Annotated in this window: 50 protein-coding genes and 1 riboswitch; of the genes, 48 read left to right on the forward strand and 2 right to left on the reverse strand. The window is 46.0% G+C overall.

Translation table 11 applies throughout. The features are described from left to right. The 20 genes from WBM30_RS09835 to queA all read left to right on the forward strand — a co-directional run. Nucleotides 1–1,493 (forward strand): ABC transporter ATP-binding protein (locus WBM30_RS09835; protein ID WP_424900553.1); only part of this gene is annotated, 1,493 nt, incomplete at its 5' end. After that, a complete protein-coding gene (locus WBM30_RS09840) occupies nucleotides 1,486–2,559 on the forward strand; it encodes an ABC transporter permease (RefSeq protein ID WP_424900554.1) in 1,074 nt (357 codons plus the stop codon). The genes WBM30_RS09835 and WBM30_RS09840, both read left to right, overlap by 8 nt. A 1-nt stretch (nucleotide 2,560) precedes the next feature. Then, nucleotides 2,561–3,520, forward strand: a complete 960-nt coding sequence (locus WBM30_RS09845) for an ABC transporter permease (RefSeq protein WP_424900555.1) — start codon at nucleotides 2,561–2,563, stop codon at nucleotides 3,518–3,520. A gap of 162 nt (nucleotides 3,521–3,682) precedes the next feature. Then, nucleotides 3,683–4,951, forward strand: a complete 1,269-nt coding sequence (gene yfmF, locus WBM30_RS09850) for an EF-P 5-aminopentanol modification-associated protein YfmF (RefSeq protein ID WP_424900556.1) — start codon at nucleotides 3,683–3,685, stop codon at nucleotides 4,949–4,951. After that, nucleotides 4,944–6,245, forward strand: a complete 1,302-nt coding sequence (yfmH, locus tag WBM30_RS09855) for an EF-P 5-aminopentanol modification-associated protein YfmH (RefSeq protein ID WP_424900557.1) — start codon at nucleotides 4,944–4,946, stop codon at nucleotides 6,243–6,245. The genes yfmF and yfmH overlap by 8 nt, the downstream gene beginning before the upstream one ends. Further along, nucleotides 6,242–6,967, forward strand: a complete 726-nt coding sequence (ymfI, locus tag WBM30_RS09860) for an elongation factor P 5-aminopentanone reductase (protein WP_424900558.1) — start codon at nucleotides 6,242–6,244, stop codon at nucleotides 6,965–6,967. The genes yfmH and ymfI overlap by 4 nt, the downstream gene beginning before the upstream one ends. An 86-nt stretch (nucleotides 6,968–7,053) precedes the next feature. Next, on the forward strand, nucleotides 7,054–7,929 hold the full coding sequence (locus tag WBM30_RS09865; protein WP_424900559.1) for a helix-turn-helix domain-containing protein: 876 nt from the start codon (nucleotides 7,054–7,056) through the stop codon (nucleotides 7,927–7,929). A gap of 28 nt (nucleotides 7,930–7,957) precedes the next feature. Continuing rightward, the gene (pgsA, locus tag WBM30_RS09870; RefSeq protein WP_424900560.1) at nucleotides 7,958–8,536 is read left to right on the forward strand and encodes a CDP-diacylglycerol--glycerol-3-phosphate 3-phosphatidyltransferase; all 579 of its coding nucleotides are present in this window, start codon (nucleotides 7,958–7,960) and stop codon (nucleotides 8,534–8,536) included. Nucleotides 8,537–8,688: 152 nt separating this feature from the next. Continuing rightward, nucleotides 8,689–9,942, forward strand: a complete 1,254-nt coding sequence (locus WBM30_RS09875) for a competence/damage-inducible protein A (protein WP_424900561.1) — start codon at nucleotides 8,689–8,691, stop codon at nucleotides 9,940–9,942. Between the two features lie 108 nt (nucleotides 9,943–10,050). Beyond that, entirely contained in the window at nucleotides 10,051–11,121 is a 1,071-nt protein-coding gene (gene recA / locus WBM30_RS09880) for a recombinase RecA (protein ID WP_424900562.1), read from the forward strand. A gap of 241 nt (nucleotides 11,122–11,362) precedes the next feature. Beyond that, complete coding sequence (rny, locus tag WBM30_RS09885; protein ID WP_424900563.1) at nucleotides 11,363–12,922, forward strand: ribonuclease Y; 1,560 nt, start codon at nucleotides 11,363–11,365, stop codon at nucleotides 12,920–12,922. A 142-nt stretch (nucleotides 12,923–13,064) separates the two neighbouring features. Beyond that, entirely contained in the window at nucleotides 13,065–13,871 is an 807-nt protein-coding gene (locus tag WBM30_RS09890; protein WP_106448644.1) for a TIGR00282 family metallophosphoesterase, read from the forward strand. Next, the gene (locus WBM30_RS09895) at nucleotides 13,868–14,242 is read left to right on the forward strand and encodes a YlbF family regulator (RefSeq protein ID WP_424900564.1); all 375 of its coding nucleotides are present in this window, start codon (nucleotides 13,868–13,870) and stop codon (nucleotides 14,240–14,242) included. The genes WBM30_RS09890 and WBM30_RS09895 overlap by 4 nt, the downstream gene beginning before the upstream one ends. 35 nt (nucleotides 14,243–14,277) lie before the next feature. Then, a complete protein-coding gene (mutS, locus tag WBM30_RS09900; protein WP_424900565.1) occupies nucleotides 14,278–16,872 on the forward strand; it encodes a DNA mismatch repair protein MutS in 2,595 nt (864 codons plus the stop codon). Between the two features lie 5 nt (nucleotides 16,873–16,877). Next, complete coding sequence (mutL, locus tag WBM30_RS09905) at nucleotides 16,878–18,908, forward strand: DNA mismatch repair endonuclease MutL (RefSeq protein WP_424900566.1); 2,031 nt, start codon at nucleotides 16,878–16,880, stop codon at nucleotides 18,906–18,908. A gap of 74 nt (nucleotides 18,909–18,982) precedes the next feature. Continuing rightward, nucleotides 18,983–19,588 carry a DUF937 domain-containing protein gene (locus tag WBM30_RS09910; protein ID WP_424900567.1) on the forward strand — a complete coding sequence of 202 codons (606 nt, stop codon included), beginning with the start codon at nucleotides 18,983–18,985 and terminating at the stop codon, nucleotides 19,586–19,588. A gap of 107 nt (nucleotides 19,589–19,695) precedes the next feature. Continuing rightward, nucleotides 19,696–20,121, forward strand: a complete 426-nt coding sequence (gene msrB / locus WBM30_RS09915; protein ID WP_086628073.1) for a peptide-methionine (R)-S-oxide reductase MsrB — start codon at nucleotides 19,696–19,698, stop codon at nucleotides 20,119–20,121. Between the two features lie 169 nt (nucleotides 20,122–20,290). After that, nucleotides 20,291–20,902, forward strand: a complete 612-nt coding sequence (ruvA, locus tag WBM30_RS09920) for a Holliday junction branch migration protein RuvA (protein ID WP_424900568.1) — start codon at nucleotides 20,291–20,293, stop codon at nucleotides 20,900–20,902. Between the two features lie 5 nt (nucleotides 20,903–20,907). Next, a complete protein-coding gene (ruvB, locus tag WBM30_RS09925) occupies nucleotides 20,908–21,921 on the forward strand; it encodes a Holliday junction branch migration DNA helicase RuvB (RefSeq protein ID WP_424900569.1) in 1,014 nt (337 codons plus the stop codon). A gap of 16 nt (nucleotides 21,922–21,937) precedes the next feature. Next, a complete protein-coding gene (gene queA, locus WBM30_RS09930; RefSeq protein WP_424900570.1) occupies nucleotides 21,938–22,966 on the forward strand; it encodes a tRNA preQ1(34) S-adenosylmethionine ribosyltransferase-isomerase QueA in 1,029 nt (342 codons plus the stop codon). Nucleotides 22,967–23,038: 72 nt separating this feature from the next. Here queA and WBM30_RS09935 read toward each other — a convergent pair whose 3' ends face one another. Continuing rightward, complete coding sequence (locus WBM30_RS09935; protein ID WP_086985172.1) at nucleotides 23,039–23,218, reverse strand: YjzD family protein; 180 nt, start codon at nucleotides 23,216–23,218, stop codon at nucleotides 23,039–23,041. 143 nt (nucleotides 23,219–23,361) lie between these two features. Here WBM30_RS09935 and dnaE point away from each other — a divergent pair, with 143 nt between their 5' ends. The 15 genes from dnaE (at nucleotide 23,362) to WBM30_RS10010 (ending at nucleotide 40,479) form a co-directional block, all read left to right on the forward strand. Beyond that, nucleotides 23,362–26,700, forward strand: a complete 3,339-nt coding sequence (gene dnaE, locus WBM30_RS09940) for a DNA polymerase III subunit alpha (RefSeq protein ID WP_424900571.1) — start codon at nucleotides 23,362–23,364, stop codon at nucleotides 26,698–26,700. A gap of 321 nt (nucleotides 26,701–27,021) precedes the next feature. Next, nucleotides 27,022–27,984, forward strand: a complete 963-nt coding sequence (gene pfkA, locus WBM30_RS09945) for a 6-phosphofructokinase (protein WP_424900572.1) — start codon at nucleotides 27,022–27,024, stop codon at nucleotides 27,982–27,984. Between the two features lie 51 nt (nucleotides 27,985–28,035). After that, nucleotides 28,036–29,793, forward strand: coding sequence for a pyruvate kinase (gene pyk / locus WBM30_RS09950; protein WP_424900573.1), 1,758 nt, complete (start codon nucleotides 28,036–28,038; stop codon nucleotides 29,791–29,793). A 212-nt stretch (nucleotides 29,794–30,005) separates the two neighbouring features. After that, on the forward strand, nucleotides 30,006–30,872 hold the full coding sequence (locus tag WBM30_RS09955) for a CvfB family protein (RefSeq protein ID WP_424900574.1): 867 nt from the start codon (nucleotides 30,006–30,008) through the stop codon (nucleotides 30,870–30,872). 33 nt (nucleotides 30,873–30,905) lie between these two features. Beyond that, the gene (locus tag WBM30_RS09960; RefSeq protein WP_424900575.1) at nucleotides 30,906–31,361 is read left to right on the forward strand and encodes a Fur family transcriptional regulator; all 456 of its coding nucleotides are present in this window, start codon (nucleotides 30,906–30,908) and stop codon (nucleotides 31,359–31,361) included. Nucleotides 31,362–31,389: 28 nt separating this feature from the next. Next, nucleotides 31,390–32,280, forward strand: coding sequence for a site-specific tyrosine recombinase XerD (gene xerD / locus WBM30_RS09965; protein ID WP_424900576.1), 891 nt, complete (start codon nucleotides 31,390–31,392; stop codon nucleotides 32,278–32,280). A gap of 45 nt (nucleotides 32,281–32,325) precedes the next feature. Continuing rightward, entirely contained in the window at nucleotides 32,326–33,495 is a 1,170-nt protein-coding gene (gene deoB / locus WBM30_RS09970) for a phosphopentomutase (RefSeq protein WP_424900577.1), read from the forward strand. A 14-nt stretch (nucleotides 33,496–33,509) separates the two neighbouring features. Beyond that, nucleotides 33,510–34,328, forward strand: coding sequence for a purine-nucleoside phosphorylase (locus WBM30_RS09975; protein ID WP_086985156.1), 819 nt, complete (start codon nucleotides 33,510–33,512; stop codon nucleotides 34,326–34,328). 118 nt (nucleotides 34,329–34,446) lie between these two features. Continuing rightward, complete coding sequence (locus WBM30_RS09980; RefSeq protein ID WP_424900578.1) at nucleotides 34,447–34,839, forward strand: GNAT family N-acetyltransferase; 393 nt, start codon at nucleotides 34,447–34,449, stop codon at nucleotides 34,837–34,839. Continuing rightward, entirely contained in the window at nucleotides 34,836–35,609 is a 774-nt protein-coding gene (locus WBM30_RS09985) for a segregation/condensation protein A (RefSeq protein WP_424900579.1), read from the forward strand. Before WBM30_RS09980 ends, WBM30_RS09985 begins: the two co-directional genes overlap by 4 nt. Beyond that, nucleotides 35,602–36,222, forward strand: a complete 621-nt coding sequence (gene scpB, locus WBM30_RS09990) for an SMC-Scp complex subunit ScpB (protein ID WP_424900580.1) — start codon at nucleotides 35,602–35,604, stop codon at nucleotides 36,220–36,222. The genes WBM30_RS09985 and scpB overlap by 8 nt, the downstream gene beginning before the upstream one ends. Nucleotides 36,223–36,256: 34 nt before the next feature. Beyond that, complete coding sequence (locus WBM30_RS09995) at nucleotides 36,257–36,994, forward strand: pseudouridine synthase (RefSeq protein WP_424900581.1); 738 nt, start codon at nucleotides 36,257–36,259, stop codon at nucleotides 36,992–36,994. 31 nt (nucleotides 36,995–37,025) lie between these two features. Further along, nucleotides 37,026–37,748 (forward strand): response regulator transcription factor, encoded by a 723-nt coding sequence (locus WBM30_RS10000; protein ID WP_086985140.1) that lies wholly within the window; start codon nucleotides 37,026–37,028, stop codon nucleotides 37,746–37,748. Next, complete coding sequence (locus WBM30_RS10005) at nucleotides 37,745–39,544, forward strand: ATP-binding protein (protein WP_424900582.1); 1,800 nt, start codon at nucleotides 37,745–37,747, stop codon at nucleotides 39,542–39,544. Before WBM30_RS10000 ends, WBM30_RS10005 begins: the two co-directional genes overlap by 4 nt. A gap of 110 nt (nucleotides 39,545–39,654) precedes the next feature. Next, a riboswitch (FMN riboswitch) is annotated at nucleotides 39,655–39,782 on the forward strand. Between the two features lie 124 nt (nucleotides 39,783–39,906). Beyond that, complete coding sequence (locus WBM30_RS10010) at nucleotides 39,907–40,479, forward strand: ECF transporter S component (RefSeq protein WP_424900583.1); 573 nt, start codon at nucleotides 39,907–39,909, stop codon at nucleotides 40,477–40,479. 113 nt (nucleotides 40,480–40,592) lie between these two features. Here the strand turns inward: WBM30_RS10010 and WBM30_RS10015 are convergent, their stop codons facing one another. After that, on the reverse strand, nucleotides 40,593–40,829 hold the full coding sequence (locus WBM30_RS10015) for a ferredoxin (RefSeq protein ID WP_424900584.1): 237 nt from the start codon (nucleotides 40,827–40,829) through the stop codon (nucleotides 40,593–40,595). Between the two features lie 37 nt (nucleotides 40,830–40,866). Here WBM30_RS10015 and WBM30_RS10020 point away from each other — a divergent pair, with 37 nt between their 5' ends. The 13 genes from WBM30_RS10020 to WBM30_RS10080 form a co-directional block, all read left to right on the forward strand. Beyond that, on the forward strand, nucleotides 40,867–41,937 hold the full coding sequence (locus tag WBM30_RS10020; protein WP_424900585.1) for a helix-turn-helix domain-containing protein: 1,071 nt from the start codon (nucleotides 40,867–40,869) through the stop codon (nucleotides 41,935–41,937). Beyond that, the gene (locus tag WBM30_RS10025; protein ID WP_424900586.1) at nucleotides 41,930–43,369 is read left to right on the forward strand and encodes a RecQ family ATP-dependent DNA helicase; all 1,440 of its coding nucleotides are present in this window, start codon (nucleotides 41,930–41,932) and stop codon (nucleotides 43,367–43,369) included. Before WBM30_RS10020 ends, WBM30_RS10025 begins: the two co-directional genes overlap by 8 nt. 65 nt (nucleotides 43,370–43,434) lie before the next feature. Further along, nucleotides 43,435–44,019, forward strand: coding sequence for a LysM peptidoglycan-binding domain-containing protein (locus tag WBM30_RS10030; RefSeq protein WP_424900587.1), 585 nt, complete (start codon nucleotides 43,435–43,437; stop codon nucleotides 44,017–44,019). A gap of 61 nt (nucleotides 44,020–44,080) precedes the next feature. Further along, nucleotides 44,081–44,776 carry a (d)CMP kinase gene (cmk, locus tag WBM30_RS10035; protein ID WP_424900595.1) on the forward strand — a complete coding sequence of 232 codons (696 nt, stop codon included), beginning with the start codon at nucleotides 44,081–44,083 and terminating at the stop codon, nucleotides 44,774–44,776. A gap of 156 nt (nucleotides 44,777–44,932) precedes the next feature. Continuing rightward, nucleotides 44,933–46,195 carry a 30S ribosomal protein S1 gene (rpsA, locus tag WBM30_RS10040; RefSeq protein ID WP_424900588.1) on the forward strand — a complete coding sequence of 421 codons (1,263 nt, stop codon included), beginning with the start codon at nucleotides 44,933–44,935 and terminating at the stop codon, nucleotides 46,193–46,195. Between the two features lie 177 nt (nucleotides 46,196–46,372). Continuing rightward, nucleotides 46,373–47,686: a ribosome biogenesis GTPase Der gene (gene der, locus WBM30_RS10045; RefSeq protein WP_272160736.1), complete on the forward strand. Its 1,314-nt coding sequence runs from the start codon at nucleotides 46,373–46,375 to the stop codon at nucleotides 47,684–47,686. Nucleotides 47,687–47,889: 203 nt separating this feature from the next. After that, a complete protein-coding gene (locus WBM30_RS10050) occupies nucleotides 47,890–48,165 on the forward strand; it encodes an HU family DNA-binding protein (protein ID WP_068560639.1) in 276 nt (91 codons plus the stop codon). 202 nt (nucleotides 48,166–48,367) lie between these two features. Then, nucleotides 48,368–49,651, forward strand: coding sequence for a tetratricopeptide repeat protein (locus WBM30_RS10055; protein ID WP_424900589.1), 1,284 nt, complete (start codon nucleotides 48,368–48,370; stop codon nucleotides 49,649–49,651). 31 nt (nucleotides 49,652–49,682) lie between these two features. Continuing rightward, nucleotides 49,683–50,234 (forward strand): YpiB family protein, encoded by a 552-nt coding sequence (locus tag WBM30_RS10060; RefSeq protein ID WP_424900590.1) that lies wholly within the window; start codon nucleotides 49,683–49,685, stop codon nucleotides 50,232–50,234. A 63-nt stretch (nucleotides 50,235–50,297) separates the two neighbouring features. Beyond that, complete coding sequence (gene dapB / locus WBM30_RS10065; protein ID WP_424900591.1) at nucleotides 50,298–51,086, forward strand: 4-hydroxy-tetrahydrodipicolinate reductase; 789 nt, start codon at nucleotides 50,298–50,300, stop codon at nucleotides 51,084–51,086. Beyond that, nucleotides 51,083–52,648, forward strand: coding sequence for a CCA tRNA nucleotidyltransferase (locus WBM30_RS10070; RefSeq protein ID WP_424900592.1), 1,566 nt, complete (start codon nucleotides 51,083–51,085; stop codon nucleotides 52,646–52,648). Before dapB ends, WBM30_RS10070 begins: the two co-directional genes overlap by 4 nt. Nucleotides 52,649–52,760: 112 nt before the next feature. Continuing rightward, the gene (locus WBM30_RS10075; protein ID WP_424900593.1) at nucleotides 52,761–53,237 is read left to right on the forward strand and encodes a hypothetical protein; all 477 of its coding nucleotides are present in this window, start codon (nucleotides 52,761–52,763) and stop codon (nucleotides 53,235–53,237) included. A gap of 271 nt (nucleotides 53,238–53,508) precedes the next feature. Then, nucleotides 53,509–55,405 (forward strand): exonuclease domain-containing protein (locus WBM30_RS10080; RefSeq protein ID WP_424900594.1); only part of this gene is annotated, 1,897 nt, incomplete at its 3' end.

Below are 55,405 nucleotides of genomic sequence, written 5' to 3' on the forward strand. Positions count from 1 at the left end.
TCAGCTTGAAAAAAGGCGAAATTCACGCTTTGTTGGGTGAAAATGGCGCGGGTAAGTCGACTTTGATGAATATTCTCTCTGGCCTTCTGGAGCCTACAAGCGGAACCATTAAGGTCAAAGGGCAAGAAGTCAAAATCAGTTCCCCTGGTGTTGCCGATAAATTGGGGATCGGAATGGTGCACCAACATTTTATGCTGGTCAAGGACTTCACGGTTACGGAGAACATCATTTTAGGCAGTGAGCCGAGCAGACTCGGCGTTTTGAATAAAAAGGCAGCCGCTGACGTGATTGCGGACCTGTCCAATAAATATCGTTTGGCAGTCAATCCTTCAGCCAAAATCGAAGACATAACTGTCGGGATGCAACAAAGGGTCGAAATCCTGAAAACATTGTACCGTGGGGCGGACGTTCTCATTTTTGACGAACCAACAGCAGTGTTGACACCCCAAGAAATCGACGAATTGATGTCGATCATGAGGGAATTGACGAAAGAAGGCAAGTCGATCATCCTGATTACGCATAAATTGGATGAAATCAAAGCCGTTGCCGACCGTTGCACTGTAATCCGCAAGGGCAAGAGCATCGGCACTGTTGACGTGAAGCACACATCCCAGCAAGAACTGGCCGATATGATGGTGGGGCGTTCTGTTCTGTTCCGCACAGTCAAAAAACCATCCCAGCCGAAACAGGCTGTGTTGGAAGTTGAGGGATTGACGGTCAAGGAGAGCCGCGGTCTGGAAGCCGTGCGTAATTTAAATCTTACGGTACGGGCCGGCGAAATCGTCGGAATCGCCGGGATCGACGGAAACGGCCAAAGCGAACTGATCCAAGCCATCACTGGCTTGCGGAAGGTTGAGAGCGGAACCGTCAAGCTGAACGGCGCAAGCATCACGAACTTGGCTCCGCGCAAAATCACTGAGTCAGGCTTGGGGCATATCCCTGAGGACCGACAAAAGTTCGGTCTGATCCTCCCGATGCGTTTGGATGAAAATATCGCGCTGCAGACCTATTATCAGGAACCTTACAGCAAAAACAGCTTCCTGAACGATAAAGCAATCGAGAACCACGCCATCGAACTGATCAAAGAATTTGATGTGCGGACGCAAAGCGAGAAGTCGACCGCGGGTTCGTTGTCCGGCGGAAATCAGCAAAAAGCAATCATCGCTCGTGAAGTTGATCGGAATCCTTCGTTATTGATTGCAGCCCAACCGACCCGAGGATTGGATGTGGGAGCAATCGAATTTATCCATAAACGCTTGATTGAGCAAAGGGATAAAGACAAGGCGATCCTTCTGATGAGCTTCGAGTTGGATGAAATCTTGAATCTCTCCGATATCATCGCCGTGATGTTTGAAGGTGAGATTGTGGCCTACGTCAAGCCTGAGGAAACTTCTGAACAAGAACTGGGCTTACTGATGGCCGGCTCTTCCCTGGAAAAGGCCCGGGAAGAATTGGAAAAAAACAAGGAAGAGGAGGGAAACCTTCATGAGTAATCAACAAGGAGCCACTCGCATCCAGGGGATTATCGTCCCTTTACTTTCAGTCATATTAGGGCTGTTGATCGGCGCAATCGTCATGTGGTCTTTCGGTTACGATGCCGTTGCAGGTTATTCAGCAATGCTGAAGGGAGCATTCGGATCGCCGTTTTACATAGGCGAATTACTGCGTGAAGCTACGCCTTTGATTCTGGTCGCATTAGGTTTTGCGGTAGCCAACACAGCCGGTTTCTTCAACATAGGTGTAGCGGGTCAAACTTTATTTGGCTGGCTGGCATCCGTAAGTGTCGCCCAGATGCTGCCTGAATTGCCAAAAATCGTATTGCTGCCTTTATGCATTTTGGCGGGTATTGCCGCCGGAGCGTTGTGGGCGGGTATCGCCGGAGTCTTGCGTGCCTATTTCAATACAAGTGAAGTGATTGTCACCATCATGTTGAATCATATCGCCTTATACATCAACAACCACATCGTCAGGAATGTTTTGACGGATTCCGGGGACTCTACAGCCAGAATCACAGAAAATGCTAGTTTAAGGGTGCCCTTTTTATCGGAAGTAACGCACAATTCGACACTGCATGCTGGTATCTTCATTTCCCTCAGCATGATTGCGGTAGTGTGGGTGCTGATGAAAAAAACAACGTATGGTTTCGAATTCCGTTCAGTGGGATTGAATCCTGATGCAGCGGATTACGCAGGGATGAACGCCAAAAAGAACATCATTTTGGCCATGTTGATCAGTGGCGGATTGGCTGGTTTGGGAGGCGCAATGGAAGGCTTGGGGAATTTCCAAAATATGTTTGTTCAAGGTGCGATGCCTGCAGTCGGATTCGATGGCATGGCAGTAGCCTTGTTGGGTATCGGTAGTCCTATAGGTATCCTGTTTGCTGCACTTCTGTTCAGTACGCTGAAAATTGGCGGAACGAGTATGCCGCTTATGTCCGGCGTACCGGTCGAAATCGTCGATATCGTGATTGCGTCAATCATCTTCTTCGTCGGCGCGAGCTATATTATCCGACTTTTAATCAATAAACTGTCCAAAGTCAATAAAAAGGGGGTGGCGTGAGATGGACATGCTAGCGATTCTATCGATAATCGTATCCTCGGCTTTGATTTATTCTGCGCCGCTGATCTTCACAGGCCTTGGCGGAACATTCTCGGAACGGAGCGGTATCGTTAACGTGGGCTTGGAAGGTACAATGGTCATGGGAGCCTTCTCAGCCATAGTCTTTAATCTGAACTATGCCGACAATCTGGGCAAAATGACCCCTTGGGTTGCGTTGTTGGTGGCTGGGGCAGTCGGCATCTTCTTTTCGATCCTCCACGCAGTCGCCACAATCAATTTAAGAGCGAATCATATCGTTTCCGGAACCGTACTAAATATGCTTGCTCCGGCGCTGGCGGTATTCTTGACTAAAGTTCTATATGAAGGGAAAGGCCAGACCGCCTTCATCATCCAGAACTTCGGGAAGACCAGTTTCCCCATATTGAAGGATATTCCGATCATCGGTCAGATATTTTTCACGAACACATCAGCTCCAGCCTATGCAGCTATCGCAACGGCGCTTGTCTGCTACTTCATCATCTTCAAGACGACTTTCGGCCTGCGTCTGCGTTCGGTTGGAGAACACCCGCAAGCGGCAGATACATTGGGGATCAACGTCTACGTGATGCGCTACGCGGGCGTGTTGATTTCCGGATTTTTAGGCGGTGTAGGCGGCGCTATCGTCTCCCAGTCAATCAGCCTGAATTTTTCCGGATCAACGATTGCCGGTCAAGGTTTCATCGCAATGGCTGCCATGATTTTCGGCAAGTGGAATCCGATCGGAGTGATGGGAGCTGCAATCTTCTTCGGGTTCGCCCAGAGTTTGGGAGTCATCGGCAGCTATATTCCGATCATCCAGAATATCCCATCCGTCTATCTCCAGATTGCACCTTACGTCATTACGATCATTGTGCTTGTAGGTTTTATCGGTAAATCCAGAGGCCCAGCCGCTAACGGTACAACTTACATCAAATCAAAGTAATCTCTGACGACAAGAAGGGTTGGCTCAACACGAGTCAGCCTTTTCTTTTTGGTCCAAGCAAGGAATCAGAGTGGACAAGGAATGGCTTAATTGAAAAAACACCCGAACTAGAGTATAGTTTTCCCTATCGACATATAAAATAGCTTACAGGACGTGAAATGGATGGAATATAAATTAAAGCAAGGTGTTACGGCTTATATCGAGCCTTCCGACAAATACAAAACCGTATTGATCCAGTACAAATTCAGGACGAGTTTCGGCGGCAAAACTGCAACGGAACGTTCTTTGGTGAAGAACATGCTTGAAACGAACAGCAAGCAGTATCCGAGCCAAAACGAGATGGATCTGAAAATGGCCAGCCTTTACGGTGCGACGCTGCATACGCAATCCCAGCGCTTCGGCAAGCAGCATGTCGTGACGATGAGTCTATCCGTCGTCAATGATAAATTCATCGGAGGTGATGATACGCTTTTGGAAGAGGCATTCTCTTTTTTGGAAGAAATCATCTTCAGGCCCAATGCCGAGAACGGCAAGTTCCATGAGAAGACGTTTCTGAGGGAAAAGGAAAATCTGAACAATTATTTCGAATCTCTGATCGAAGACAAATCAGCCTATGCACGCACGCGCTTGAACCAAGTGCTGTTCGAGGGGACGGATCAAGCTTATCAAGGCATCGGTGATGCCAGTTTCCTTGAGGATATAACCTCAGGCAACCTGTTTGAATGCTATGAAGAGATGATCGGGTCGAATCAGCTGGATATCCTCGTTTCAGGTGATGTAGCGCCAGAACGGATATTGAATATATTGGCTGCCCAGAAGCTTTCGGACAGGAAAGAAACCGAAAAAGAAGTATTCTATTTCCGCGTAAAGAACACGGAACCCGTTGCTTCGAGTGAATCTCAGGACATCAATCAAGGCAAGTTGTTTTTCGGATTCTCTTCACCCGTCTATTACATGAATGAGTACTATTTTGCAGGCTTGGTTTTTGATGGACTTTTTGGGGGGTTCCCACATTCAAAATTGTTTCAGAATGTCCGTGAAAAGGAGAGTTTGGCTTACTCGGCTTCAAGCGGCTTGGACTTTCTGCGCGGGGTCATGACTGTCGGCACCGGCATCGAATTTGATAAACGGGAGCAGGTCGAGAAAATCGTTCTGGCTCAACTGCAGGATATGCAAGCGGGGGATTTCTCGGATGCGTTGATTGCTCAAACAAAAAGTATGCTGATTAACCACTATAAGCAAAATGATGATTATCAAGGCAGAAGTTTGGCGAAACAGTACCAGGATATCCTCATCATAGAAAACCCTCTTTCGCAGGAGCAGTGGATCGCTGGCTTGAATGCGGTGACGAAAGAACAGATCATTGCTGTCGCGGAAAAAATGACTTTGCAAGCGATATTTTTCTTGAAAGGCGAGGCTACAGATGAATAAAGTACACTATGAGGCACTGAACGAAACAGTCTATACGGAAGTATTGGAAAACGGATTGCAGGTAGTTTTGATTCCGAAAAATAAGTATTCCAAAACCTATGGCATCTTCACCACAGATTTCGGCTCGATCGACAACCAGTTTGTTCCGATAAACGGAGACAAGGAAATCAAAATTCCGGATGGCATCGCACATTTCCTTGAACATAAGTTGTTTGAAGGCGAGGATCATGACGCTTTTGAAGACTTCGCGAAATATGGCGCTTCAGCGAATGCTTTCACTTCTTTCACTCGGACAAGCTATCTCTTTTCAGCTACGGATAATATTACGGAAAATACAAACAGCCTGCTTGACTTCGTTCAAGATCCGCATTTCACGGAAGAAGGCACTGAAAAGGAAAAGGGCATCATCTCCCAAGAAATCCGTATGTATGAAGATAATCCGGGATGGCAACTTTTTTACGGTCTGCTGCGTAATCTTTATCCCGGACATCCGCTTTCCGTCGATATAGCCGGAACAGTGGACAGCATCCAAGCAATTTCGCCGGAACTGCTCCAAATCTGTTACGACACGTTCTACCATCCATCCAATATGAACATATTGATGATCGGCAATTTCGCTCCCGACAAAATGATGGAAACGATCAGACAAAACCAAGCCGGCAAGACATTTCTTCCCGCAAAACCGATCCAACGCGCTTTGCCGCCAGCCTCGATCCAGGACATCATTCCGTACAAAGAAATCGAAATGGATGTGCAACGCCCGAAAGTGATGCTTGGGGTGAAAGGTTTGGATGCCGACGTGACCGGAAACCAAGCCGAAAAATACAAAATCTATGGATCGCTGTTGCTGGAATTACTTTTCGGCCGGAGCTCCACGCATTTCATTGAGCTTTATGACGATGGCTTGATTGATGACAGCTTCGGCTATTCCTTCAATTTGGATCGTTCTTTCCACTTTATGGCGATCGAATCGGATACGGAAGAACCGAAACTGCTGGAAGAAAAGCTGAAGCGGATTCTCTTGGATTGGGAAGCGGATGCTAATCTGACGAATGAGAAATTTGATTTGCTGAAGAAGAGCATGATTGGAGAACAGTTGCAGGCTTTCAACTCCCTGGAATACATCGCAAATCACTACAGCACTTTGCTGTTTTCGGGAGCCGAACTTTTTGAAGTTGTTCCGCTGATCGAAGAAACCAGTCTGGAGGACATCCGTAAATTTGCGGAAGGATATCTCAAAGAACAAAGCATGAGCACCTATGTGATTCTCCAGAAGGGAGCAAAACAGCAATGAAAGCTGCTTTGGTGACGGGGGCCTCCGGTGACATCGGGACCGCCATCGCAAGGGATTTGGCCGGTTCAGGCTGGTCGCTTTACCTGCATTATCATTCCAATCAAGAAAAAATCAATCTGTTGCTGGCAGAACTGCAATCGGACTATCCCGAACAGGAATTTTATCCGCTTTGTCTGGATTTTACCGATGAAGCTGGTGTTGCGAAACTTGCTGACCATATTTTCTCGCTCCAAGCGATTGTTTTTGCGCATGGCAAGACCGAATATGGCTTACTTCAGGATATGACGTCCTTGCAAATGGATGTCTTGTGGGAAATGCACGTTAAAATGCCTATCCTGATCATCCAAGCGCTACAGGACAAAATCGCCCGCTCACGCAACGGCCGCATCGTCTTCATCAGTTCTGTCTATGGGGAAGTCGGCAGTGGGCTCGAAGTGCTCTACAGTACCGTCAAAGGGGCGCAGATTGCCTTCGTGAAAGCCTACAGCAAGGAAGTGGCCTCGCTTGGGGTAACAGTCAATGCCATCTGCCCAGGAGCAATCGATACGCAAATGAACGCTCATCTGGAAAATGATGAAAAAGAGGCTCTTCTTGAGGAAATCCCTTTGGGGAGAATGGGGAAACCGGATGAAATCAGTTTCTGGGTATCCCAACTTCTGAAGGAAGACAGTCGCTATATGACGGGACAAGCTATTTATGTATCTGGTGGATGGCTCAGGTAAAACAGTATTGGAACTCCTGATGAAGGAATTTTATGGTATAATATCCATGGTAACTTCGGGATTTGCAAGTGAAGGCAGGTGAAGAAATGGTTCAAATTGGGGAAGTACTAAAAAGTGCTAGACTTTCCAAAGGATACACATTAGATGATTTGCAACAGATTACTAAAATACAGAAGCGGTATTTGATTGCGATAGAAGAAGGCGATTTTGAGATTATGCCGGGCAATTTCTATGTGCGTGCCTTCATCAAGCAGTATGCTGATACTGTAGGCTTGGATGGCGATCGCTTGTTGGGGGATCATGCAAGTGTGATTCCGGAAATACATGGGAGCAGTCAAGTGGAAGAATCCGGTTCTTTTTCTCCCAGTCGCTCCGATTCCAAAAGAGCTTCAAAAAAGACGAATTTTAATTATGGCGGCTCTGTCCAGAGCCAGTTGCCTACTTTTCTGTTGGCTGTGGCTGTAATTGCCATCGTACTTGTGGTCTGGAAGGCTACATTGAACGATGATGATGAGCAGGTTCAGATCGAAGTGGCATCGAACATCAGCCAAACAACTATGGCATCGCAAGCGACAGTTACCAGCGGCACAGATCAGATAGACAGTACCGTTGTCGCAGGACAAACAGCACAAGTGAACTTGCTCTCGTCTGCCAATGGTTATGCGGAATATGATGTTACCAGTTTGTCGTTGCCATCAGAGTTGAAAATATCGGCGTTGGCAGGTGGCAGTTCTTGGATCAGCGTTAGCGTGAACGGGATCGTCCAAGAGCCTTCTGGAATCGTAGACGCTGAAAACCCGTTGACGATCACTCTGCCCTTGAACACAAGTGAGATTGAAGTGATAGTCGGCGTTATGCCGGCAACGATCATCGAACTGGATGGGACAGTTGTTGCGATGCCAGCCGATCAGCAAGAGATTCAGACCCAAACCTTATCCTTTACCGTCAAGGGTGTGGAATAGGCAGGGTACATTAAAGGAGTTGCAGAAGTTGAATTTACCTAATAAATTGACAGCGTTGCGGATTATGATGATTCCCTTGTTCATGATTATCACCTTGGTTCCTTTCGATTGGGGGACGCTTGCGGTTGCCCAATCAGAGATTGCCGTCAATCAACTGGTCGGAGCCATCATTTTTGCTATCGCCAGTTTTACGGATTGGTTGGATGGCTATATCGCCAGAAGGGACGGGTTGGTCACCAACTTCGGGAAATTTGCTGATCCATTGGCGGACAAGATGCTTGTCGCCACAGCCTTGATCGTACTTGTCGGTCAAGGTCTGGCTCCGTCGTGGGTCGTCAGCATCATCATCAGCCGGGAGTTGGCGGTCACAGGCTTGCGCCTGTTGCTTGTGAAGGAAGGCGAAGTCATGGCAGCGGCATGGCCAGGGAAAATCAAAACGGCGACGCAAATGGTAGCCATCATTTTGTTGTTCGTGGATAATTTTCCTTTTCAGGCAACCGGCATTCCGGTTGCGGACATCATGTTGTATCTTTGCTTAGTTTTCACCATCTACTCAGGAGTGGATTATTTCGTCAAGAATAAACATGTTTTTGTCGGATCCATGTAGTTTTTATAAATAAGAAGGGCTGGGTTGCATCAGGTTACAACCCGAACAAAAGGAAACGCGATTCTTTTGTGCCCTTCTTTTTTCTTTATCTTTTTTTGTGATTGAAGTTTTTGTTTTATTTGAGCGAATACTATAGATGTGAGGGATTAAGTATGAATGCAGAAATCATTTCAGTCGGAACGGAATTGTTGATGGGGCAAATAGTGAATTCGGATGCGGCATTCATCGCCAAGGAACTGACCGGTTTGGGCATAGACTCGTATTTCCAGACGGTTGTCGGCGATAATCCGGGAAAAATAAAAGAAGTGATCAAAATAGCTGAATCAAGAAGCGACCTGTTGATTTTCACAGGAGGGCTCGGACCCACCCGGGATGATTTGACCAAACAAACCGTAGCGGAGCACCTTGAGGAAGAGCTTGTCATGGATGAAGTGGGGTTGACGCATATCCGGCAATGGTTTGAACGTTCGGGAAGGAGCATGACGGAAAACAATGAGCTTCAAGCTTTGGTGTTCAGGAGCGGTACTGTCTTCCCGAACCCGATCGGACAAGCGCTCGGCACCTATACCGAAAAGGATGGGAAAGGTTATTTGCTGCTGCCAGGCCCGCCAAGCGAACTTGAGCAGATGTTTCTGCAATTTGTGAAGCCGTTCCTTTCCAGCAAGTATGAAGATCAGCAAGTCATCTCATCGAAGACGCTCCGATTTTTCGGAATCGGTGAATCCACCTTGACCACGGTGTTGGATGAACTGATCCGCAATCAGACCAATCCAACGATAGCTCCGTATGCCGGAAAATATGAAGTGACCTTGAGACTCACCGCAAACGCTGCAACAGAAGCGATTTGCGGTGAGCTATTGGATGAAAAAAAAGCGGAAATATTGGCTCTTGTCGGGGAATATCATTACGGTGACGGCGACGAGTCCAGTCTTGCCGAAGTTGTAGGCAAGAAATTGTTGAAGTTCAAAAAATCGATCAGCGCGGCTGAAAGCTTGACTGGAGGGCTTTTTCAAGCTGAGCTTGTCAAGGTTCCCGGCATCAGCGAGGTCTTCGCGGGCGGCATCGTTTCTTACCAAGAAGGTGCCAAACAAAAGGTACTAGGCGTTCCTGGGAGCATTCTTGAGACATATGGAATGGTCAGCCCGGAGTGCGCGGTTGCGATGGCGGAGCGTGCGCGCGAACTGTTTGATACTGAGTTGGCCATTTCTTTCACAGGCGTTGCCGGGCCTGATCAACTGGAGAACAAGCCAGCCGGGACTGTATGGATTGCCTTAAGCCAAAAAAATGGACCAACAGCCGTCCGAGGCTTCCGATTTTCCCGTAATCGCCTCGGAAACAGAGAGCAGGCAGTGATGCAGGGATTTGATATGATTCGGCGGAATTTGTCGGATTCTGGTTTTGAATAATAAAAAAACGAACATCTGTTCACTTTAATCTTGCTTTTTTGCCCGGAACAGGATAGTATTACGTTGTGGTGTTAATGCATGCAAATGAAAGCTTGGAGGAAACAATAGATGGCTAATTTAAATGAAAATAGACAAAAAGCCTTGGATGAGGCTCTGAAAAAGATAGAAAGAAATTTTGGTAAAGGTTCCGTTATGAAGCTTGGCGAAAAAGTGGACACACAAATATCCACTGTACCGAGTGGTTCGTTGGCTCTTGATGTTGCGTTGGGCGTAGGCGGCTATCCGAGAGGCCGTATCATCGAAGTGTACGGCCCTGAATCTTCAGGTAAAACAACCGTTGCGCTCCATGCGATTGCTGAAGTCCAAAAGAAAGGCGGCGTTGCTGCCTTCATCGATGCTGAGCATGCTTTGGATCCAAAATATGCTGCAGCTTTAGGTGTGGATATCGATGAATTATTGCTATCCCAACCGGATACAGGCGAGCAAGGTCTGGAAATCGCTGACGCTTTGGTTTCATCCGGGGCTGTCGACATTGTGGTCATCGACTCGGTTGCCGCATTGGTTCCGCGTGCTGAAATAGAAGGCGAAATGGGAGACTCCCATATGGGTCTGCAAGCACGTCTGATGTCCCAAGCTTTACGGAAACTGTCCGGATCGATCAATAAAACAAAAACGATCGCCATCTTCATCAACCAAGTCCGTGAGAAAATCGGCATCATGTTCGGCAATCCGGAAACGACACCAGGAGGAAGAGCGCTTAAATTTTACGCTACTATCCGTCTGGAAGTAAGAAGAGCGGAACAGATCAAGAGCGGAACAGAGATCATGGGTAACCGCACAAAGATCAAAGTAGTCAAAAATAAAGTTGCGCCGCCATTCAGGACAGCTGAAGTGGATATCATGTACGGGGAAGGCATTTCCCAAGTCGGCGAAATCATCGATATGGCTTCAGAGAAGGATATCGTCAACAAGAGTGGCGCTTGGTATGCCTACAAAGGGGAACGCATCGGCCAAGGCCGCGAAAATGCAAAAAAATTCCTGACTGAGCACCCAGAGATGAGAGCTGAAATCGAGAAGCTTGTCCGTGACGAATATGGCATAGGCGATAAAAAAGTGGTAGAGGCAAAAGCAAAGGGAAAAGACGAGCCGGTTGAAGCGGTAGATCTGTTGGACGAGTAAACAATATTTTTGAAGAGGCCTGGACCAAAATCCGGGTCTCTTTCCTTTTTTAAAAACGTAAAATAGGGCAATATCGAAACACGAATAAATGTATTTTGGTTATGTTACCGTTTTATCGTTGACATGTCAGTATTCTACGTTTAGAATGAATTTATGTGCATCGTTTCATTCTGCACATTGTAAAACTAATTTTTATTCATTTTTTTTGACAACAAAATTAAATAGATACGGAGGTGAAACTATGGATATATGGACTTTAGCCTTCGCTATCATAGCTTTAATTTTTGGTGTCGTTGTCGGATATTTATATCGAAAATCGAATCACGAAAAAGAAATAGCTGGTGCCAAAAATACCGCTTCCCTAATTCTTGAAGATGCTCGTAAAGAAGCAGAAACTACAAAAAGAGAAGCTATGTTAGAGGCGAAGGATGAGAACCACAAATACCGCTCAGAAATAGAAGATGAATTGCGCGAACGACGCGGTGAGGTTCAAAAACAAGAAAATCGATTGATCCAAAGAGAAGAAAATTTGGATAGAAAAGATACCAGTCTATCAAAACGTGAGCAATCTATCGAGTCAAAAGAGGATAATCTTGTCAAAAGACAAAACGCTTTAGTTTCTGAGGAAAATCGCATTCAAGCATTGGTGGAAGAGCAACAACATGAATTGGAAAGAATCGCTACCTTATCCCGTGAAGATGCAAGAAATATCATCATGGATGAAACGGAAAATCAACTTTCGCATGAAATTGCAGTTATGATCAGAGAATCTGACCAAAAAGCGAAAGATGAAGCAGATCGTAATGCGAAAAACATTATCCTGCAGGCGATTCAAAGAAGCGCAGCCGATTTAGTTTCGGAAGCAACAGTTTCAGTTGTTACATTGCCTAACGATGACATGAAAGGCCGTATCATTGGCCGCGAAGGAAGAAACATTCGGACTTTGGAAACATTGACAGGTATTGACCTGATCATCGATGATACGCCGGAAGCTGTCGTGTTAAGCGGATTTGATCCTATCCGAAGAGAAATTGCAAAAATGGCTTTGGAGAAATTAATTCAAGATGGACGTATCCATCCTGCAAGAATTGAGGAAGCAGTTGAGAAAGCCCGTAAGGATATGGATGAACGCATAAGAGAAATCGGCGAACAAGCAACTTTTGAAGTTGGCATCCATTCTTTGCATCCTGATCTGATTAAAATTTTGGGACGTCTGCATTTCCGCACTAGTTATGGACAAAATGTCCTGAATCACAGCATCGAGGTTGCAAAACTTTGCGGCGTAATGGCTGGGGAACTAGGCGAGGACATCAATCTGGCCAAACGTGCAGGTCTGTTGCATGACATCGGAAAAGCTCTCGATCATGAAATAGAGGGTTCACACGTTGAAATCGGCGCAGAAATCGCCCAGAAATACAAAGAAAATCCGGTTGTCATCAATGCAATTGCCTCACATCATGGCGATGTTGAAGCAAACTCAATCATATCAGTATTGGTCGCATCTGCTGACGCTTTATCTGCTGCTCGTCCGGGCGCAAGAAGTGAATCTCTGGAAAACTACATCCGCCGTTTGGAGAAACTGGAAGGAATTGCAAACAGTTTTGAAGGCGTAGCAAGCAGTTTTGCTATCCAAGCAGGAAGAGAGATCCGCGTCATGGTCAAGCCAGACCAACTTGACGATTCTCAAGCTATTCGTGTAGCTCGTGAGATTAGAAAGAAAATCGAAGAAGAACTAGATTATCCGGGACACATCAAGGTTACGGTTATACGCGAAACAAGAGTAATTGAATATGCCAAATAATGAAATACCAAACGGGACATGCTATTGTCCCGTTTTTTGCTTTTTATGGATATTCCGACTGACGGGCAAGGGTGCAACGGCTTATCTAAACAGACAAAATATGTTACTATAATAAGACTAGAATTTAGAGAAGAGGCTGAAGATGAAAGTATTATTTATTGGGGATGTCGTAGGTTCAATCGGCAGACAGATGCTGCAGGACACACTCCCACAACTGAAGAAACATTACCGTCCGCAAGTGACCATCGTGAACGGGGAGAATGCGGCTGGCGGCAGAGGCATAACGGAAAAAATTTACAAAGAATTTTTACAGACCGGCGTTGATGTCATCACCATGGGGAACCATACGTGGGATAACCGTGACATATTCGAATTCATCGGAACTGCCAACAAGATGATCCGTCCGGCTAATTTCCCGGAAGGGACTCCCGGCATCGGTTTTACGATCATAAAAGTGAACCAACTGAAATTGGCTGTGGTGAACCTGCACGGACGTGTCTTCATGAACAGTCTGGATGACCCTTTCCGCAAAGCGGATGAAATCCTGGAGCAGGTACGGAAAGAAACGAATTGCATCTTTGTCGATTTCCACGCCGAAACGACCAGCGAAAAACAAGCAATGGGCTGGTATTTGGATGGACGCGTTTCTGCTGTGGTCGGTACACATACGCATGTACAGACAAATGATGCGCGTATTTTGCCGGAAGGGACAGGCTATCTGACGGATGCCGGAATGACCGGGGCTTACGACAGTATCTTAGGCGTCGAAAAAGAGATCATCATCCAGAAGTTTCTGACGCAAATGCCGATTCGGCATGAAGTGCCCGAAAAAGGCAGAAAATTACTTTCCGGTTGCTATATTGAAATCAATGATCAAACCGGCAAGTGCGTAAAAATCGAGAACATCGTAATAAATGAAGATCGCCCATTTGGAGGGGAATTCTATTGAGCCAAGAACTGCCTATCGAAGGCCCGGCAGAAGCAGAATTGAACAGACTGATCGAAATCCTGAAAAAAAATGAAGTGATCGTCCGCTATCAAGCGGCCGAAGAAAGCACAAAAGACAATCGGGCGTTGGAACAATTGGTCGAAACCATCAAAAGCAAACAAAAAGAAGTTGCGGCTTTTGAACATTATGCTAAGCCGGCAGCAGCAGAAAAAACAGCTGCTGAATTAGTGGAGCTGAACAAGCAATTGAAGGACAGCATAGCGGTTCAACGATACCGGGAAGCTTTATGGGATGCCAACGAACTATTGGAAAATGTCATCAGCATCATCCAACAGGGCGTCGATGACGCTATCGAAAAAGATGAACCGTGAGGAATGAAGAGAGATATATTAATTGAGGTGAAAGAATGCCACAGAAGACTAAAAACACGCCCATGATGGAGCAGTACCTATCCATAAAAGAGCAGTATCCGGATGCGTTTTTGTTTTATCGCTTGGGCGATTTCTATGAATTGTTCCATGATGATGCTATGAAGGCTGCAAAATTACTGGAAATTACGCTGACGAGCCGCAACAAAAATGCCGACGAACCGATTCCCATGTGCGGGGTCCCGTATCACGCAGCGGCGGAATATATCCGAAGACTCGTGGAAATGGGGCACAAGGTCGCCGTTTGCGAACAGATGGAGGATGCCAAGCTAACAAAAGGCATGGTGCGGCGGGAAGTCGTGCGGGTCATTACGCCCGGAACATTTCTGAATGAGAACGGCAGCGAAAGCAAAACAAATAATTACTTGGCAAGTGTCATCCAAGTCGAAGCAGGCGGGTACGCGCTGGGATATGTCGATATCGGAACGGGGGAACTGAAAGTCACCCTCCTGAGTAACGAAGATGCCGTATTCAACGAACTCCAGACCTTGCCGTTCAAAGAGATCGTCTTGGATACAAAAACAGCTGATGGGCTGACGGAAAAATTGGAAAAACATTTTGGTATCCTGGTTTCCATTCAGGCAAAGTTGATCCCGGAGACAGACTTCCACGATTTGGTTGCGGAATTGCCGCAACAGTCTGAAAAGGATGTGCTTGTCCTGTTGTTGAGCTATCTTTCGGATACCCAAAAGCGCAGCCTCTCCCATCTTCAGAAAGCCGTCGCCTATCAAACGGATGCTTTCCTGAAGATGGATACCTATGCGCGGCGCAACCTCGAGCTGAGTGCATCTATCCGGACGCAGCAGAAGAAAGGAAGCCTGTTGTGGACGCTGGATGAAACCAAAACGGCTATGGGCGGGCGCATGCTGAAACAATGGCTTGAAAAGCCGCTGATCAACCTGAGCGATATACTCGAAAGGCAACGGAAAGTAGAATCGTTGGTCAATCACTACTTCGAACGAATGGACATCAACGACGCCTTGACATCGGTGTATGATCTGGAACGTTTGGTCGCCAGAGTATCGCTCGGAAATGTCAACGGCCGCGATCTGATCCAACTGAAAACTTCTCTGCAGCAGATTCCAGGATTGGTCCAAGCAATCGCCGCAATCGACGAACCGGATGTTTGGCAGGGGGTCATCGACAAATTGGAAGCTTACCCCGATGTCATCGAACTGATCGAGCGGGCGATTACGGATAATCCGCCAATCCAGATCACAGAAGGCAACATTATCCGCGATGGTTACCATGAGCAATTGGATCGCTACCGTGATGCGATGAACAACGGGAAACTTTGGATAGCGATGCTGCAAAAAGAGGAAAGAGAAAAAACCGGCATCAAAACGCTGAAAATCGGCTATAACCGCATTTTTGGCTATTACATAGAAGTGACAAAGTCAAACCTTGCGGCGCTGCCTGAAGGCACGTACGAGCGCAAACAGACGCTCGCAAATGCGGAACGTTTCGTCACGCCTGCATTGAAGGAGAAAGAGACGCTTATTTTGGAGGCGGAGGAGAAGTCTGTCGAATTGGAGCATGAGCTGTTCGTCGCCTTGCGGGAAGAGATAAAAGGTTACAGCCGTCAGTTGCAGGCGCTGGCCAAACTGGTGGCGGAGATCGATGTCCTTCAGTCGTTCGCCCACATCAGCGAAGCCTATCACTTTTCCAAGCCGGAATTGAGCAACAGCGACCGCAATCTGTCCATCAAAGAAGGGCGCCATCCGGTTGTGGAACGCGTCATCGGCAAAGATAAATTTGTGCCCAACAGCATCTCCATGGACAAGGACAACCATATTTTGCTGATCACCGGGCCGAACATGTCAGGAAAAAGCACCTACATGCGTCAGGTCGCGCTGATTGTCATCCTGGCCCAAATGGGTTGCTTTGTGCCCGCCGAGAAAGCCCATTTGCCTATCTTTGACCAGATATTCACCCGCATAGGCGCAGCGGATGACCTCTATTCCGGGCAGAGCACTTTCATGGTCGAAATGGTCGAAACGAACCAAGCACTTCGATTCGCCACCGATAAGAGTCTGATTTTGTTCGACGAAATCGGCAGAGGGACTGCAACGTATGACGGCATGGCCTTGGCGGAAGCAATTCTGCGTTACATCGATCGCACCATCAAAGGCAAAACGCTGTTTTCGACGCATTACCATGAATTGACCCAACTCGAAGCCGATTTGGCGGGGACAAAGAATGTTCATGTCGGGGCAATCGAAAAAGACGGAGAATTGGTGTTTCTGCATAAACTGATGCAGGGACCAGCAGACAAAAGTTATGGCCTACATGTAGCCAAGCTGGCCGGTATGCCGAATGAGTTGATTTCAGAGGCGCAGGTCATCCTCAATTCATTGAATGAACAGCATGTGCTGCATTCAGGATCGGACGTGCCTGTTCCGGATGATACGATCGAACAATTGGCGCTGTTCCAGGAGAGCGCGATGCATCCGAACGAGAAGCATATTCTCGATGAATTGTCGGACTTGGCTCTGGAGGATTGCACACCGATGCAAGCCATGCTGATGATAGACAGTTGGAAAAAGTTGCTGAAATCGCAAAAAAGTAGGTGAGAACGATGGCCAAAATCAGGGAGCTTTCCCAAATATTGACAAACCAGATTGCTGCCGGGGAAGTGATCGAACGCCCGGCATCGGTCGTTAAGGAATTGGTGGAGAATGCGATCGATGCGAACAGTACGCAGATTGATGTTTTCATCGAAGAGGCGGGATTAAAAAAGGTGCAAGTCACAGACAACGGCGACGGCATCGCGGCGGACGAGGTGAAACTTGCCTTTACGCGGCATGCGACCAGCAAAATCTACACGCAGGATGATCTTTTCCGTATCCATTCACTGGGATTTCGGGGTGAAGCATTGCCCAGTATCGCTTCGGTTGCCAAAGTTTCGATCGAAACGGCTGTCGCCGAGCAAAGCGGCACTTACTTGTCGATAAAAGGCGGTGTCATCGGAGAGGAAAGGCCCAACAAATCGCGGAAAGGGACCACGATCATCGTCGAAGACTTGTTCTACAACACGCCAGCCCGTTTGAAATACATCCGGTCCCTCCAGGCTGAGCTGTCGAACATCACGGACATCATGAACCGGATTGCCTTGAGCCATCCGGAGATCGCTTTCCGTTTGCATCATGAGGGGAACCAACTCTTGCATACGGCAGGCAATGGCGATCTGCGCCAGACCATCGCGGGCGTCTATGGGACGATGACGGCCAAGAAGATGAAATTGATCGAGAGCGAAAATCTGGACTTCAAAGTGAAGGGCTACGTCAGCTTGCCGGACACGACGCGGGCAAGCCGCAACTACATAACATTGATACTGAACGGGCGTTTCATAAAAAATTACACTTTGAATAAAGCAATCATCGATGGCTATGGTTCCAAATTGATGGTCGGAAGGTATCCGCTCGCTGTCATTGTGATGGATGCGGATTCCCTGTTGTTGGATGTGAACGTCCACCCTTCAAAAAAAGAAGTCAGAATCAGCAAAGAAAAAGAGCTCGGGGAACTGATCCAAAACGCAATCGCTGCTGTTTTACGGACCGAAGAACGTATCCCGAGCGGCATCGAAAATCTGAAATTCAAACGCCAAAGTCCGGCTGAACCAATCCGGACTGAGCAATTGAGCGTCTCTTTCCGCTCATACGATCAAGAGCTAGTGCAAGAAACAGAAACGAAGCTGCCGGCGACAAGTGAAAATGAGGATTTCCAATCTTTGGAGACATCATGGGACAACCGGCCGGCCCACAATGAAAACGACGGACACATAAAGCCCTTTATAGATTCCGCAGAGACCGAACCTCGTGAAGATCTTCCCCTTCCAAGTGAAGAACAAGATGTTTACGTGGTTCCATTCAGTGGCCAGCCAAAACAGGACCGCAATGAACCAAGCGCGCCTTACCTGTCCGGCGAACCAAAAAATCCAGCTGCCCACGAAGAACCAATCATGAAAACCGTCCAGAAAGTCGAAGCCGAGGCAGAGAAGGGATCGGCAAGCAAGCGGCCGTTCCCGGATTTGCACTTTTTTGGCCAGATGCACGGCACTTACCTGTTCGCTCAGAACGAAAATGGCCTCTACATCATCGATCAGCACGCTGCCCAAGAACGCATCAAATATGAATACTACCGCGAGGAAATCGGCAAGGTTTCCACCGATCTCCAAGGTTTGTTGATACCGATCATGCTGGATTATCCTGTGAATGAATTCCAGTTGATCCAGGGAAGCCGCGAGGTGTTGGAAGAAATGGGACTGTTCCTGGAACCGTTCGGCCAAAACAGTTTCATCGTCGAAAAGCATCCTGCCTGGTTCACGCCGGGTGAGGAGGAAGACATTCTGAAGGAACTGGTGGAGATGTTTTTGACTGAAGGAGATATCTCCGTCAAGAAACTTCGCGAAGCCACTGCCATCATGATGAGCTGCAAGCGCTCGATCAAGGCGAATCATTTCATCAGCGACAATGAAGCGCGACAATTATTGATTGATCTTTCAAAAACGGATAACCCATACAATTGTCCGCACGGCCGGCCGGTGCTGATCCAATTTTCCAATCAGGATATGGAGAAGATGTTCAAAAGGATCCAGGACCCGCACTGAGAGCGGATCATTTCTTATTTCTGCTTATTTATTGTAAAATCAGGATAGTTAAATAAGAGATAGGAGTGGAAAAAATGGTGCAAATCAATGATATTTCCGAAATGATGGGCGAGCTGAACAAAGAAAGTTCGATCCAGGCCTTGGGCAGCAAAACGGGCGTTGATGCAAGCATTTTGCCGAAACTGGCTGTCGTTGCAATTCCCTTGATCCTTCGGGCATTAAGTAAAAATGCAGAGTCAAAAGCAGGAAAAGATTCCTTATCAAATGCATTGGAAAAACACAAAGGTCAGACCAAAGACGTATCCTCTATCGAAGATGTGGTCAAGAAAGCCGATACGGATGATGGCGATAAAATATTGGATCATGCCTTCGGTAACAAGGATAAGGTCGTGGATCAGATTGCTGCCCAAACAGGCATCAGTAAATCAGAGGTTGCCAAGGTTTTGGCTTCCATGGCGCCGATGATTTTGGGCATGCTGGCGGACAAAAAGGCTGCTGACGGATTGGATTCCGACGGTGTGGCCAAACAGACCGACATCTTCTCCAAACAAGCTGAAGAAGTAGCCACGAAAAATTTCGACATCACCGATCTCTTCCCTAAGCAATCCGGAACGACGACGCCAGCTGCAACGGGTGGATTGGGCGGCATTCTGGGGAGCATTTTGGGGAATCTGTTCTGATCCAAAACCGATTAAGCGCTAGCGAAGTGGAACAAGACTTTTTTGTTCTGCTTTTTTGTATTTTTTGATATACTGGAGCAATGAAAAGAGAGGGGTCTGATACTAATATGGACAATAAAGAGGAACAATTGAAGCGTTTGACGCCTTTACAATATGAAGTGACACAGAACGAAGCTACGGAAAGACCTTTTTCCGGCGAGTACGATGATTTTTATGAAAAAGGCATCTATGTTGATGTCGTGAGCGGAGAGCCGTTGTTCAGTTCTGCCGACAAGTATGATGCCGGCTGCGGTTGGCCTTCTTTTGCAAAACCGATTTCCACTCTGAAGGAGCTGGAGGACCGCAAACTGATGCGCAAACGCACAGAAGTCCGCAGCCCTCAAGGCGACTCCCACCTGGGGCATGTTTTTGAGGACGGCCCTGCAGAGTTGGGCGGTCTGCGCTATTGCATCAATTCGGCAGCGATGCGCTTCGTTCCTTACGACCAATTGGACGCGGAAGGCTACTCTGAATACAAACAGTTATTCGAATAAGCAGCAAAGGAAAGTCCCATGGCTACCGGTCCTGGGATTTTTTGTTGCTTGCACCTGCCAAACGAATGTTCCCGCAAAGAAGATGACGCAACGGCTGTCATTTCCATTCCGTTTTATGTTATGATAGAAATTGAATGACAATCAGGAAATGAAGAGTAGGAGCCAAATGATGTACGAATATATAAAAGGTAAATTAGTCTATGTGGGGCCGCTTTATGTGGTGCTGGAGAACGGTGGCATCGGCTACCAATTGCAGGTGGCGAATCCTTTCCGGTTTTCCGGAAGCCTGAACCAGGAGCTGACGTTTTACATCTATCAGGCGGTCCGCGAGGATGCGATCACACTGTTCGGTTTCAAGGACTACACGGAAAAGCAGTTGTACTTGAAACTGATCAGCGTCTCCGGAATCGGACCGAAAAGCGGCTTGTCGATATTGGCGAGCGATGATCATCTGGGGCTGATCCAAGCGATCGAAACGGATAACGTAGGTTATTTGGTGAAATTCCCGGGTGTAGGCAAAAAGACAGCCTCGCAGATCATCTTGGACTTGAAAGGCAAACTCGGCGAATTGCTGCCCGATACGTATTGGATGGAAGAGCATCCGGCCCACGAAACTGCTGGCGCACAGTCCGCCGTGTTGACGGAAGCATTGGAGGCTTTGACCGGGTTGGGATATTCGGACCGTGAAGTGAAGAAAATCTTGCCGACATTAGAAAAAGAAAACTATTCCAGCACAGAAGAAGTGCTTCGTACGGCGTTCAAGCTACTTTTAAAAGGGTGATATAGATGACAGCTGAAAACAGAATCATTTCCGGAAATACGGAAGACCTAACAGAAGATTTGATTGAAAAAACATTGCGGCCACAAATGATGGCGCAATATATCGGCCAAGACAAAGTGAAAAATGAACTGAAAGTGTACATCCAAGCCGCGAAAGCGCGCAGTGAAGCCTTGGATCATGTGTTGTTATACGGGCCGCCCGGGTTGGGGAAAACGACGCTGGCGATGGTCATCGCCAACGAATTGGATGTCCGCATCCACAGCACGAGTGGACCCGCAATCGAGCGGCCAGGCGATCTGATGGTATTGCTCAATGAACTGGAAGCGGGGGATGTCCTCTTTATTGATGAAATCCATCGCTTGCCGCGGATTGTGGAAGAAGTGCTGTACTCTGCAATGGAGGATTATTATGTGGACATCATCATCGGGCAAGGGCCGACAGCCCATCCCGTCCACTTTACGCTGCCGCCGTTCACGCTGGTCGGTGCCACGACCAAAGCCGGCAGTCTGTCGGCCCCCTTGCGTGACCGGTTCGGGATCGTTTCGCGGATGGAATATTACAGCCTTGAAGATCTCAGGCAGATCGTCCATCGTTCTTCGGATGTTTTGTCAACGAAAATTGATGAGTCAGGCGCTGTCGAAATCGCCTTGAGATCCAGAGGCACCCCGCGTGTTGCCAACAGGCTGCTCCGGCGTGTGCGCGATTTTGCCCAAGTCTATCGCGATGGCCTGATCACGAAGGAAATCTCCGACAAAGCTTTGTCCATTTTGAGCGTGGACAACAAAGGGCTTGATGATTTGGATCGGCAAATATTGACGACGATGATCCGATTCTATAACGGCGGCCCCGTCGGTCTTTCGACGATTGCCGCCAACATCGGCGAAGAAATGGAGACGATAGAGGACATGTACGAACCCTATCTGCTCCAATTGGGCTTCCTGCAGCGCACCCCGCGCGGCAGGGTAGCGACCCCTATGGCATATGACCATTTGGGGATCACGTATGATACAGAAAAATAAGTGAGGTATTTTATCAATGAGGACAAGTGATTTTGATTTTTATTTGCCGGAAGAGCTGATTGCACAGACACCGCTGCTGGACCGTTCGTCATCGCGGCTTCTTGCCCTGGACTCCAAGACTGGAGAAATCACGGACAAACATTTCACCGACATGGTGGAGGAACTTCAGGAAGGTGACGCGCTGGTACTGAACAATACACGTGTACTTCCTGCGCGACTGCATGGTGTTAAACCGGATACCGGCGGGCATATCGAAGTCCTGCTTTTGAACAATATCCAAGGGGATGAGTGGGAGACGCTCGTCAAACCAGGCAAACGAGTCAAAGTCGGGACAGTCATCTCTTTCGGGGATGGACGCTTGACTGCGGAAGTGACGCAATCGTTGGATCACGGTGGCCGCATTTTGAATTTCAAATATGACGGCGTATTTTTGGAAATACTGGAATCGCTGGGCGAAATGCCGTTGCCGCCATACATCAAAGAGACGCTGGACGATCAGGAACGTTATCAGACCGTTTACGCCAAAGAAGTCGGTTCCGCAGCTGCCCCGACAGCAGGGCTCCATTTTACGGCTGAACTGCTTGAGGAAGTGGCCAATAAGGGGGTCAAAATCGTATATCTGACCTTGCATGTGGGCTTGGGGACTTTCCGTCCGGTATCGGTCGATGACATCGCCAGCCACGAAATGCATTCGGAATTCTACCAAGTGACTGACGAGGCAGCGCAAACGCTGAATGAGGTCCGTTCCAACGGAGGCAAAATAGTCGCTGTGGGCACGACCTCCGTGCGGACACTGGAAACGATCGGCACGAAATTTGATGGGGAAATCAAAGCGGACAGCGGATGGACCAAAATTTTCATTTCGCCCGGCTATTCATTCAAGGTTGTCCAAGGTATCATCACCAATTTCCATCTGCCGAAATCGACCTTGGTCATGCTGGTCAGCGCTTTTGCTGGCAGAGACAACGTCCTGTCCGCCTACGAGCACGCAGTCAAAGAAAAGTACCGATTCTTCAGCTTCGGCGATGCCATGTTCATCAAATAGAAAAAAACCTTCAGGAAATTGATCCCTGAAGGTTTTTTCGATTCTGAAGCCGTCTTTGGAACGAACTGTCGGTTATTTATGGGAGACCGTCTTCGGCATCAACGCAGAAACAAGGACTACGATCAGCGCGGTAAAGATACCCGTCATGGTTGCGATCATAAAGTCATAACTGCCGCCGGATAAGGCGCTGCCCAGATATACAGATACTTGCCCTAAGATAAATCCCCAAAAAATGATTGCGATATATTTCATGTCGTTTACACCTCTTCTCGAAATTCATTTTATCACTTTTTTTGAAGATGACAAGCATTACTTGTCCAACGACTTTTTCGCTTCTTGGATTAGGACGGGTACGCTATAATGATAGTATTGATTAGAAAAAGGAGGCTACAGACATGTCTTTTGTGCATTTGCAGGTCATCAGTGCCTATTCTCTTTTGCAAACGACTACCCGAATAGAGGATTTGGTCCGCAGCGCCAAGACAAAAGGCTATCAGGCCATCGCATTGACGGACCAAAATGTCCTTTATGGTCAAGTCGACTTCTTCAAAATTTGCAAAAAGTATGCTATCCAACCCATTCTGGGAATCCAATTGGATTTGCCCGGAATCATCAGTAAAGATCGCACCTTTCCTTTGGTCTTGTTGGCGAAGGATTTTGAGGGCTACAAAAAGTTGATGGCTTTGTCGACGGTCAGGAATCAGGATGTTCCGGACAAGGAATTACTTTCCCTTTTGGAGGATGATTCAAGCCGCATCATCGCGATCACACCCGGAGAAAAGGGTGAAATCGAAAGTTTTTTGAACGGAAATGATCAGGAAAACGCCAAAGCAGCCAGTTTGGCATGGAAAAAAATCTTCACCCACGGCAATTTTTATTTAGGTGTTCAGCTTCACGAGAAAATGAAACCGATCATTCCGAGACTGATGCTTTTATCGCAGGAGACAAACATTCCGACTACAGCTATGCATGACGTCAGATATCTGGAGCCGAGCGACAATTTCAGTTGCCGGGTACTGAAGGCGATCGAAGCGAACGAAAAAGTGGACCTACAATCGGAAGCTTTGGATGGCACGTATTACTTGCCGTCCTGCGGAGAAGTCGAAAGAAAATTCCGGGAAGCCGATTTGGTTGAATCAGCAGAAACGACCCAGAAAATTGCGGACGAAATCGAAATCGATTTGCCGCTGCATCAGTCGCTGTTGCCGCGCTATCCGCTGCCTGCCGGGACGACACCCCAGGCATACCTCAGGAGGCTCTGCGAAGAAGGGCTGCGTCAGCGGGTCACCGCTCCTGAAGCAGAGTATGAAAAACGCTTGGCGTACGAATTGGAAGTCATCCATGAAATGGGCTTCGATGATTACTTCCTTATCGTTTGGGATGTGATGGCGTACGCCAGAAAAGCGAAAATCATGCCTGGAGCCGGCCGGGGATCTGCCGCTGGTTCACTCGTGTCATACGTCCTGCGCATCACCCATGTCGATCCCATCAGATACAATCTTTTGTTTGAGCGTTTTTTGAACAAGGAACGCTACAACCTGCCTGATATTGATCTGGATTTCCCGGATAACCGAAGGGACGACATTCTGCATTATGTCAGGAACAAATACGGCTCAGACCATGTCGCCCAGATAGCCACATTTGGGACGCTGGCCGCCAAAATGTCTTTGCGGGATACTGCCAGAGTATTCGGCCTTACTGTAGCGGAGGCGCAGGCCTGGTCGAATGCGATTCCGAATCAATTAGGCATCAGTCTGGCAGAGGCAAAGCAGAAATCGAAAGAATTACAGAAACTGATCAGTACGAACGATGTGAATCGTCTTTTGTATGAGACTGCCGAAAAAATCGAAGGCGTCCCCCGGCATGTTTCCACTCATGCGGCGGGCGTCGTCATCAGCGACAATCCATTAAGGGACATTGTGCCGTTGCAGAAGAAAAACAGCGATCTGTATCTGACGCAGTACACGATGGGGAACATCGAAGAAATCGGCCTGCTCAAAATGGACTTCCTGGGGCTGAAAAATCTAACGATACTGAACGATGCGGTGCAGTTGGCCAGCGATGACCACAAAGAGAGCATCAACATTTGGGAAATACCGATGGATGATGATCGGACGCTCGATATATTCCGAAGAGCGGATACGAATGGGGTGTTCCAGTTTGAATCCCCTGGCATAAAAAATGTTTTGCGCAAGCTCGGACCGGAATCGATCGAAGATATTGCCGCCGTCAACGCGCTTTACCGACCGGGTCCGATGGAACAGATCGACCTCTTCATTTCGCGGAAAAAAGGGTTGGCCGAAATCGATTATCTCCATCCCGATCTGAAATCGATCCTTGAGGTAACATACGGGGTAATGGTCTATCAGGAACAGGTCATGCAGGTGGCTTCCCGGATGGCTGGCTTCAGCCTGGGGGAAGCAGATATCCTCAGAAGAGCGATAGGCAAAAAACAAAAATCGGCCATCGATGAAGAAAGAAAACACTTTATTGAAGGCTCGCTGCAACAAGGCTATTCCGATCAGACGGCCGAGCAAGTCTATGATTACATCGAGCGTTTCGCAAATTACGGTTTCAACCGTTCGCATTCGGTAGCCTATTCTTTCATAGCCTACCAACTTGCCTACATGAAGGCGCACTTTCCGGAAGCATTTTTCGCCGCTTTGCTGAATTCTGTCAACCAGCACTCGGATAAAATGAGGGAGTATTTCATCGAACTGAAAAGGCGCAATATCAGCATTTCCTATCCGGACATCAACACAAGCAACTGGAAGTTCGCGCTGCGGCAGCAAACGATCCAATTCGGCTTGGGCGGGATCAAAGGTCTCAGACGCGATTTCATCCAGGAAATCATCAAAGAACGTCAAGGCCATGGGCACTACAAGGATTTTGTTCAATTTTTGAGAAGGATCCATCCGAAGTGGCTGAAGAACGAAAATATAGCCCCACTCATCTATAGCGGGGCGTTCGACAGTTTCGGACATTCGCGCGCGACGCTGTTGGAGTCGCTGCCGGGTATGCTGAACAGCATCGATTATAGTGGAAACAACGTCGATCTCTTTTCGATACTGGAACCGAAATATGTCGAAACGGAAGAACTTCCCTTGTTGGAATTGCTGGATTTGGAGGAAGCGGCACTGGGCCATTCTTTGAAAGGTCATCCGATCGACCAATTCGGCAAATTATACAATAACGGTGCAGTTGTGTACGTCTCAGAGCTGGCATACGACAAAAAAATGCGCACGATGGGATTGATCAAAGACATCCGAAGAATCCAGACAAAGAAGGGCGACCCGATGGCATTCGCAAACATGACAGACAGTACCGGCGAAATCAGCGTCACGATTTTCCCAGAGTACTATATCCGGTTCATGAAACTACTGAAAGCAAACCAGTTGCTTGTCGTCGAAGGCAAGCTGGAGCGATCGAAACAAGCCGACAAAACGAATTTTTTGGTCACGCACATCTGGGATGCCGAAGTCTATCAGGAAATGATGGGTCAAAAAAAGGAGAATATATTCATCCGTTTGACGGCGAAAAACAACACGCCTGAATTGTTCGCGAAAATGTATCGGATACTGAACAAACAAGCGGGGGACCATCCTGTCATCCTTTACAACGAAGCCACAAAACAAACGATGCGCTTAACAGCTGAAAACTGGGTCGCCATTTCGCCGGAACTGCTTGAAGCACTGCAAACTATTTTTGGAAATGGAAATGTTGCCGTCAAATGAAAGCTAAAAGTTGATATCCGGATACTGTTTTCATAAAAGTGAAAGCTGCCTAGACTTGTTCAGCCGTTTGGTTTGGGCCTGCCCGCAAAAATTCCCCCAGAGCAGGCAGTAGTAATAACAATTTGTCCGAATGTGGCGATATTCCGGACAAGAAGCCATTATTTTTGATTGTTTCTTTTTTAACAATCAAAAAAACGTGAAATTAAAAGACATTTTCATAAAAAGATGATAAGATAGTGAAGGACAAATTCAAAAAATATTTAACACATGATTTTTTTTGGAAATTGAGAGTTTTTAACTTTATTGATGAGGTGAAGTCTAATGAAACGTATTGCAGTATTAACTAGTGGTGGAGATGCACCAGGAATGAATGCAGCCATTCGCGCCGTTGTGCGCAAAGGCATTTATGACGGTTTAGAAGTATATGGCATCAATTATGGCTATGCAGGAATGGTAGCTGGAGATTTCCGTCGTCTGACGATTGATGATGTTGGAGACACAATCAGCCGTGGGGGCACAATTTTATATTCTGCCCGTTATCCGGAGTTCGCAAAACTTGAAGGACAGCTTAAAGGGATCGAGCAGTTGAAGAAATTCGGCATCGATGGCCTGATCGTAATCGGGGGAGATGGATCCTACCGTGGAGGAGCAGCGCTTACTAAATTAGGTTTCCCGACAGTAGGTATTCCAGGAACAATCGATAATGATATTCCAGGAACAGATTATACGCTTGGCTTTGATACTGCGATCAATACAGTATTGGAATCTGTGGACAAAATCAGAGATACGGCAACAAGCCATATCCGTACATTCGTTGTTGAAGTAATGGGCAGAAATGCCGGCGACATCGCTTTATGGACTGGTATCGGCAGTGGCGCAGAATCAATCGTCATTCCCGAAAAAGAATTTACAATGGAAGAAGTAGTTGCTGAAATCCAGGAAGGCAGAGCGCGCGGCAAAAAACATACGATCATCATGTTAGCTGAGGGTGTAATGTCAGGGAATGAATTCGCAGAGAAACTTTCCAAATTCGATGAATTCCACACACGTGTCACTGTTCTGGGCCACGTGCAACGCGGCGGATCTCCATCAGCGAAGGACCGCGTATTGGGAAGCCTCTTCGGTTACAATGCCGTTAAAATGTTGGAAGAAGGCAAAGGCGGAATCTGTGTAGGCGTCAAGGGCGATGAAGTTGTTTTCAACGACATCATCGACACACTTGAAAACCAAAAACACTTGCCGTTATTGTCGCTTTACCAAATCAACAAAGAAATTTCCTTCTAACGAAAAGTTGAATTATGTTTTACAAAATATAAAATGAGGTGCTTATTTTCTATGAAAAAGACAAAAATTGTATGTACTATCGGGCCTGCCAGTGAATCTGTAGAAACACTCGTTAAATTGATGAATGCCGGTATGAACGTTGCCCGCTTGAACTTCTCACACGGAGACTTTGAAGAGCATGGCGCTCGTATCGTCAACATCCGCGAAGCATCAAAAATCACAGGCAAAATGTGCGCAATCCTTTTGGATACAAAAGGTCCTGAAATCCGTACAAACAACATGAAGGACGGCATTGTGTCGTTGATCACCGGCGAAACAGTAAGAATCTCTATGACAGAAGTTGAGGGTACGAAGGATAAATTCTCTATCACTTATCCAGAATTGATCAACGATGTTGTTGTCGGAAACCACATCCTATTGGATGACGGCTTGATTGACCTTGAAGTGACTGAACTTGACAGAGAGAACAATGAAATTGTTACTTTGATCAAAAACTCAGGCATTTTGAAAAACAAAAAAGGCGTCAACCTACCTGGTATCAAAACAAACTTCCCTGGTCTTACACAAAAAGATGCTGACGATATCATCTTCGGTATCGAAAATGACGTCGATTTCATCGCAGCAAGCTTCGTGCGTCGCGCAAGTGATGTATTGGCTATCACTGAAATTTTGGAAAAACATAACGCAACCCACATCCAAATCATCCCTAAAATCGAGAATCAAGAAGGTCTTGATAACATCGACGAAATCTTGCAAGTTTCTCAAGGTTTGATGGTTGCCCGTGGTGACTTAGGAGTAGAAATCCCTACTGAAGAAGTTCCTATCGCACAAAAAATGTTGATCAAAAAATGTAATGCTTTAGGCAAACCAGTCATTACAGCAACTCAAATGTTGGATTCTATGCAACGCAACCCACGTCCTACACGTGCAGAAGCTGGTGACGTAGCCAACGCTATCTTTGACGGAACTGATGCAGTTATGCTATCCGGAGAAACAGCTGCCGGAGATTACCCGGTTGAAGCTGTTACGACAATGGCTACTATCGCTATCCGTACGGAAGAAGCGATCGTTGGACAAGATGCATTCGCTTTGAAAGCATACAGCAAAACAGATATGGCTGAAGCAATCGGTCAATCGGTTGGACATACTGCACGCAACCTTAACATTCAAACAATCGTTGCTGCTACTGAGTCTGGACATACAGCGCGCATGATCTCTAAATACCGTCCGAAAGCACACATCGTTGCAGTCACATTCTCGGAACGTCAAAGACGTGGATTGGCCCTTTCATGGGGTGTGTATCCGTTCGTTACCGAAAAACCAAATTCAACTGATGAAATGATGGAATTGGCTACAAAAGTTGCCAAAGAAGAAAACTTCGCTAAAGAAGGCGACTTGATCATCATCACTGCCGGCGTACCAGTTGGCGAACGCGGCACTACCAACTTGATGAAGATCCAATTGATCGGAACAAAATTGACTTCCGGACAGGGTATCGGCGACAAATCTGTCATCGGTAAAGCTGTAGTGGCTCTTTCAGCTGAAGAAGCAATCGCTAAAGTGACTGAGGACTGCATCCTAGTGTTGAAGAACTCTGATAAAGACTATACGCCTGCATTTGAAAAAGCTGCAGCAGTAATCGTTGAAGCTGGCGGCTTGACAAGTCATGCTGCTGTTGTCGGTATCGCAAGCGGCATTCCTGTAATCGTAGGAGCAGCAAATGCGACTACATTAGTTCAAGACAACGAATTGATCACAATCGATTCTCGTCGCGGCATCATCTACCGCGGTGCAACAACTACCATCTAAGCTTAACTAAATTAGAGAGCATCTGTGGGTCTGGGACGAGAGTCTCGGACCCATTTGCTTTCCTTTTGCACTATCTGCCAGCTGATTCCAAAGGCTGGTGGCATAAATATCACAAATATGACAAGCTCATAACAACGACGCTTTGGAAATCATTTTGTGATATGATAAAATGGAAGAAATACAGCGACGGAAAGACCGTCTGGAGGAAAATTATGAGTAAAGTACTAGGTACAATCATTACAGGTGTGATCGTGGATGAGAACGAGAAAAGTGTCTTCGTTCAGAAAGACGGCATCACTTACAGATTGGATAAAGAAGAGTCAGAAACGACATTGCAATTAGGTGACACTGTCAAAGGATTTGTCTACGAAGGAATGAATAAGCAACTGCGTATGACCCTAAAGGAACCGGTTAGCCAAGTAGGACAGTATGGTTGGGGAACAGTTGTAGCTGTCCGGAAAGATTTGGGCGTATTTGTGGACATTGGTCTAGATGACAAAGAAATTGTAGTTTCTTTGGATAATTTGCCCGATATCAAATCGTTATGGCCGAAAAAGGGAGACCGACTTCTGATCGCTCTCGAGCAAGACAGCAAAGATCGTCTGTGGGGCATCATCGCCGACGAACCGGTATTCCGTTCCATTTCCCGTACCCCGGGTGAGGAATTGAAAAACAAGGACATTACCGGAACCGTCTTCCGTTTGAAATTAGTGGGAACGTTCATTTTGACGGATGATGATTATATCGGATTCATTCACCCATCTGAGCGGGAGATTGAACCGCGCTTGGGCGAAGTCGTCAGCGGGCGAGTCGTCGGCATCAGTCAACACGGCATGCTGAATCTATCCCTGAAACCACGTGCGCATGAAGCTATCAGTGAAGATGCAGCCATGATTTTGGTATTGTTGGAGCAGAGTCCTACGCACAGTTTGCCTTATTGGGACAAGAGTGATCCGGAAGCAATCAAAGAATACTTCGGCATCAGCAAAGCGCAGTTCAAAAGAGCATTGGGCCATTTGCTGAAAGCCAGACTGATCATCCAAGAAGATGGACACACAAAATTAATCAAAAAGGATTAGGTCTTCAGCCTGTCCTCAAAGGAGCCGACAGCAGTGACGGAATTGTCATTAAACACCATCAAAAAACAATTGCAAGAGGCAGGATTCAAGCTCACTCCACAACGGGAAGCGACTGTCAGCGTGCTGCTGGAAAAGGAAAAAGAGCATCTCAGCGCGGAGGAAATTTTCCTGCTGTTGCGGCTTAAACATCCTGATATCGGCCTTGCGACGGTCTATCGTACATTGGAAATCTTGACCGAATTGAACATCACGTACAAAGTAGTCTTTGAAGATGGCTTATCCCGCTACGATTTAAGAAGAACCAGCAATGAGCATTTCCATCATCATCTTTTGTGCATCGAATGCGGCAACATCGAGGAAATACACGAAGATTTATTGGGTGATGTTGAAAAAGATGTCGAATCCCGCTATCAATTCGTGGTAAAAGACCATCGCTTAACTTTTCATGGCATCTGCCGCGAATGCCAACAAAAACTGAGGAATAAATAGCCTCAAAAGGATGAAATGGGTTGCCGACATGGAAGAAGAAATCAATGAATATGGGCGTTATTTGAGGATCGAGAGAGGGCTGTCGGATAACACAATCATCAGTTATCTGCGAGACCTCAGAAAATACAGTCAATTTCTGGAAAAGAATGCTATTCATGCATTCGGGGATGCGACCAAACCGGACGTGCTTTTGTATCTTCAATTTTTGAATGAAGAAAAATTAGCGACAGCTTCAATCGGAAGGATGATCACCAGTCTCCGGAGATTCCATCAATACTTGAAGCAAGAAGGTTTGATCGAAAACGATCCGATGGTCACCATTCAGTTGCCGAAAAAACAACAAAAGTTGCCAAAAGTGCTTTCGATGGCTGAAATCGAATGCTTGATGGCTGCACCGGATGTCAAAACTGTCTTGGGACTAAGGGATCGCGCCATATTGGAATTGTTGTATGCCACCGGTCTTCGCGTCAGTGAACTCATCCACATCACGATGAGCGAAATCCATCTGGATATCGGGTTCATCCAAACAATCGGTAAAGGTGATAAGGAAAGAATCGTGCCGTTGGGGGAGGAAGCCGCCTTCTGGATTTCGGAATACTTGTCGGACAGTCGGCCAGCTTTGGCGCATGGGAGGAAAGAAACGGCCTTCCTTTTCCTGAATTTCCATGGCAATGGGTTCACTCGCCAAGGGATCTGGAAAAATCTAAAGCAAACTGTGCGAGATGCCGGCATTCAAAAAAATGTATCGCCGCATATGTTGCGCCATTCCTTTGCAACGCATATTCTGGAAAATGGAGCAGATCTGCGGATTGTGCAGGAACTGTTGGGGCATGCTGATATATCCACAACTCAGATATATACGCACATCACAACAGAAAGAATGGCAGAAATCTATCAAAAGTATCATCCTCGTGCTTGAAACGTAATGGGTCAAGTCCGCTGAGGATAAGGGAGGAACAGGATCATGAAATTTAATCGCATCCATCTGATTGTGATGGATTCAGTCGGTATAGGCGAAGCAGCTGATGCAGACAAGTTCGGCGATGTTGGTTCGGATACACTTGGGCATATCGCTGAAGTTGCTGGGTTGAAAATTCCTAATCTGGAAAAGTTGGGTCTGGGCAACATCCGCGAACTGAGAGGCGTCAAGCCAGACAGCGCGTCCAACGGTTATTACACCAAACTTGAGGAGCAGTCCGTCGGTAAAGATACGATGACAGGCCATTGGGAAATCATGGGGCTGAATATCCAGTCACCATTCCGCGTTTTTCCTGAAGGTTTCCCGCAGAATTTGATCGAAAAAATCGAAAATCATACCGGCCGCAAAATTGTCGGAAACAAGCCGGCAAGCGGGACCGAAATCCTGGATGAGTTCGGTGAGCACCAAATGAAAACCGGTGATCTGATTGTCTACACATCGGCGGATCCGGTGCTGCAGATTGCTGCGCACGAAGAGATTATTCCGCTTGAAGAATTGTACGCAATCTGCGAATATGTAAGGGAAATCACTTTGAAGGATCCTTACATGATCGGACGGATCATTGCCAGACCGTATCTAGGTACTCCGGGCCATTTTACCCGCACAAGCAATCGGCACGATTATGCTTTGGATCCATTCGGGCAAACAACGTTGGATTACCTGAAGGACGCCGGCTACGATGTCATCGCAATCGGCAAGATCAATGACATCTACAATGGCCAGGGCATAACGGAATATGTGCGCACGAAGAGCAATATGGATGGTGTCGACCAGTTGTTGACTGTCATGGAAAAAGATTTTCGGGGTTTAAGTTTCTTGAACTTAGTCGATTTCGACGCTCTGTTCGGTCACCGCCGGGATGTGAAAGGGTATGCTGAGGCAATCGAAGACTTTGATGCGCGCATTCCTGAAATATTGGCTGCTTTAGCGGAGGATGATTTGTTGTTGATTACTGCAGATCACGGGAATGACCCAACTTTCCCGGGGACAGATCATACGCGCGAGTATGTGCCATTATTGGCCTATTCGAAAAAAATGGTAGGCCGCGGTAAGTTGGATCAAGGTAAGTTTGCGGATATCGGCGCAACCGTATCCGATAATTTTCGGGTGGCCGCTACTCAAAACGGTCGCAGCTTTTTGGATGAATTGGACTAGTGAGGTGTGGGAATATGACAAATGATCAAAATAATGTGCGGATAGCTGCCGAATATTTGGAAGAAAAAGGTTTATTGGAACCTGAATTTGGATTGATTTTGGGTTCAGGCTTGGGCGAATTGGCTGATGAGATAACGGACGCGATTGCGATTCCGTATGAGGAAATTCCTTACTTCCCTGTATCGACGGTTGAAGGTCACAAAGGCCAACTCGTTTACGGGAACCTGAGTGGAAAAAAAGTCATCGCCATGCAAGGCCGCTTTCATTTCTATGAGGGCTACGGGCTTGAAGCAGTTACTTTTCCGATCAGGGTAATGAAGCATCTTGGCATCCATTCCTTGGCGCTGACAAATGCGGCTGGAGGTATCAGTTATGCATTTACACCGGGGGATTTGATGCTGATTACGGATCACATCAATCTGACGGGCCAAAATCCATTGATCGGTCCGAATGATCCTGCGCAGGGGCCACGCTTTACGGATATGAGCCAAGCCTACGATGGCGAATACCAAGAGAAAATAAAACAAGTCGCCTCGGAGATGGGTTTGGATCTGAAGGAAGGCGTATATCTTGGACTGACAGGTCCCACTTATGAAACGCCAGCAGAAATCCGTATGTGCCGGGTGTTGGGTGCTGACGCTGTCGGCATGTCCACAGTGCCGGAAGCCATAGTAGCACGTCATGCGGGTTTGCGCATTTTCGGTGTTTCCTGTATAACTAATTTAGCTTCAGGAATGCAAGCAACCCTAAATCATGAAGAAGTCGTTGAAACGACAACTCGAGTCAAAGAAACATTCAAAGCCTTATTGAAGAATGTATTGGCTGCCCTGTAACAAACAGGTCATGAAAACAACTCTCTCGTACAACGTTGCTGCGAAGAGTCGCAGCCGTTCAAAATGGTTCATCCCAGAACGGCTGTCGGGGTAAATACAAAGTGAGAAGGAGATCGAAGTGTTCATTTCTTATAATCAATCATATGAAAAAATAGCTATGGGTCTGCTTTCTTATGTGACAGATCTAAAAAATGTAGCGAGGCTGAAACCGGAAATGGAAAGCTACATTGATAATGTCGATAGGAAACTATTCTTGTGGAAAGATGAAGAGACAGAGAATATCGTTGCTTTGATAGGTGTGCAAATACAGGAAGCAATGGTATTGGTTCGTCATATCGCTGTCTCTCCTTCGTTTCGGAAGGAAGGCATCGTGCATCGCTTGTTGGATGGCTTGCAGCAACATTATCCGACAAGCGCAATCAACGGGACTCTGGAAACCGCGCCGTTCATCGCCAAATGGAATCAGAAACAGCCGAACTCAAGCGATGGTGAAACGAGTGGATCATTGTGAGCGAACAAAATGAACTCACCCTCATATTGCCGGATTTTGAGGGGCCATTGGATCTTCTCTTGCATTTGATCAAAGAGCTGAAAGTCGATATTTTTGATATTCCGATTGCAGAAGTGACTTTTCAATATCTGCGTTATTTGGACACGATGCAGGAGATGAAATTGGATATCGCCGGTGATTATCTGCTGATGGCTGCGACGTTGTTGGAGATAAAAAGCCGCATGTTGCTTCCGAAAAAAGAGGTGACCTTCGAAGAAGAGTTTTATGAAGAGGGTGAGGATCCAAGAGAAAGCTTGATTCAGCAGTTGGTGGAATACAAGCAATTCCAGGAAGCTGCTAAGGCACTGAAAACCATGGAACAAGAACGCGGTTTGTATTTTACGAAACCGGCAACTGACCTGGAGGACCTCCAACAAGCGGTTCCACTTGCTCCAGGTGAAGTTTCTGCGGCGGATCTGATTGCAGCGCTTCAGAAAATGTACCAGAAACTTCAGAAGAAGAAGCCGCTTCAAGCCAGAATGGAACAGGACAAATATACGGTGGATCAGACGATGACTTGGATCATGGAGAAGTTGGAGAACCTGCCTTATGGTTCTGACCCGAGGCTTCCCTTTACGGACTTCTTTGAAGTGCAAACAAAATCGCAGATCGTGAATACATTTTTGGCGATGCTGGAATTGGTCAAAGAAAGAAAAATCAATTTTTCGCAAGAGACCACATACGGAGATATTTATATACTAAGCAATATGGGAGTTTTAACAAATGAATAAAAAAGGGGCACTGGAGAGTCTGCTGTTTGTGGCAGGAGATGATGGCTTGAGTATGGATGAAATCACCTCTTTATTGGAGACCACACCACTGGAAGCACAAAATTTGTTGACCGAAATGCGTGCGAGTCATAACGACAATATCCACTCTGGTTTGACGCTTATCGAAACCCGCAAAAGATACCAACTAGCCACAAAAAGAGAGTATGCAGAACTGATCAAAATGTACGCTGTGTCGCCATTCGCGACCCACTTATCACAAGCAGCCCTGGAGACGCTGGCGATCATCGCATACAAGCAACCCTTGACGCGGATGGAAATCGATCAGATCCGCGGCGTCCAGTCAGCTGGATTGGTCCAAAGGCTGTTGCTGAGAGGGTTGATAAAGGAAATTGGCCGTTCGGAAACACCCGGAAGACCGATCATTTACGGCACAACCGATTATTTCATGAATTACTTCGGATTGACCACAATCGATGATCTTCCGAATGTGGACGAATTATTCCAGATGCAGGATAATGAATCCTTCGATCTTTTTGATTTTCCTGCGGATGAAGATACAGATAATCAACTTGCTTTTTTTAAGACAGATTCCATCATATCGGAACAAGAATGACAGACAAAAACAAATAAGAATAATAGGTGAATAAATGGAAAGATTACAGAAAGTCATTGCACATGCAGGAATAGCTTCACGGCGGAAAGCCGAAGAACTGATCACTTCTGGTGCAGTCAGTGTTAACGGAAACAAGGTAACGGAATTAGGAGTAAAAGTTTCAAAAAATGATAGAGTGGAAGTGAACGGCTTGCCGATTTATCGCGAACAGCCGGTTTACTATTTGTTCTACAAACCAAAGAATACCCTTTCTTCTGTGAAAGATGATAAAGATCGGACTGTCGTCACTGATTTCTTCAACGTAAAAGAGCGAATTTATCCGATCGGCAGATTAGACTATGATACGACTGGGCTGCTCCTTTTGACAAATGATGGTGAATTTGCGAATCTGTTGACCCATCCGAAATACCACATCGACAAAACCTATGTTGCGAAGGTTGGTTGCATCCCTACGCGCTCTGATCTGAACAAATTGGAAAACGGAATCGTGATTGACGGCAAAAAAACTGCGAAAGCGCGAGCTAAGTTGATTTCTGCCAATTCCCAAAAAAATACAGCAATCATTGAGTTGACCATCCATGAAGGTTGGAACCATCAAGTCAAAAAAATGTTCGAAAAAATTGATTGTCCCGTCGAAAAACTGAAAAGAGAATCGTTTGGGTTCCTTACGCTCGGTGATCTAAAGCCAGGGCAACACCGAGAGCTGAAGGCGTTTGAAATCGACAAGCTGAAAAACATGGCTCTTGCGAACGAAAAAGCATCAACAAGGTAGATTTCTTATCGAATCAGAGAGGATGATCACGATGACAAATTCCAGCGGGAAAATATTGATTGTGGATGACGAAGAGCGTATCCGAAGATTATTGAAACTCTATCTGGAAAAGGATGGTTATGAAACAGCCGAGGCAGAGGATGGAACAACAGCTGTGGAAATGATTTTGAACAACCACTATGATTTGGTGTTGTTGGATATCATGCTTCCTGGAATGACTGGCATTGAAGTAGCCAAAATTGTCCGCAAGGAAAAAGAAATACCGATCATGATGATCACTGCCCGAGGCGAAGAGAACAATCGCGTAGAGGGATTTTTGTCAGGAGCGGACGACTACATCGTGAAGCCTTTCAGTCCAAGGGAAGTCATGTTGCGGGTCGCAGCCATCCTGAAGCGGACAAAGCCGTCAGAAACGGAATCGAGCACAATCGAATATCCGATGCTGAAGATTTTTCCGGATGCCAGGAAAGTGCTGGTTGACGAGGTGGCCATTAATTTGACGCCTAAGGAATTTGAATTGCTTCTTTATCTTTCGAAGTCCCCCGAGAAAATCTTTACGAGGGAAGTTCTTTTAAAAGAAGTCTGGAAATACGAATTTTTCGGCGACTTGCGCACAGTCGACACGCACGTCAAGCGGTTGCGCGAAAAATTGTTGAAGCAATCGAAACCAGTTTCAAAAATGATAGTGACCGTTTGGGGGATGGGTTATAAATTTTCCCCGAATGATGACCAAGCAGCAGACGACAAACAATGAAAAGGACGAGCATATTCCTCAAATCATGGGTCCTATTGACTTTTTTAACTGTAGCTATCATGACTTTGATGTATATCGGCCATGCAATCATCAGTGTGAACTCAATCGAAGATACTTATAATAAACTGCTGCAGGAGAAAATCACTGCGTATAAGGATACGATTATGACCGATCCCGAAGATTATCTCGCCCAAGCTGGGGTTGTGCAATCGCTGGATCCTGAATTGTCCTATTACATCAAAATAGCGGATCAGAGCCGTTTCGTCGTACAAAAACCGGATCTTCAAGGGCAGTCGGAACTGATTCTTGAGAACATTCTGGCGAATGATGAAATTCTGGATGCAATCGATGGTAAAGTAGATGATTTCAGCAGAATCACGATAGAGGACGAGGAAAATAATCCTTTGCTTTTGATGGTTTTTGTTCATACTTTTGAATTGCAGGGACAAGCCGGAATGCTCGTCATCAGTTATGAGCTGGACGAATTTCAGGCTTATGAACTGAACGCCAAAAGCATTACCTTGTTGTTGCTGACAGTCTATCTGATGGGGACGATCATTTATTATCAGTACCTGATAAGGAATGTTGCCGAACCGTTGGAGGTTATGACGGATATCGCCTTCAAATACTCCCGGAATGATTTTTCCAAGCGGATTACGTTCGAATCCTATGATGAGATTTCCGGATTGGGTACAGCCATGAACAAGCTGGGGAAGACCCTCCAAGCCACGACGCTGATGAACAGAGAAGAGCGGGAACTGTTGAATCACCTGTTTGATTCTTTGCCGGCAGGAATCCTTTACTTTGACCAAAATTTTCATTTGAAATTAGTGAATGGACCTGGCCAAGAGTTTTTGGATTTTTGGCGAAGGGTGGATCCGAATGCAGAAGCTAATGCAATACCGCACCAGTTCAAGGAAATGGTCCAACACGCCTTCAATAAAACATCCGGATCGGAAGCGGATCTCAGTTGGTCCCAGCGGCATTATAACGTTAAAGTGACACCGGTCATCCAAACAGATCTGCAAAAAACTGCCGGGGTTCTGATTGTGTTGCAGGATGTGACGAACGAAAGGCAATTGGATATTATCCGCGGTGATTTCATCACGAATGTATCCCATGACTTGCGGACGCCGTTGCAGATGATAAAAGGGTACAGCGAAGCCATTATCGATAATATCGCTGAAAGCAATGACGAGAAAATCGAAATGGCCCAAATCATTTTGGATGAAACGACCGAGATGAACAAAATGGTGAACAACCTTCTCGATCTGTCGCGCATGCAAGCGGGTTATTTAGAATTGAACCGGCAAAATGTCGATCTCAATGCCTTCTTCAAACATTTGACTGGCAGGTTCGAAAACAGTTTTAAAGAAGCGGCCATCCAGTTTTCTTATGAGCTGGCGGATGGCATCAAAGTCTATCCTTTTGACGAAGAGAAAATGAATCAGGTGTTTTACAATCTGATCGACAATGCGGTACGTTATTCAGCCGAAATCGGTACGCGCAGGCAAAAATTCATCCATATCACTGTCCGGTTGGATGATATGTTGGATAAAGTTGTCTTTGAAATCAGCGATAACGGGATCGGTATCCAGGCTGAAAGTTTACCGTTCATTTTCGAGCGTTTTTACAAAAATGATAAATCGCGGACATACTCGAAACAAAAGGGAACCGGCATCGGGCTTTCGATTGTGAAGACCATTGTGGAAGCACATGACGGGGGAATAGAGGTCCATAGCGAACCGGGTGTAGGGACGACTTTCTTGGTCCGTTTTCCATTTCACGCAAGTTGAGAAAAGCGATCGGAAGATAGTCTGAAAATAATTATCTCGAAACTGTGATATTATCCTTGACAATCGTGTGTGCATCGCTTATAGTTTGTGTATAACAAAATATAAATAAGATTCGTCTTCAGGGCAGGGTGAAATTCCCGACCGGTGGTAAAAGTCCACGACCTCGCAATGGTTCATTGCGGGCTGAACTGGTGTAATTCCAGTACCGACAGTATAGTCTGGATGGGAGAAGATGGGGTTTCTTTGAATTGCAATTTCAAAGGCTCTATTTTTATGTGTCCATTTGAGGATGATAAGAATAGGGTCTTTTTGTATTTGGAGAAACCCATCTCTGAGACAGTCAACAGGGAGGATTCATTAACATGCAACAAAACAAAACAAAAAGATTAGTCGGTATTTCACTATTTGGGGCATTGGCATTTGTGCTGATGTTCATCGCTTTCCCGGTAATTCCAGCATTTTCGTATCTGAAGATCGACTTCAGCGATTTACCGATTCTGCTTTCATTTTTCCTATACGGGCCAGCCGGAGGGATCATCTCTGCTGTCATCCGCTCCGTTTTGCACTACCTTCAAACAGGCGGGGATATGGGCTATCCAATCGGGGACTTCGCAAGTCTCTTGGCGACGCTTGCTTACACATTGCCTGTCTACTATCTATTGAAAAAAGCTAAAACAAAAGCAGCCGTTATCTTGGCGCTGTTGACGGGTACGTTGGTTTTGACGGTTGTCTTATCAGTGGCCAACTGGTTCATCATCACCCCGTTATACATGCACCTGTTGAATTTTGAAATGGGCCCTATCAAAGAATTGGTTTTGGCAGGCATATTGCCTTTCAATATCATCAAAGGACTTGTCGTTAGTGCAGTCATCCTCTTGGTGATGCCAAAGCTGAAACCTTGGCTGGCACATAACAAAGTTCCTTTTGCCCAGTAATCATTAGGGACTGACAATTTAATTGTTTAAAGAAAAAGAGGCTGCACCCGAATCAATGATGATTCCGGGTGCAGCCTCTTTTGCGTTGTCCTCTCCGTAAGGAAGTCTCGGAATCACTGTTCCGCAGGAGAAAACGGAGATTCTGAGCGCAAGATGGCGCCAGTGGGGCATTTTCGGTAGGCATCCAGAAACGCATCAAAACGTTCGGCGGGTATAGGTGCTTTGCCCGTATTCGCATCCATTTTGTTGAAAGCAATCCCTTCGGAAGTATAGTCGAAGAGATCCGGTGAAATTATTTGGCAAAGTCCACAAGCGATGCAGTTATCTTGGTTTACTTTGGTATAATACATACAGTAACCTTCTTTACAAAAATTTGGTGGTGAGAACATGAAAAGTTTGACATACATAGAGTATCTTTTTTTGGATTGCATTTCAACTGAACGCCCCATCAAGGAAGCGACTCTTTTTTATAACCTGATTGGCAAACGGACTGTATCCACCATGCTCCAGTGCCGTCAATATGATCTGGAAGCCTATTTCGCTGTCATGCCGGGCATGAAACCGACCGTGTTGAAAAAAGGCCTCAAGCGCTTGCTTTCGGATGGTTTGATCATCGGTAACGATGACGATGGCTATCTTCTGACCAAAGCGGGAAGCGAGATACACGCTGATTTTTTCAGCAGCCGCGCGCATTTTTCTTTACCAAACCAACTGGAATATGCGCTCGTTCAGAGTGTTTTGCGTCGTCGGATGCTTTTTCTGATCCAAATCCTTTCCGAAATGCTGCATAAAAATAAACATTACTATCCCATTGAGCGGGAAGCGAAAGAGCAGCTTTGGATGAAGCGCTTGTTGACGCAGCATGCCGGAGAGAAAGCCACTTTTGCGCGCGCTTATGGAGAAGAATGGCATACCTACCTGTCACGGCTGCCTGAAAGGGATGCCAGACTCTTTGCGCTGCAATTTGAAGGCACAGACCATCTGAGGAAAACAACCGGTCAGATGGCCGTGCTATTCTCATTGGATGAAGCCGAAGTGAAAATACTACTTCACCAAAATTGGCTGAGTTTGTATGCTGCATTGGAAAAAGAACCAGAAAAGTTTCCTGTCCTTTCTTCTATCATGCTTAAGACGATAAAAGAAAACGGCTTGGCTTCCGCCAGTGCTGAAACGACTATGCGTTATTTCATGAACGGGCACAGCATGAATGAAATCATCTCGATGCGTGGATTGAAGCAGAGTACAATCCAAGATCATTTTGCTGAAATTGCCTTGATCTATCGGGAATTCCCAACGCAAGAATTTTTGGATAAGGAAAAATTGCACTATCTGCAACAACTCGTAGAACGAAAAGAACGTGTCGATTATCGGGAAATCCAAAAAGTGTTTTCCGAAATCAACTTTTTCGAGTCCAGGTTGATACAAATAAGAAGTGAGGTGGCTGCTAAATATGGATGAAGAACAATTGAAATCAGAACTTCAGAAATACTTCGGCTACACGGCATTCAAGGACGGGCAATTGGAGCCCATCCAATCCGTTTTGGCGGGCAAACACACACTGGCAACTTTACCCACGGGAACCGGGAAATCCTTGATATATCAGTTGAGCGGTTACCTCTTGGAGGGGATCGTCGTTATCGTTTCGCCTCTTTTATCTTTGATGGAAGATCAAGTTGCCCAACTGAAATTCATGGGTGAAAAAAGGACGGCCTCCTTGAACAGCATGCTGCAGTTCGAGGAAAGGCAAAGATTATTAAGCAACTTGGATCAAATCAAGTTTTTGTTCCTTTCTCCCGAGATGCTGCAGAACCAGGTTGTGTTTAACAAACTCAAGCAGATCCCGCTCGCTTTGTTTGTGGTCGATGAAGCGCATTGCATTTCCCAGTGGGGCTTGGATTTCCGTTCCGATTATTTATTTTTGGGCGCAGCAAGGCAATCATTGGGTCATCCTCTGACGTTGGCGCTCACTGCGACGGCGACGCCGGCCGTGATGGAAGACATCATCGGTTCCCTGCATATCGACGGAAATGACTTGAACGTATTTGAGGGCCCGGTCGACCGTGCCAATATATACTATAAAGTCTCTGCAGTGCCTCCAGAGGCTAAAAACGAGTGCATCCTGGAACTTTTGGAGAAGTATCCATCTCCGGGCATCATTTACTTCTCCAGCAAGGCACAAGCTGATGCAGTCGCATTCATGATTCGGAAAGAAACAAATTTGCGCGCAGAATCCTATCATGCCGACCGGACAAATGAAGACAGGATCACTATCCAGCATCAATTTTTGCAGGATGAGTTGGACGTCATTTGCGCCACCAGCGCTTTCGGGATGGGGATCAATAAGCCGAACATCCGCTATGTGATCCATTACCACATGCCGAATTCCCTTGAGGAATATGTGCAGGAGATAGGGAGAGCGGGGCGGGACGGGCAACAGAGCACGGCGGTCCTATTGTATTCGGAAACGGACTTCAACTTTAAAGTGAAGATGCTGCAAAGTGATTTTCCAAACGATTATGCAATTGAAAGTGTCATCAAAAATAAGACGATCAATCCAGAGCTTGGGAGTCCGACTGAACAAACCTTGTTGTCGCATATCTTGCGCCAGCGATTCACAAAAGAGGAAGCGAAGCATTTTATCGCAGCCCGCCACGATCTGAAGAAAAACTTGCTGAAGGGCATGAAAAGATTTGCAGAAACCGACACATGCAAACGAGACTTCATCTCCGCCTATTTCGGGAAAAACAGTCTCGTCAAACCTGAATACTGCTGTGATAGCTGCGGGAACGAGGACCCGCCTTTAGTGGGGGAATTCAGGACCAGGAATGCGGTTCCAATGACAGAAGCACCGCAGTGGGAAAAAATCCTGTCAGACCTTTTTCTTTTATAAAATTTAACCCAAAAATTGCGAAATTGTGCTACAATTAGGATGAATCACTTATAGGAGGAACCCGAATGGATAAAAAGAATCGCAATCGCAATAATGGAGAGCCTTGGTCACGTAAATTCGGCGAAGATGAAAATCTGAAGAGCCGGCAGTATTCACGTTCGGCCAGAAATACAAAAAACAAAGAAGTAGCACCTCTATTAAAAGTATTGCTGTTTCTCTTTTTGGCTATTCTGATTATTCCATTTGCAACCATCTATTTTAATAAACAGAATCAAAATACTCCCGCACCTAAGAGTGCTGAACAAGTGATGATCAACAAGCGAGTGGCCAGTTCCAGTGTCGAAAGCAGTAAGGAAGCGTCTTCCGAAGAGGTTTCCAGCGAAGTTGTGGAGAGCGCAGAGGAGCCCGAATCTTCGATTGCGGAAACGCCAAGTTCGAGCACCGCACCTGCAGTTGTCGAAACACCTGTTGAAACAGTTAAAGAACCGGAAACGACTACTGGGGTATACAATAATTCATACACCATCCAAGCGGGTGACAATCTTTACCGGATTGCTCTGAACCATGGGATGACATTGGATGAATTGATGCAGGCCAACGGGTTGAGCAGCACAGAAGCACAAATCGGTATGGCATTGAAAGTAAAATAGTGAAAGCCGTCTGTCAAGGCGGCTTTTTCAATGAAATCGAACAGAATGAAGTCGGAGGTTTATTGTGAAAAAAATGAATATTGCCATCGATGGTCCAGCATCGGCAGGGAAAAGCACCATCGCGAAAAAAGTTGCGGAAAAGTTGGGATACATCTATTTGGACACAGGCGCGATGTATCGAACGTTGACTTATGCGGCTCTATCCAACGGAAGCGATCTCCATGATGAAGACGCCTTGCATACATTGCTGCAAGGAATCAGGATAACCTTTTCGACTGCCGAAAACGAAATGCAGCGTGTTTTTCTGAATGAGGCGGACGTCACTGAATCAATCAGATCGGAGGAAGTGACCCAAAACGTTTCCCTGGTTTCGTCGTTCGCGAAAGTGCGTGAAGAGATGGTTGCCCGCCAGAAAAGCATCGCGCGGTCCGGCGGCGTCGTAATGGACGGTAGGGACATCGGTACGGTCGTATTGCCTGATGCTGAGGTCAAGATATTCATGACAGCGACAGCCGAAGAAAGAGCGCTGCGCCGCTACAAAGAAAACATGGCGAAGGGTATGACCACTTCCTTGGAAGAGCTGACGGAAGACATGAAGCGCCGCGACCATTTGGACAGCACCCGGACGATATCCCCGTTGAAAAAAGCCGATGATGCCATCGTTTTGGACTCAACGCATCTGGAGATCGACGAAGTGGTGAAGCGGATTCTCGACATAATCGAAGCGAACCTAAAACCCTTACAAACATTGGATTAACAATACTAGACGATTTTAAGCAAAGATGTTAGAATGATTGTATGCAGTATTACGCTTTCAAAAATATGGAGTCAAGGATTAATTTCTTAGCCGAAAGGCGAGGAGTTAAGGGAACTAGCCAATCGGTTGCCGCAGACTTTTAGGAGGAATAGTTACATGTCAGATTACATTGAAAACCCAGAGTTAAATGAAGAAGAGTCCAATAATGTTGAGCAGACTATGCAAGATGTGTTGGATGAAGCATTATCCATTGAGGTGGGCGATACTGTCAAGGGAGAAGTTTTAAGCATCCAAGATAGACAAGCCATCGTAGGAATCATTGGGGGCGGGGTTGAAGGGGTTATTCCTTACAACGAATTATCTGCAAAACCATTCGATGAAGTTACAGAAATCCTAAACGTAGGTGACGTTGTGGATTTGGTTGTCATAAAACAAATCAAAGATAAAGAAAATGGAAGTTTCTTGCTTTCGAAGCGCCGTGTTGATGCTAAGATCGTTTGGAAAGATATCCAAGACAAATTCGAAAACAACGAAATCATCGAAGCACCAGTCAAAGACGTCGTTAAGGGCGGATTGGTCGTTGATGTCGGCGTGAGAGGTTTTGTTCCTGCTTCAATGGTAGAAGACCATTTTGTGGAAGATTTCAGTTCTTATAAAGGCAAAGTGATGACCTTCAAGATTGTTGAACTTGAACCTAGCGAAAACCGTTTGATTTTATCGCATAAAGCGGTTGTTGAAACAGAAAAAGAAGCTAATAAAGGTAAATTGATGGACGAATTGGTAGCTGGAGACGTTGTCGAAGGAACTGTCGCTCGTCTGACCAACTTCGGTGCATTCGTTGATTTGGGCGGCGTGGATGGTTTGGTCCACATCTCACAAATTGCCCACGAGCACGTGAAGAATCCGGGTGATGTTTTGGCGATCGGGCAATCTGTCAAAGTCAAAATTTTATCCATCGACAAAGAAAATGGCCGCGTTTCCTTAAGCATCAAAGACACGTTGGCTGGTCCGTGGAATGCAATCGCTGAAAAAGCACCAATCGGAGCTGTATTGACTGGTGTTGTCAAACGTTTGACAAGCTTCGGTGCATTTGTGGAAGTTTTCCCTGGTGTTGAAGGGTTGGTTCACATTTCCCAAATTTCCCACCAACACATTGCGACTCCGCATGAAGTGTTGCAAGAAGGCCAAGAAATTCAAGTAAAAGTGTTGGATGCGAAAGAAGATGAGCAACGCCTATCTCTAAGCATCAAGGCTTTGGAAGAAAAAGCTGTGACTGAAGCACCTGCAGCTGATGAGAAAAGAGAGAAAAAAGAGAAAAAAACCGAAGAATATGTTGCTGACGATTCAGACGGAAACTTCACATTAGCAGATTTATTAGGCGACAAACTTTCAGGTTTGAAAGACGATACTGAAGCCTAATCAGTAAGGAAAATGAACATGTGAGGGCATGGAATTCCATCCATGCCCTTTTTTTGTTGTTATTATTGACGGATGTGTGTTATAACTGACATGGACGAAAACATTGAGAAAACCATACACAGTGAGCAAATACCCAAAAAGTTTTGTGTTGTAGAGGAAAAGAAAGGCGGAGGTTAGATGCCAAATCCAGTAGTAGCCATAGTAGGCAGACCAAACGTAGGAAAATCAACAATATTCAATAGACTGGCAGGAGAGAGAATTTCCATAGTCGATGATGTCTCAGGTGTCACACGCGACAGAATTTATGCAAAAGGAGAATGGTTGGGCAAAACGTTCAATATCATCGATACAGGCGGGATCGATATTACGGATGAGCCTTTTATGAGCCAAATCAAATTGCAGGCGCAAGTGGCGATTGAGGAAGCCGATGTTATCATCTTCTTGACATGCGTCAGAGAAGGTGTGACGGATGCAGATGAAAACGTTGCAAGAATCCTGTACCAATCCGACAAACCTGTCATATTGGCGGTAAACAAAGTGGATAATCCGGAAATGCGTGCCGAAATATTCGATTTTTACAGTCTGGGATTAGGCGAACCCTATCCTGTATCAGGCAGCCACGGCTTAGGCCTTGGAGATCTGCTTGATGCGGTTGTAGCGAATTTTCCATCAGAAGAAGAGAATGCGGAAGAAGAAGGCATCATCAACTTCAGCTTTATCGGCCGTCCGAATGTAGGTAAATCTTCCTTGGTGAATGCTATTTTGGGAGAAGAACGCGTAATCGTATCGGATATTGCAGGAACAACCCGTGACGCTATCGATACGATGTTCGTTGACGATGAAGGTGCAAAATTCCGGATGATTGATACAGCCGGAATCCGCAAAAAAGGCAAAGTATACGAATCCACAGAAAAATACAGCGTCATGCGTGCCATCCGTGCCATCGAGCGTTCGGATATTGTTATGGTCGTGCTGAATGCGGAAGAGGGCATCCAGGAACAGGACAAAAAAGTTGCCGGATACGCGCATGAAGCAGGCAAAGGGATCATCATTCTAGTGAACAAATGGGATACATTGGAAAAAGATAATCATACAATGAAGGAATTCGAGGACAAAATCCGCAAAGAATTCCAGTATCTTTCTTATGCGCCTATCATGTATGTTTCCGCGGTAACGAAACAGCGATTGTCCAATATTCCTGCTAAAATCAAGGAAATCAGCGAAAATCAAAACCGCCGTATTTCTTCATCCTTGTTGAATGATGTCCTGATGGATGCTGTCGCGCATAATCCAACACCATCCGACAAAGGACGTCGTCTGAAGATTTACTACATGACGCAAGTGGCCGTAAAACCGCCGACATTTGTTGTTTTTGTCAACGATCCGGAATTACTGCATTTCTCATATGAGCGTTTCCTTGAAAACAGAATTCGCGATTCGTTTGATTTCGAAGGGACACCATTCCATTTGATTGCCCGACAAAAAAAATAAATTACCTTCCTGAAGGCATTAAATCCACTATAATCGTTGCAGTAGCACGGTTTGTGTGATATTCTTTATTAGAAATATCTTTTCAATTTGACTGCGGTATTTCAGAACTGTTTTTGGACCACTCAAAAATAGTTATTTCATGTTTTGTTGTGTTATCAAAGAAAGCATGTATTCTTCTTCTTTAAAGGAGGTGAAAGGACAACATGGCAAACAAAGCTGAATTAATCGAAAGAGTTGCTGGAAAAACAAACTTGACTAAAAAGGATGTTACAGCAAGCGTTGATGCATTATTTGAAGTGATTCAAGAAGCATTAAAAGACGGTGAAAAAGTTCAAGTCATCGGTTTTGGTAATTTTGAAGTTCGTGATCGTGCAGCTCGTAAAGGACGCAATCCTCAAACTGGGGAAGAAATCCAAATCGAAGCAAGCAAAATCCCTGCATTCAAACCAGGTAAAGCATTGAAAGATGCAGTTAAATAATTAATAAAAATGAAGTTGGGGCCTTATGGGGCTTCGGCTTTATTTTTTTTTCCAAAATTCTGAGGGAGCCTCTAAAGGGGAGTCAATGTGTTTTTGACGGAGAAAAGCCTGAGGAACAAATAGATACAGATGCTGAACTTTATGATAAAATATAAAGGAAGAGCACCAGCAAGCAGAGTGTATTTGAAGGAGCAGTAGACGAATGAATAATGAAGCACATGCAATGATAGAAGCCATTCAAAAGAATGATTTGGATACGGCTGTTCAACTGTTCAAACAATCAGTTGAGCAATCCGTCCTAGAGAACAACAGCGCTGATTTGGCCGAATTGGCAGAAACGATGCATGCCTTGGGCTTCTTGAGCGAAGCAAAAGAGGCATATGGAGCATTGAACTACTTGGCCCCGCATATACAGGAGTGGAATATCGCCTTAGCAGAAATCGCCATCGACGAAGACGATTACGATCAAGCTTTGGATATCCTCCTAACGATCGATAAAGAAAGTGACGTGTACCCGCAAGCTTTGTTAACGATGGCTGATGCTTATCAAGTTCAAGGTTTGTACGAAGTCAGCGAAAAGAAAATCTTTGAAGCAATGGCACTGTTGCCGGATGAACCTATATTGGATTATGCGTTGGCGCAGCTTTACCATTCGATCGGGGAGTACAAGAAGGCAATTCCAATCTATGAAGAACTTGCATACGGAAACGGTGAAATTGCATCCGCAACGCAGCTGAATTTTTTCCTGGGCGATTGTCACAATGCTATCGGTGCATTCGAGACAGCCCTGCAGTATCTGGAAAAAATCCCGGCTGACGAACATTTCCCGGACAGTTATTTCCAACTCGGTTTCACCTATTTCCAACTCAAGGAATATGCGCGCGCCATCACCATTTTTAATAAATTGCTCGAAGCGGATAATGCTTACCTGAGCGCATATTTGTATTTGGCTAATGCGCTTGAGGCTGAACTGGAGTTGGAAGAAGCGCTCGCTGTAATGGAACAGGCCATCATGCGGAATCCTTATCAGCATGAATTTTACACGACAGCGGCCAGACTGCAATTGAAGTTGAACAGGGAGCGAGATGCGGAACAAAATTTGCGTGAAGCGGCAGAGCTTGAACCCGACCTTTCCAGTATCCATTTGGCGCTGGGCAACTTGTTACTGAAACAAGACAGATTCGAGGAATTGGTAGCTTATATCGCAGACCGCGCAGAGCAGGAAGACAACGATCCGCAATACAATTGGTTGCTCGCAGCCAGCCATAATGCCTTGGAGGACTACGATTCGGCAAACAAAGAATACACGGCGGCTTATCCGCATTTTTCCGACAACGAGGCATTTTTACTGGAGTATGCAGCATTCTTGAGAGAAGAAGGTAATCGCGAAAAGTTGAGCGAGGTCATTCACCAAGGCTTGGCTCTTTATCCCGCCAACACGGAGTTGCTTCAACTCCATGATGATCTGCACGATTTAGATCAATAAGTCATCATCCCATCGGATAGGAGGTTTTAAAATGATGAATCCTACTTTGGAGGAGAAAAAAAATTTTATTTCTTGGTTTATTCAGAATTATCAATTGAAGCGCAGAGAGTCTCTTTGGATACTCAATTATTTGCTTAATCACGAGATTTTACTGAAGAATATCCATCTGATTGAGGAAGTCCATACGACGAACAGAGGAATGGGATTTGCCGTAGTCGGAAATCCGAAAGATGCCTTCATGTACTATAAAGACGGAAAGACGTTCGAAGATCCTGAACAGGCATTCCATGATCTGCGTTTGAATTGGAAAGAGGATTTTTATCTGGAGTTGTTCTTTGATCAATCCTACCAAGTCCTTTCATTTTTTGGCGTTTTGGAAGACAATCCGTACATCCAAGAATCCGAAATTTTCGATAAGGGTCTGGAAGAAATCGTAGAAAAGTCATTAGAAAAGTTGGCGGTGAAGGATCGCATCCATTATCTGAAAAAACAGATTGACATCGCGCTGATCCAATACGATGAAACAAGCTTCAGGAAGTTCACGAAAGAATTAAAAGAGCTGGAAGAAAAAAATATGATCTGATAAAACGCGGATATGGTGCGGAACATTTGTGCCAGCAGCGTTAAACGGAAGGGAACGTGTAGAATGAAAATAGTAGTTTCAGGATTTAAAGGCAAAATGGGGACCGCCTGCACAAATATGGTCTTGCGTCAGGAAGACTTTTCTTTAGTGGCTGTATACGATCCTTTCGCAAACGAGAAGCTGCTGAATGAATTGCCGCAATATGCCGGCAATTCTGTGAGAGTGTACAGTGATAAAGAGGCCCTCGTCAAGGAAGTTGACGCTGATGTTTGGATTGATTTTTCAAGACCGGATGCGGCCTATGACAATACACGCTTCGCCCTTGAAAACGGCATGCGTCCTGTAATCGGCACTACCGGATTTTCCAGCGAACAACTGGAAGAATTGACCAACTACTCCAAAGCGTTGGGTCTGGGAGGCTTGATTGCACCTAATTTTGCGATTGGTGCCGTGTTGATGATGGAATTCGCTGCAAAAGCAGCAAAATATTTCCCGGATGTGGAAATCATGGAATTGCATCATGAAAACAAATTGGATGCGCCAAGCGGCACTGCCATAAAAACAGCCGAATTGATTTATGAAGTGAGAGGCGACCATCCACAAGGGCATCCGGAAGAGAAAGAATTGATCGAAGGCGCAAGAGGGGCTGATTACCATGGCATGAAAATCCATAGTGTCCGCTTACCAGGCCTAGTTGCGCATCAGCAGGTGCAATTCGGAAGCGCAGGAGAAGGTTTGATTATCCGTCACGATTCATATGACCGCGACTCTTTCATGAACGGTGTAGCCCTTTCCTGCAGAAAAGTAATGGAAATCGATCGCCTGATCTATGGATTGGAAAACTTCCTATGATCATAAACGCACCGGAATTTCAAAAAGCGATACCAATCATCGAAGCCATCGAACAGGCTGGATATGAAGCCTACTTTGTTGGGGGAAGTGTGCGCGACACGCTGCTTCATCTGGATATTTCGGATGTCGACATCGCCTCGAGCGCTATGCCTGAAGAAATTCAGCGGATCTTCCCGATCACCTTCGATGTAGGCATCCAACATGGAACGGTGATGGTTTTACATGAGCGTGAGACATACGAAATAACAACTTTTCGGACAGAATCAAAGTATGAGAAATTCCGCAGACCAGAGAAAGTCCAGTATGTGCGCAGTCTGCAGGATGATTTGAAAAGGCGCGACTTTACGATCAATGCGATTGCGATCGACCGCCATGGGAATATCAAGGACTATTTCAACGGGCAGGAGGACTTGGCGAACAAATTGATTCGGGCAGTAGGCAACCCGGAAGAACGCTTCAGGGAAGATGCCTTGCGCATGATGCGCGCAGCCAGGTTTGTGAGTCAGTTGGATTTTGAAATCGAACAAGCAACGAAGGAAGCTATCATCGAGTACCATCCGCTGCTTTCAAAAATCGCGGTAGAGCGTGTGCACGAAGAGTGGAATAAGCTTCTGATTGGAAGAAACCGCAAGGGTGGAATCAAGTTTTTTGTCGAAACACGTTTATTCCAGATGTGTCCCGGATTCCAAAATCGGGAAAAGGCTTTGATCGACTTGGCCCTTTTTCCGTTGCAATTCAAAGGGACAACGATCGCTTGGACTGTATTGATCCATTTCCTTGATCTGAAGAACGATGCGATCGAACCATTTTTGCGCCAATGGAAGTGTTCCCGCAAGGAAATCATGGAAATACGCATAGGCGTGCAGGCACTCAACAAACGCCTACAACAATTCTGGGACTATCCACTCCTGTTTGAAACAGGGATCGAAATCGCCATGCAGATAGAAGCCATCATCGAAGGGTTCGGTTTGCCGAACCAGAGTGAAAACTTGATCGAATTAAATGAATCCATGCCGATCCACACGCTGAAAGATTTGGCTTTGGACGGAAAAGAATTGCTAGCCTTGCTGGGTATCAAACGTGGCGGTCCTTTCGTGGGCGAGATATTCGAGGAATTGAAAACGCTGGTCCTGGCAAACAAACTGGAGAATAGCTATCCCGCACTAAGGAATTTCATTATGAAAAGAAGGATGATTTATTTGGATGAAACATTCGTAGCCTCCTATACCGTCGGACAAAAGGATTTGGCTTCCGAAATCGGTTCGGGAACGTTGCCGGTTCTGGCAACACCGGCATTGCTGGCCATGATCGAAAATGCCTGTATGGGGATTGTTAAGGAACATCTTTCCGAAGGCGATACGACAGTCGGAATACACTGTGATCTGCACCACAAAAAAGCTTCTCCCATCCGCGCTGAAATAACGGTGACGGTCAGAGTGACGGAACACAGAGGAAACAAATATTTCTTCGAATGTGCGGCCCATTCACAAGGCTATGAAATCGCATCGGCGAAGCACACAAGGGCAGTCGTCAACGCAAATGAATTCATGGATAGTCTATAGCAACTTAACTTACTTTTTTTCTCATCATCGGAAGTGTATGGGTACCCACTTGATAAAAAATATGATAAAATAGTTACATATTCAAAAAGTAAATACATCAGGAGTGATTTCGATGAAAAAAGTAATGACAGGTTTGAGATTTATTTTTAGAAACGGCGAAACATGGACGATCAAGCGTGAATATATCGGAGATCTATGGATCAAACAAGTCACAACGAGCTACGGCCGAATCGGAAACAGTGATTTCCAAGAAATCCACCCTTGCGAATCTTTGCGTATCGAAATTAACCAAGAAGCAGATCACGTCAACACGAGCGATATAAACTTGGGCGGACTTGAACAAGGCATGTTCGAGCGCGTTGCGAGCCATCAAGACATCGAAAAAATGGATATCCTGTACCAAGATGAGGATCACCCAAAATCCGATGTCATTGTAGAAGTGGACCGCATCTACTTCCCTTACAAAGCATTGGATACCGATGGATTCGACAATGAACATCAATCTTCATTCGTTTCATCAGAAAACAAATTATATATCGTAATCGATCCAGAAAAAAATGTGAAAGATATTTATTCTGAAATCGTTTAATGGATCAAAAAATGGGCCCTTGCTGATAAAGCTAGGGTCCATTTTTTTGATGTCGGGTAGGCAACTAGTTCATTCAGGCCATCAAAAAAATCCGATAATTATCGATTTTACGGTAACAATATCCACGACATAGGATATAATGAGGTGAGCTGCATGCAATGCACAGTTTGATCGGAGAGGCTCCTGTTTTTATAAGATATCTTCAGGGAAAGTCTTGCAGAAAGAAATACCGGAACAGGAGAAGCTTCTGTTTATTTAGGAGATTGTTTTTATGAAGAAAACCTATGCCATTGTCGATCTTGAGACAACGGGATCCAGCTTTAAACGGGGGGATCGGATCATTCAATTCGGGTGTACCTTGCTTCAGGCTGGCAAAATAGTTCAGGAAATCAATATAACCATCAATCCCGGCAGAAAAATACCGGATGTCATTGAGAAGCTGACGGGAATCAAGAATAAAGATGTCAAAGAGGCTCCCTATTTTGAAGACGTATGTGATTTCATCTACAACACGTTGGAAGGGTGCGTTTTTGTAGCGCATAACGTGCATTTCGATTACCATTTTTTGGACTATTCATTCCAAGAAATCGGCATGCCGCCGCTTTCGCTACGCGCGATGGACACGGTGGAGTTGACGAAAATACTGTATCCAACCTTACCCAGTTATCGGTTGGGCGATCTATCAAACCACTTCGTACTGACGCATGACAGTGCCCATGATGCCGCAAGCGATGCGCATGCAACTGCGGAACTTTTTCTCCAGTTGAAGGAGAAAGCCAACAACTTGCCATTGGTCACGCTGGAAAAGTTGAATTTCTTATCGGCGCATTGTCAGGTTGACAACGATTCCTTTTTCTATGAGAGTTATGAAACCGCCAAAGAGATGCGCTCCCCCCTTCCGCAGAAAATCTACGTCAAAAATGGGTTGGCGCTGAAGGAAAAAGAGATACTCTCGGAACAGACTGCTTATAGAGAAAAAGAAATTTCCGATTTCTCGGAAGTGGCCAAAAGGCTGATGGGAAATCACGGCTTGGAAATCCGTGCAGAGCAGATTGAGATGATGCAAGCACTATTCGACTTCCACCAAACCGAAACTTCTGAAAATTTGGCAATTGAGGCTGCGCCGGGCATCGGGAAGACTTTGGCCTATCTGCTGCCTGCAGCTTATCAGGCAACGCCGGAAAACAAAGTCCTAATCAGCACTTCCACACTGCTTTTGCAGGAACAGATCATGGATAACGAGATGACCCGGTTACGTAAAATGCTGCCATTCGAGCTGCAGATAAGTTCATTGAAAGGGAAGACGAACATCGTCCATCTGGAGAGATTGGCCGCATTAACCTTGGAAGCCCTCACCAAAAAAGAATCCTTGATCATGATGAGCATCTATGTCTGGTTGACCGAGACGGAAACCGGTGATATCAGCGAATTGAGCCAAGCACAGAACTTTGATTTTCTCTGGGAAAAGCTGACCTTTGAAAGCCATGAAGCCCCTTTAAAAGGGAAGTGGGCCGATGATGATTTCTTTTCCTTCAATAACAAGAAAGCAGAGCAATCCAGCCTGATCGTCACAAACCATTCCTTTTTGAGTCATCACATCGATGATCTGGCAATTTTTGACCAGTGCGACTCCATCAACTTGATCCTCGATGAGGCACATCAGTTCCCGCGCGTCTATCAGGATGCGCACAAGAAAAGTGTAGCCCTATCTATCCTGAAACGGCGTTTGAAACGCTTCGGCTACTTCCTCCGGGATTATCGCGAGGCAATAGAAAAGGATCCAAATGGCGATTCCTTGGACTATGACTTGTTCAACCTCGAATTCGCGATCGATCAACTACTGCAGGAATGTGCCCATTCTGAAGAAGTATTGGTGCGTTCCCTTATCCATGAGGTGGGAGAAAAAGGTGAAGTTTATCTTGATGAAAATTTTCTGGTTGAGAATGGAATGAAAAAAATATTCAAGAAAATGCACCAGTATATAGAGGAGACAAGGCTTGCCGCCATGCGTTGCCTGGATAAAGCCGACTTGAGGAATGATCCGGTTATGGGTCCTCGCGCAAAGGCAATTTTGGATGACTTGGGGACAGTCCAAGTCAATCTGCACTATTTTTCTGAAGAGCGCCTAGGTACGTATCATGTGCTGCAATACAATTGGGATAATGACC

Origin of the sequence: Trichococcus sp., from assembly GCF_049684335.1 — a bacterium.
Taxonomy (GTDB): Bacteria; Bacillota; Bacilli; order Lactobacillales; family Aerococcaceae; genus Trichococcus.

Excerpts from the sequence above, each read along its gene's own strand:
- WBM30_RS09840 (WP_424900554.1), top strand. The coding sequence starts at position 1,486 with ATGAGTAATCAACAAGGAGCCACTCGCATCCAGGGGATTATCGTCCCT.
- WBM30_RS09845 (WP_424900555.1), top strand. The coding sequence starts at position 2,561 with ATGGACATGCTAGCGATTCTATCGATAATCGTATCCTCGGCTTTGATT.
- yfmF (WP_424900556.1), top strand. The coding sequence starts at position 3,683 with ATGGAATATAAATTAAAGCAAGGTGTTACGGCTTATATCGAGCCTTCC.
- yfmH (WP_424900557.1), top strand. The coding sequence starts at position 4,944 with ATGAATAAAGTACACTATGAGGCACTGAACGAAACAGTCTATACGGAA.
- ymfI (WP_424900558.1), top strand. The coding sequence starts at position 6,242 with ATGAAAGCTGCTTTGGTGACGGGGGCCTCCGGTGACATCGGGACCGCC.
- WBM30_RS09865 (WP_424900559.1), top strand. The coding sequence starts at position 7,054 with ATGGTTCAAATTGGGGAAGTACTAAAAAGTGCTAGACTTTCCAAAGGA.
- WBM30_RS09875 (WP_424900561.1), top strand. The coding sequence starts at position 8,689 with ATGAATGCAGAAATCATTTCAGTCGGAACGGAATTGTTGATGGGGCAA.
- recA (WP_424900562.1), top strand. The coding sequence starts at position 10,051 with ATGGCTAATTTAAATGAAAATAGACAAAAAGCCTTGGATGAGGCTCTG.
- rny (WP_424900563.1), top strand. The coding sequence starts at position 11,363 with ATGGATATATGGACTTTAGCCTTCGCTATCATAGCTTTAATTTTTGGT.
- WBM30_RS09890 (WP_106448644.1), top strand. The coding sequence starts at position 13,065 with ATGAAAGTATTATTTATTGGGGATGTCGTAGGTTCAATCGGCAGACAG.
- mutS (WP_424900565.1), top strand. The coding sequence starts at position 14,278 with ATGCCACAGAAGACTAAAAACACGCCCATGATGGAGCAGTACCTATCC.
- mutL (WP_424900566.1), top strand. The coding sequence starts at position 16,878 with ATGGCCAAAATCAGGGAGCTTTCCCAAATATTGACAAACCAGATTGCT.
- WBM30_RS09910 (WP_424900567.1), top strand. The coding sequence starts at position 18,983 with ATGGTGCAAATCAATGATATTTCCGAAATGATGGGCGAGCTGAACAAA.
- msrB (WP_086628073.1), top strand. The coding sequence starts at position 19,696 with ATGGACAATAAAGAGGAACAATTGAAGCGTTTGACGCCTTTACAATAT.
- ruvA (WP_424900568.1), top strand. The coding sequence starts at position 20,291 with ATGTACGAATATATAAAAGGTAAATTAGTCTATGTGGGGCCGCTTTAT.
- ruvB (WP_424900569.1), top strand. The coding sequence starts at position 20,908 with ATGACAGCTGAAAACAGAATCATTTCCGGAAATACGGAAGACCTAACA.
- queA (WP_424900570.1), top strand. The coding sequence starts at position 21,938 with ATGAGGACAAGTGATTTTGATTTTTATTTGCCGGAAGAGCTGATTGCA.
- WBM30_RS09935 (WP_086985172.1), bottom strand. The coding sequence starts at position 23,218 with ATGAAATATATCGCAATCATTTTTTGGGGATTTATCTTAGGGCAAGTA.
- dnaE (WP_424900571.1), top strand. The coding sequence starts at position 23,362 with ATGTCTTTTGTGCATTTGCAGGTCATCAGTGCCTATTCTCTTTTGCAA.
- pfkA (WP_424900572.1), top strand. The coding sequence starts at position 27,022 with ATGAAACGTATTGCAGTATTAACTAGTGGTGGAGATGCACCAGGAATG.
- pyk (WP_424900573.1), top strand. The coding sequence starts at position 28,036 with ATGAAAAAGACAAAAATTGTATGTACTATCGGGCCTGCCAGTGAATCT.
- WBM30_RS09955 (WP_424900574.1), top strand. The coding sequence starts at position 30,006 with ATGAGTAAAGTACTAGGTACAATCATTACAGGTGTGATCGTGGATGAG.
- xerD (WP_424900576.1), top strand. The coding sequence starts at position 31,390 with ATGGAAGAAGAAATCAATGAATATGGGCGTTATTTGAGGATCGAGAGA.
- deoB (WP_424900577.1), top strand. The coding sequence starts at position 32,326 with ATGAAATTTAATCGCATCCATCTGATTGTGATGGATTCAGTCGGTATA.
- WBM30_RS09975 (WP_086985156.1), top strand. The coding sequence starts at position 33,510 with ATGACAAATGATCAAAATAATGTGCGGATAGCTGCCGAATATTTGGAA.
- scpB (WP_424900580.1), top strand. The coding sequence starts at position 35,602 with ATGAATAAAAAAGGGGCACTGGAGAGTCTGCTGTTTGTGGCAGGAGAT.
- WBM30_RS09995 (WP_424900581.1), top strand. The coding sequence starts at position 36,257 with ATGGAAAGATTACAGAAAGTCATTGCACATGCAGGAATAGCTTCACGG.
- WBM30_RS10000 (WP_086985140.1), top strand. The coding sequence starts at position 37,026 with ATGACAAATTCCAGCGGGAAAATATTGATTGTGGATGACGAAGAGCGT.
- WBM30_RS10005 (WP_424900582.1), top strand. The coding sequence starts at position 37,745 with ATGAAAAGGACGAGCATATTCCTCAAATCATGGGTCCTATTGACTTTT.
- WBM30_RS10010 (WP_424900583.1), top strand. The coding sequence starts at position 39,907 with ATGCAACAAAACAAAACAAAAAGATTAGTCGGTATTTCACTATTTGGG.
- WBM30_RS10015 (WP_424900584.1), bottom strand. The coding sequence starts at position 40,829 with ATGTATTATACCAAAGTAAACCAAGATAACTGCATCGCTTGTGGACTT.
- WBM30_RS10020 (WP_424900585.1), top strand. The coding sequence starts at position 40,867 with ATGAAAAGTTTGACATACATAGAGTATCTTTTTTTGGATTGCATTTCA.
- WBM30_RS10025 (WP_424900586.1), top strand. The coding sequence starts at position 41,930 with ATGGATGAAGAACAATTGAAATCAGAACTTCAGAAATACTTCGGCTAC.
- WBM30_RS10030 (WP_424900587.1), top strand. The coding sequence starts at position 43,435 with ATGGATAAAAAGAATCGCAATCGCAATAATGGAGAGCCTTGGTCACGT.
- rpsA (WP_424900588.1), top strand. The coding sequence starts at position 44,933 with ATGTCAGATTACATTGAAAACCCAGAGTTAAATGAAGAAGAGTCCAAT.
- der (WP_272160736.1), top strand. The coding sequence starts at position 46,373 with ATGCCAAATCCAGTAGTAGCCATAGTAGGCAGACCAAACGTAGGAAAA.
- WBM30_RS10050 (WP_068560639.1), top strand. The coding sequence starts at position 47,890 with ATGGCAAACAAAGCTGAATTAATCGAAAGAGTTGCTGGAAAAACAAAC.
- WBM30_RS10055 (WP_424900589.1), top strand. The coding sequence starts at position 48,368 with ATGAATAATGAAGCACATGCAATGATAGAAGCCATTCAAAAGAATGAT.
- WBM30_RS10060 (WP_424900590.1), top strand. The coding sequence starts at position 49,683 with ATGATGAATCCTACTTTGGAGGAGAAAAAAAATTTTATTTCTTGGTTT.
- dapB (WP_424900591.1), top strand. The coding sequence starts at position 50,298 with ATGAAAATAGTAGTTTCAGGATTTAAAGGCAAAATGGGGACCGCCTGC.
- WBM30_RS10070 (WP_424900592.1), top strand. The coding sequence starts at position 51,083 with ATGATCATAAACGCACCGGAATTTCAAAAAGCGATACCAATCATCGAA.
- WBM30_RS10075 (WP_424900593.1), top strand. The coding sequence starts at position 52,761 with ATGAAAAAAGTAATGACAGGTTTGAGATTTATTTTTAGAAACGGCGAA.